Below are 47,259 nucleotides of genomic sequence, written 5' to 3' on the forward strand. Positions count from 1 at the left end.
CGTCGCCGCGCCCGGCGGCCGGCCGGGACGCGGCCGCCGGCCCGGAGACCGCGCCGCCCGCCGCCCCCGGCGAGGCGGCGGACGACGTGGCGGACGGCGAGCGCGCCGCCGCCCTGCTGCGCCGCCTCGTCTCCGAACGCGCCGAACTGCCCCTGGAGCTCGTCGGCGACGACAGCAGGCTCCTGGACGACCTGCACCTGAGCTCGATCACGGTCGGACAGCTCGTCAACCGCGCCGCGCGCCGGCTGGGCGTGCCGCCGGCCCAGGTGCCCACCAACTTCGCCACCGCGACCGTCGGCGAACTCGCCGAGGCCCTGGACACCCTGGCCGCCACCGACGCGGACGGCGACGCCGCCGCCGCGCCCGTCGTCGCGGGCGCCGCGCCCTGGGCCCGCGCCTTCGAGCCCGGCCTCGACGAACTCCCCCTGCCCGAGCGGGGACGGCCCGGGCCCGACGGGCCGTGGCGGCTGTTCACACCCGGCGGCACGCCGTTCGCCGAGCCGCTGCGCGCCGCACTGGAGAGCGCGGGGGCCGGGGCCGGCGTCCTGGTGTGGCTGCCCCCCGACTGCTCCGAGGAGCAGCTGGAGCCGGCGCTGGAGGCCGCGCGGGCCGCACTGGCGGACGAGGCCTGCGGCCGGTTCGTCCTCGTCCAGCACGGGCGCGGCGCGGCCGGGCTCGCCAAGACGCTGCACCTGGAGGCGCCGCGCCTGCGCACCACCGTGGTGCGGGTGCCCGAGGTGCCCGAGGCGGTCGGGTGGGTGGTGGCCGAGACCACGGCGACCACGCGGTTCTCCGAGGCGCACTACGACGCCGACGGCACCCGCCGGGTGCCCGTCCTGCGCGCGCTGCCCGTGGCACCCGCCCGCCCCGAACAGCCGCTGGACGAGAGCGACGTGCTGCTGGTGACCGGCGGCGGCAAGGGGATCTCGGCGGAGTGCGCGCTGGCCCTCGCCACGGACACCGGCGCCCGGCTGGCCGTCCTGGGCCGCTCCGACCCCGCGACGGACCCGGAGCTGGCGGCGAACCTCGAGCGGATGGCCGGCAGCGGCGTCACCGTGCGCTACGCGCGTGCCGACATCACCGACCCGCGGCGCACGCGCGCCGCCGTCGAGGAGCTGACGCGGGCGCTGGGCCCGGTCACCGCCGTGCTCCACGGCGCGGGCCGCAACGAGCCCGCCGCCCTGACCGGGCTGGACATGGCGGCGTTCCGGCGGACGTTCGCGCCCAAGGTCGACGGGCTGCGCCACCTGCTGGACGCGCTCGACCCCCGGCGGCTGCGGCTGCTGGTCGCCTTCGGCAGCGTCATCGGCCGCTCCGGGCTGCGCGGCGAGGCCCATTACGCCACCGCCAACGAGTGGCTGACCGACCTCACCGAAGAGGTGGCGCGGCGGCACCCGCACTGCCGGGCACTGTGCCTGGAGTGGTCGGTGTGGTCCGGGGTGGGGATGGGCGAGCGGCTGTCGGTCGTGGAGTCCCTCTCCCGCGAGGGCGTCACGCCCCTCTCCCCCGACCAGGGGGTGGCCGTCCTGCGGCGGCTGCTCGCCGACCCGGACGCCCCCACCGCGGTGGTCGTCAGCGGGCGCACCGAGGGCGTCGCGACCCTGCGGCACGCCCTTCCGCCGCTGCCGCTGCTGCGCTTCGCGGGCAAGCCGCTCGTGCGCTACCACGGCGTGGAGCTGGTGACCGAGGTCGAACTGAACGCCGGCACCGACCCCTACCTGGCCGACCACCTCCTCGACGGCGACCTGCTCTTCCCGGCCGTGCTGGGGATGGAGGCCATGACCCAGGTGGCCACCGCCGCCACCGGCTGGACGGCCGTGCCGGTGATCGAGCGGGCGGAGTTCCCGCGGCCCGTCGTGGTGCCCCCCACGGGCAGCACGACGATCCGCGTCGCCGCGACCGTCACCGGCCCCGAGACCGTCGACGTCGCCGTGCACAGCGAGGAGACCGGCTTCGCCGCGGAGCACTTCCGGGCCCGCCTGGTCTTCTCCGGGGCCGCCGTCCCCGACGGGCCGCCCCTGCCCGGGGACGACGCGCCGCCCGTGCCGCTGGACCCGGCGGCCGACCTCTACGGCAGCGTGCTGTTCCAGGGCCCGCGCTTCCAGCGGCTGCGCCGCTTCCACCGGGCCGCCGCCCGGCAGGTCGACGCCGACGTGGCCACGGCCGGCCCGGCCGGCTGGTTCGCCGGCTTCCTGCCGGACCGGCTGCTGCTGGGCGACCCCGGCATGCGGGACGCGCTGATGCACGGCAACCAGGTGTGCGTGCCGGACGCGACGCTGCTGCCATCCGGCGTCGAGCGGGTGTACCCCCTCGGCGGCGGCGCGGCCCCCGAGGGCCCGCTGCGCCTTCGCGCCACCGAACGCGAACGCGACGGCGACACCTACGTCTACGACATCGCGGTGCGCGACGGCCGCGGCGAGGTCGTCGAGCGCTGGGAGGGGCTGCGGCTGCGGGCCGTGCGCCGGGGCGACGGCGGCGGGCCGTGGGCGGCCCCGCTGCTGGGCCCGTACCTGGAGCGCGCGGTGGAGGACGTCCTGGGCACGCGCATGGCCGTCGCCGTCGAACCGCACGGCGACGGGACCGACCGCCGGGCCCGTACCGCGCTGGCGGTGCGGCGGGCCCTGGGCCGCCCGGCCGAGGTGCGCCACCGCCCCGACGGCCGCCCCGAGATCGACGGCGGCGGCGTGGTCTCGGCCTCCCACGGCGCCGGGATCACCCTGTGCGTCGTCGCGGACGCGACGGTGGCCTGCGACGCCGAGACCGTGACCGCCCGCCCGGCGGACGACTGGGACGCCCTCCTGGGCGCCCACGCGCCGCTGGCCGCGCTGCTCGCCGGGCAGTCGGGCGAGTCGTACGACAGCGCCGCCACGCGCGTGTGGACCGCCCTGGAGTGCCTGAAGAAGGCCGGGGTCATGGCGGACGCCCCGCTCACCCCCGACCCGCCGCGCGGCGACCGCTGGGCGGTGCTCGCCTCGGGCGCCCTGCGCGTCGCGACGTTCACCACCGCGCTGCGCGGCGAGACGCGGCCAGTCGTCCTGGCATTCCTCACCGAAGGAGCGGCGCGCGGATGACGGACTGGTTCGAGTACCGGCACACGGTGGGCCTCGAGGAGACCAACCTCGTCGGCAACGTCTACTACGTGCACTACCTGCGCTGGCAGGGCCGCTGCCGGGAGATGTTCCTCAAGGAACGGGCACCGGGCGTCCTCGCCGAACTGCGGGAGGACCTCAAGCTGTTCACGCTCAAGGTGGACTGCGAGTTCTTCGCCGAGATCACCGCCTTCGACGAGCTCTCCGTACGGATGCGGCTCGCCGAACTCGCCCAGACCCAGCTGGAGTTCACCTTCGACTACGTACGGCTGGGCCCGGACGGCGACCAGGCGCTCGTCGCCCGCGGCCGCCAGCGCGTGGCCTGCATGCGCGGGCCCAACACCGCCACCGCCCCGGCCCTGGTGCCCGAGGCCCTGGCCCGGGCCCTCGAGCCGTACGCCGCCGGGGGCGCGGCGCTCGCGGGGAGGCCGGCATGACGCGGCACGGCGCCGGGCGGCGGGGCGCGGGCCGCACGCCGCCGGGACCGCCGCGCAGGGCGCTGCCGGGGCTGCTGAAGAAGCTCGCCACGGACCGGCTCGCCCTCATGCGGGACGCTGCGGAACTCGGCGACGCGGTGCGGGTGGCCATGGGCCCCAAGACGCTCTACGTCTTCAACCACCCCGAGCACGCCAAGCACGTGCTCGCCGACAACAGCGCCAACTACCACAAGGGCATCGGCCTGGTGGAGGCCCGGCGCGCCCTGGGCGACGGCCTGCTCACCAGCGACGGCGAGCGCTGGCGGGCCCAGCGCCGGACCATCCAGCCGGTCTTCCAGCACAAGCGCATCGTCGAACAGGCCGGCGTCGTCGCCGAGGAGGCGGCGAAGCTGGTGGCGCGGCTGCGCGCGCACGAGGGCGGCGGCCCCGTCGACGTGGTGCGGGAGCTGACCGGGCTGACGCTCGGCGTGCTCGGGCACACGCTGCTGGACGCCGACCTCACGGCCCACGCCTCGGTGGCGCACGACTTCGAGGCCGTGCAGGACCAGGCGATGTTCGAGATGGTCTCCCAGGGCCTGGTGCCGATGTGGGTGCCGCTCCCCCACCAGCTGCGCTTCCGGCACGCCCGCAGGCGGCTGCGGGAGGTGGTCGACCGCCTGGTGGCCGAGCGCACGGGCCGCCCCGGCGGCGGTGCCGACGGCGACGACGCGCTGTCCCGGCTGATCGCCTCGACCCGGTCCGACGCGGCCGGCGCGGGCCGGCAGCGGCTCCACGACGAGCTGGTCACCCTGCTGCTCGCCGGGCACGAGACGACCGCGAGCACGCTGGGCTGGACCTTCCACCTGCTCGACCGGCACCCGGAGGCACGGGACAGGGTGCGCGAGGAGGCGGTGGCGGTCCTCGGCGACCGCGGGCCCCGCTTCGAGGACCTGCAGCGGCTGACGTACACCACGACGGTCGTCCAGGAGGCGATGCGGCTGTACCCGCCGGTGTGGATCCTGCCCCGCAGGGCCCAGGGCGCGGACGACGTGGGCGGCTGGGCGGTGCCGCCCGGCTCGGACGTCCTGATCTGCCCGTACACCCTCCACCGGCATCCGGCCTTCTGGGACGCGCCCGAGCGCTTCGACCCGGACCGCTTCGGCCCGGGCAGTGGGGGCGACCGGCCGCGCTACGCCTACCTTCCGTTCGGTGCCGGCCCCCGCTTCTGCGTGGGCAGCAACCTCGGCATGATGGAGGCCGTCTTCGTGACGGCCGCGGTCGTGCGGGAGCTCACCCTGAGCACGCCGCCGGGCCACCGGGTGATCCCCGAGCCCATGCTCTCCCTGCGGGTGCGGGGCGGGCTGCCGATGACGGTCCGGGCCGCGGCATGAGCGGGGCTCCGGGCGGAAGCCCCCGCGCGCCGCGGCCGCCCGCACGGCCCCCGCCCCTCAGCCGGCGACCGCCTCGAGCGCCGCCATCCGCAGGTCCAGCAGCGCCAGCAGCACCGGCGGGTCCAGCGTCCGCACGCCGCGCAGCCAGATGTCGGCGGGGGCGAGGACGGTGTCGGGAAGGACCGTGAGGGGGCCGAAGGCCCCCACGGACGGGGTCACGTCGTCGCCGAGGCCCGAGGGCACGCCCTCGTAGCCGTAGGGGACGGAGTGCACCAGCACGTGCCAGGTGCCCACGGGCACGTCCGGCAGCTCGTACGCACCGGGCCCGTCGAGCACCGCGCAGCGCACGGGCTGGCCCTGGGGCACGCAGCCGGGGAAGAGGCCGATGAAGACGAAACCCGGCGACCGGGCGGGCGGGAGGAGGACCTCGCCGCGCAGCGACTGCTGCCGGCCGCCCGTCCAGTGACTGTCGTCGGTGCGGATTTCCGAGGTGAATCCGCCGAGTTCGCGATACGCGGAGGGAGCGACGCCCACACATATCTTGAAACGTGAACTGAACGTCCCGACGCTGCTGTAGCCGACCTCGCTGCTGATGTCGGCGATGCTCATCGACGTACCGACGAGAAGGCGCTTGGCCTCCTGGAGCCTGAGCGCGGAAAGGAAGCGCCCCGGTGAGACCCCGGTGGTGTCCCGGAAGATCCGGGTGAAGTGGAACTTGCTGAACATCGCCGTACGGGCCATGTCGTCGATGGTGAGCTCTTGGCCGAGGTTGGCGTGCATGTCATCGATGACCCTTTTGACGGCCAACTCGGTGGAATTCAGCATGACCCCTCCCTGATTCGATGATGATGCATCACGGTGCGTCGGCGGTCATTCGGCGGACGTGCGGCGGAGCATTTCCCGGGCGATGTGCCGCCAGGTGTCCGAGCACTGCCGGGCCAGTTCGGCCACGGCGTCCGCGCAGTGCGGCGGAACGGCGTCCATCCGCCTTTTCCAGTCGTCGCTCATGACGACCTGAGTGTGCAGCCAGCGCAGCAGTTCGCGGCCCGACTCGCTCTGCCGCAGCGAGGGGTCGCCGGCGAGCCTGCGCAGCGTGAAATGGGGATCTCGTGGGTTGTCGGGTGTGCCGCCGTGTTCGTGCGGATCCGTCCGCGCGGTCGTCCCCGCGCGCCCGCCGCCGTGGGCCGCGGTGCGCGTCGCGGGAACGGGCGCCTCCCCGCGCCGCAGCCGGGCGCGGACGTCGTGCGCGGTGCCCACGGAGATCCCGGCGACCCTGGCGACCTCGCGAAGGGGCAGGTCGGGGCGCTCGGCGATGACCTCCGAGGCCCGGATCCGCCCGGCGGCGCGGTTGAGCGGGTGGGGCTTGCCGTCGGTGCCGATGCGGACGTTCAGCCGCAGGGATTCCGCGGCTGAACGCCGCCGGACGGCTCCGACCGACCGGGCGGCCAGGCCCGTGTAGGCGGCGACGGCGCGGTCGGAGAGGAGGGGGTGGGAGGCCAGGATCCGGCCCGCGGCGGCCTTGCGGTCGGCCATCGACAGGGGCAGCCCGTGCGAGATGTTGGCCACGACCGAGCGGAGGAACGCCTCCGCGTCGGAACCGTCGAAGAACGTGGCCGTGATCTCCGTGCGGCCGTTCAGCCGGGCGGCCCGTATCCGGTGCATTCCGTCGACGACCCGCATGGTGGGCCGGTGGACCAGGATCGGCGGTAATTCGGATTCCTTCTCCGCCAGCTGGTGCGCGTGCTCCTCGTCCAGTCCGTTCAGCCGCGGTGAATCCGCGGGAAGGAGGTCGTCGATTCGCACCGAATAGGCGTAGCGCACGCTGATGTCGGCTCTTTCCATACTGTCCCCCGTGGTTCGCTCTTGCCTCGCATGATCGGTTCCTCGAGCGGGCCGTACTTCACGGTGGAGCGGGCCGAGCAGGCGCACACGACGGCGGCCCGGCCTTGATCGGTCAGAGCCTACCGGCTGGCCGGTTTTTGGCAAGAATTTCAAGAGGGTTTGCAGCGAGGGAATTCGGAACGATTCCTTCCGAACCCGCCGGTAGCTTGGGCGGACCCACGTTCTCCAGCGTATTACCGGCACACCGAAAGCCATATCCACGCAGTGGAGGCAGAGTTGAGTGACCGGACCATACCGGACGATCAGTACACGGCGCGGACGCTGGAGGCGTACGCGGACACCATCGTCGACGGCGCGGCCGCGGCCGGCGCCCTGGAGCTCCTGCGCTGGGACGCCACCGGCATCTCCCGGGACCTGGACGAACTCGCACGGCTGCTCAACGAGCACGCCCGGTCCTACGCCGGCGAGCACGCCCTGCCGTCCGACGGCGCGTCACCGGCCTTCGAGGCGCTCGCACCCGGCGACCGCGCGGCCCTCGTCCGGCGGCTGACCGGGCCCGGGCACCCCGAGCGCGAATTCTGGGTGCTGCTCGCGCTGTTCTGCAACATGGCCTTCGACTCGGCCGCCCACCTGCACACCGCCGACGCGATCGCCGCCGGCCACCCGGGCCTGACCGCCATGGGCATGCGCCGGCCGGACCCCGACGGCCTGTGGCGCTACCCCGACCACTCCTACGGCCGGCCGCTGGCGCGCCTGCACCCCGACACGACACCCTCAGGGAGTCCGGCATGAGCAGCACCGAACGCACCGACGTCCTCGTCGTCGGCAGCGGCTTCGGCGGCGCGATCGCCGCCTACCACCTCGCCGCGGGCGGCGCCTCGGTCACCGTCCTCGAGCGCGGACCGTGGCTGGAGGGCGCGGACTTCGAGCAGGACTACAAGCTCGGCTCCTCCTACACCCGCGCCTTCGACTTCGTCGTCGGCGACGGCATGAGCGTGCTGGGCGGCAACTGCGTCGGCGGCGGCAGCGTCGTCTACTTCGCGGCGATGCCCCGCGCCCCCCGGTTCGTCTTCGACCGGCAGGGCAGCATCGGCCGGCGCATGTGGCCGGCGGCGATCAGCCGCGACACCCTCGAGCCCTGGTACGACCGGGTCGCCGAGGCCATGCCCGTCACCCGCCAGGACTGGGACGACGTCACCTACGCGGGCGGCCTGTGGGCGGCCGCCTGCCACCACGCCGGCCGCACCGCCAACCCGCTGCCCGTGGCGATCGACGGCGACAAGTGCGTCAACTGCAACTGGATGATGGCCGGTTGCCGCTTCGACGCCAAGCGGTCCCTGCTCTTCAACTACCTGCCCGCCGCCCTCGCGCACGGCGCCACGATCCGGCCTCTGCACGAGGTGCAGCACCTGACGAGGACCGACGACGGCGGCTTCCGCGCCCACTACACGCTCATCGACGCGGAGGACTACCGCGTCCACGGCGAGAGCGGCACCATCGACGCCAAGCTCGTCGTACTGGCGGCCGGGGCCGGAGCCACCCCCGTCATCCTGCAGCGCAGCGAGGCCGCCCTCGGCCCGATGCCCCGCGCGGTCGGCCGGTACTTCTCCGGCAACGGCGAACGCCTGAACACCGCCGTCCTCGACGAGGCCAAGGTCGCCGAGGTCCTCGGCCTCGCCCGCCCGGACGGCACGGCGTACGAGGCCAACCACATCGGCAGGGGCCCGACGGCCGCCAGCTGGGACCGCCTCGACGGCTCGCTGCCGGAGTTCTCCCGCTACTCCCTCGAGCAGCTCTACTTCCCGCCCGGCCTCGGCACCATCCTCGCCCAGACGGCAGGGGCGGACGGGCCCGTGTGGTTCGGCCCCGAGAAGCGCAGGATGCTCGAGCGCTGGCGCTCCTGGCTGACGATCTTCACGATGAGCGAGGACGACAACGAGGGCGTCTTCGGCCCGCCCCCGGCCACCGGCAACGCCCACCGCATCTCGCAGCAGATGCTCGGCCGCGGCTCGCTGCGCTACGTGCCCACCGAGAACACCCTGCGCGGCTGGGCGAGCTCGGACGCCGAGGTGAAGGAGATCCTGGAGAAGGACGGGCTGGCCACCGTCCTGCCGTGGACCAACGACGTCGTCGGCGCCTACACCGTCCACCCGCTCGCCTCCTGCCGCATCGGCGACGACCCCGCCACCTCGGCCCTCGACGACCGCCACGAACTGCGCGGCCACCCCGGGATCTTCGTCACCGACGGCTCGGCCGTGCCCGGCGCCCTGACGGTCAACCCCGCCATGACCATCGCCGCGCTCGCCGAGCGCGCCGTGCCGGGCATCGTGCGCGCCGCCCGGGAGCGGGGCGTCAAGGTCGCCTACGGTGCCCCGGCGCCCGACGGCTCGACGGCCGGCCGGCGCGGCGTGCTGCCCGTGGTCTCCGCGCGATGACCGCGGTGAGGACGCTCGTCCGCACGGCGCTGCGGGGCTCGCTGGCGCAGATCCGGCACGTACGGGCGGTGCCGCCGGGCGCCGCCGAGGGCCTGGTGGCCACCGTGTACGCCGCCTCCGAGCGGGAGTTCGGGCTGCTCGCGCCGCCCCTGGCACTGCACTCCCCCGCGCCGGAGTCCCTCGCCGCCTGCTGGCTGATGCTCCGCGAGACCCTCCTCGCCGACGGGCGGGTGAGCCGCGCGGCCAAGGAGGCTCTCGCCACCGGCGTCTCGCGGGAGAACTCCTGCCCCTACTGCGTCGACGTGCACCGGGCGCAGGTGCGCACACTGCCGCCGGACGACGCCGCCGGGCGCCTCGCGGCCTGGGCCCGGCGCGGCGGGCCGCGCCCGTTCCCGGACGAGGACGCGCCGGAGGTCATCGGCGTGGCGGTCACGTTCCACTACCTCAACCGCATGGTCAACCTCTTCCTGGGCGACTCGCCCGTACCGCCGCTCGCCCCCGCCGCCCTGCGCGGCGGGATGCTGCGGGCGGTCAGCCGCGTCACCCGCCCCGGCACCCCGGCGCCCGGCGACTCGCTGGGGCTGCTGCCCGCGGCACCCCTGCCGCCCGACCTGGCCTGGGCGGCGGGACGGCCAGCCGTCGCGGGGGCCTTCGCACGGGCCGCCGCGGCCGCCGACGCCGCCGGCGAGCGCTCGGTGCCGGAGCCCGTACGCCGCCTGGTCCACGACCGGCTGGCCGCCCTGGCCGACGGGCCGCCGCCCGGGCCCGGGGCGGACCGGCCCGAGGCCGCGGCGGACGACCTGCCGCCGACGCTGCGCCCGGCGGGCCGGCTGGCCCTGCTGACCGCGCTGGCCTCGTACCGGGCGGGCCCGGACGCCGTCGCCGCCTTCCGGGCCGGCCGCCCCGGCGACCGGCCGCTGATCGAACTCACCTCGTGGGCCGCGTTCACGGCGGCCCGGCGGGCCGGCGCCCGGCTCGCCCTCCGATGAACGGTTCCCCGTCCTCTTCCCGAACCTCTCCCGAAGGGATCGCACGCATGGACTCCGTCCAGGACGTACTGAAGGACCTGACCGCCGCCGTCGACGACCTCGACCGGCTGGTGGCCGGCCTCGACGACGAGCAGTGGCGGGCGCAGACCCCCGCGCCGGGCTGGTCCGTGGCCGACCAGATCGCCCACCTGACCTTCATCTTCGACGCGGCCGGCACGGCGGCGGGCGACCCGGAGGCCTTCAAGAAGATGGCCGCCGGCGCGGCACGCGACTTCGACGGCGCGGTGAACGCGGCCCTCCAGCCGTACCGCGCCCTGACCCGCGAGCAGGTGCTGGCCCGCTGGCGGACCTCGGCCGAGGCGTCGGTCGCGGCCCTGGCGGCGGTGCCCGCCGGGCAGCTGGTGCCGTGGCTGGTCAACCCGCTCCCGCCGGCCGTGCTGGCGTGCGCCGGGATCATGGAGGTGTTCGCGCACGGCCAGGACATCGCCGACACGGCCGGCGTCCGCCCCGAACCCACCGACCGGCTCCGCCACCTCGCCGGATTCGTGGTGCTCACCCGGGACTTCGGCTACCTCTCACGGGGCCTGACGCCGCCGGAGGAGCCCTTCCGCTTCGAGCTGACCGCGCCGTCCGGCACCCGGTGGGAGTTCGGCCCGGCGGACGCGGGGCAGCGGATCAGCGGCCCCGCCCTTGACCTGTGCCTGCTGGCGACCCGGCGCCGGCATCCCGACGACCTCGCCCTTGCCGCCACGGGCGAGGAGGCGGCCCGGTGGCTGTCCATCGCCCAGTGCTACCGCGGCCCGGCCGGCGCGGGACGGAAGCCGGGGCAGTTCGCCGACACGGACCACGCGTCCTGAAGACGCCTCCGGCCGGGCCGTGGCATCCACGGCCCGGCCGGGGCACGGGGGGTACGGGGGTAACGGGGCAGTGCGGCGGACGGTCAGCGGTCCTTGTGCGCGACGACCAGGACCTCGTTCACCCCGTCCGGGAGCGCGACCGTCTCGGGGCGGAACCCGGTCTCCTTCAGCCAGGCGTGGCACTCGTCGACGGAGTACTCGCGCCCGCCGTTGGACCACACGAGCATGCTCAGGCTCGCCAGCGTGGCGTACAGCGAGGGCACGGCGTCGCCGACCATGGGGTCGTAGACGATCACCGCACCGCCCGGCCGCACGGCCGCGTAGGCGCTGCGCAGCAGCCTGAGCCGGTCCTCCGGGCCCCAGTTGTGCAGGACGTGGCCGAAGATCAGCACATCGGCCTCGGGCAGCGGGTCGGCGAAGAAGTCACCGCCGTGGAAGGAGACCCGGCCGGCGCCGCCCAGGGCGGCCATGTGCTCGGTGAAGGACGACTCCAGCGGCGGCAGGTCGAAGACCTCGCCGGTCAGGTGCGGGTGCCGGGAGGCGAGCTCGTGGGCGATGTTGCCGCGGGCGCCGCCCACGTCGACGAACGACGTGTAGCGGCTCCAGTCGAGGTCCGCGAGGTGCGAGGCGATGCCCGAGTTGAACATGTCCATGCTGTCGAGGAAGAGGTCGGTGGCCGACTTGTCCTCGTACAGCGAGTGGTAGGGGTTGCCCTCGCGCGCGGCCCGGTTCTGGGGCAGCCCGGTGCGCAGCGCGGTGCCCAGGCCGTCCCAGGACGGGTTCAGCTCCCGCCGGCAGAACTGCAGATAGCCGCCCATGTAGCCGGGGCGGCCGCGCACCAGGTGCTGCTCGGCGGCGGGCGCGTTGACGAACCGGCCGTCCTCCGTCTCCAGCAGCCCCAGGCCCACGAGCCCCACGAAGAACGACTCCGCCCCGGGCAGGCGGTACCCCAGGCGCGCGGCCAGTTCCTCGGCGGTGGCGGGCGCGCCCGACAGGTGGGTGAAGAGGTCGGACTCCACCGCGGTCAGCAGGAGCTCGGTCCGCCAGTGGCCGAACAGGATGTCCATGACCTGGCCGGCACCGGCGCCTTCGGCGGTCTGGTCGGGCCGGTCGGACCGGCTGGATCGGGAGTTCATGTGCGGAGCGCCTCCTCGGACGACTCGTACCGTGAGCTGGGGGACTGGGGGTACGGGGGGGGGTACGGCGGGGGTACGGCGGGCCTCAGGCGGCCGGGCCGGCCAGGCCGGCCAGGCTCGAGTAGTGGCTGTAGCGGGCCCCGGCGTCGCCGCCGCCGGCCTGCGCGAGCAGCGGCTCGATCACGTCGCCGATGTGGGCGACGGCCTCCTCCTCGGAGACCCACTCGGACAGGACGAGCACGCTGGAGTCGTCGGCGCCCACATGGAAGTTGGCGGCGATGGCCCCGGGGTAGGCCCGGTCCTCCCCTTCGGCCTCCTCCTCCGAGGCCAGCAGGGTGTCGATCCACTTCCGGGCCGAGACGCCGTCCGCCATCGTGAAGACCGCCCCCGGGAAGCACTCGGCGACGACCTCCGGGTCCGGCAGGGCCGTGGGCCGGACCGCGCGGTAGAGCCGGAACTCGGCGGGCTCGGGCGCGACGACTCCGGGGACCCCCCAGCCGGGCTTGCCGCGCGAGACGCTCTCCTCGTCCCGCAGGGAATCCCGCAGGGCCTCCTCGGAGGACCACTGCGCGTACGTCAGCACGGAACGGCCGTCGGTGCTCGTGTAGCAGTTGAGGGAGACGAGCCCCTCGGGCCACCGGCGCGAACGCCAGTGCGCGACGACGGCATCGGCCACGGCCCGTTGCCGCTCCGGGCCGTCCACGGGCACGATGTGAACGAGCACCGAAGCCACATCGGGGCGTTCGAAGACCGGTCGCGGACCGGGGGGAAGGGACATCCTCGCTCCTCAAGACATTGACCCGGGCGAAAGTGCTCCACCATCTTCGAACCCGCCGGCGGAAGTTCCAACGGCCCTTGATCCAGAAGTCGGTGAATTCTTGTCAGCTGTTGTCGGACCGTCCCGGCCGATGTCAATTCGCGGTCAAGGGCGTCACATGTGCTGGTGAAGAGGCATTGCCGGACGGCCGGAGCGGGGCCGGCCGGGCCGGCCGGGGCCGTACCGGTCCGGCACGTCTACCGGACCGTACAATTCAGCATCCTCCGGGGTAAGATGCGCGCGTGACGACCCGAGCGAGAACCTCCATCACGCCCAGGGAAAGCGCCTCACGAGGACGCATCGACAAGCGGCACGCGATCCTGGACGCCGCGTTCACCGTCTTCTCCCGCAAGGGCTACTCCCAGGCCTGCGTGAACGAGATCGCGGCCGAGGCGGGCGTCGCCAAACCCACGGTCTACAACCACCTGGACAGCAAGGAAAACCTGTTCCGGCACGCCATGACCACCGCGGCCGAGGGTGCCATGGCGCGCAACCTCGCCGCGATCGAGCGGCTGCGGGACGCCGACGGCGATCTGCGCGGCCCCCTCGAGGAGCTGGGTCTGCGGCTGCTCCAGTGCTACTCCAACGACCAGTCCTGGGCGCTGCGGCGGCTGCTGTACGCCGAGGTCACCCAGTTCCCCGACCTCCTCGACATCGTCCTCGGCAACGGGACCAACCGTCTCGCCGAGGCGCTGGCCGACCGCTTCGCCCGCCTCGCCCTCACCGGCCGGCTGCGGCCGGCCGACCCGGCCGCGGCCGCCGAACAATTCCTCGCCCTGCTCACGGGCCCCGTCGACATCCGTTCCCGGCTGGGCACCCGGCGGATGAAGGAGACGGAACTGCGGCAGGTGGCCGGGGCGGCCGTCGCGACTTTCCTGCTCGCGTTCTCCGCCGAGGGCTCCCGATCCGCTGTCGCGCAGGAAATTTGACGCCCAGTTATCGGCTTCACGCGTTCTTGTGAAACGAGCGATTGAAGCCCCTTCTCCGGCTCCCCTAGCCTCGCAACGGATTACGGCCCCGATTGCGAGGAGGCGTGCGCATGACCGCCCCGAACACCCCCGCCTGCCCGTTCCACGCCGCGGAATTCTCCACCGAGCGGCTGGACATGGACCCGAAATACGATGAGTTACGGCGGACGGAACCCCTGGCGCGCGTGACGATGCCCTACGGCGGTGACGCGTGGATGGTCACCCGTCACGAGGACGCCAGGACCGTCCTGGCCGACCCCCGGTTCTCCCGCGCCGCCGCGGCGGGCCGGGACATCCCCCGCAGCACCCCGCTGCCCGATCAGCAGAACGCCTCGCTCCTGAGCCTGGACCCGCCGGAGCACAGCCGGCTGCGACGGCTGGTGACCAAGGCGTTCACCCACCGCCGGGTGAGCGCGATGCGGCCGCGCGTGCAGGAGATCGTCGATGGCATGGTGGACCGGATGACCGGGGCCGGGAGCCCGGCGGACGTGGTGTCCGCCGTGGCCTGGCCGCTGCCCCTGACGGTGATCTGCGAGATCCTCGGCATCCCGGCGGAGGACCACGGCCTGTTCCGGGACTGGATCGACCGGTCGGTGGCCCTGTCCGCCGACGATCCGCAGACGATCAAGGAGGCGGACGAGGCCCTGTTCGCGTACATCTCCGGCCTCGTCGCACAGCGCCGCGCCCGGCCCACCGACGACCTGATGGGTCAGCTGGTCGTCGCCCGTGACGAGGGGGACAAGCTCACCGAGCTCGAGCTGGTCGTCTTCGGCGTCAACCTGCTCATCGCCGGCCAGGAGACCACCGCCAACGAGCTGGGCAACTTCCTCTACGTCCTGCTGAGCCGGCCCGAGCGCTGGCAGGCCCTGGCCGCCGACCCGGCGCTGATCCCCACGGCCGTCGAGGAGCTGCTGCGGTACACGCCGCTGGAGGCGAGCGTCGGCGGGCTGGGATTCCCCCGGGTCGCCCTCGAGGACGTCGAGCTCGGCGGCCGGACCGTCCGGGCGGGCGACACCGTCGTGGTCCCCAACGCCTCGGCCAACCGGGACGCGAGCGTCTTCGACCGGCCGGACGACCTGGTGCTCTCCCGGCAGCGGAACCAGCACCTGACCTTCGGCCACGGCGCCCACCACTGCCTCGGCGCCCAGCTGGCCAGGCTGGAGCTCCAGGTGGCCCTCGGCACGCTGGTGAGGCGCCTGCCCTCGCTGCGGCTGGCCGTACCGGCCGACGAGGTGACGTGGAAGGCGAACCGGATGATGCGCGGGGTCGAGGCGCTGCCGGTGACCTGGTAGACGCTCGCCGGACGGGCCGGGGCCCGTCCGGCGGACCGGCGCCTACCCCTCGCCGCCCGCCCGCTCCCGGGGGGCGAGGGTGAGGGTGAGGGCGGCGCAGACGACCAGGGTCACGGCGGTGGCCGCGGCGATCACCGTGAAGGCCGAGCGGTAGCCGCCGTCCAGCACCGAGAAGAACACCGAACCCATCACGGCCACGCCCAGGGAGCCGCCGAACTGCTGGGTCGTGCTCCAGATGCCGGAGGCCGTCCCCACGTGCTGGGGCGGCACGGAGGCGGTGAACAGGGTCACCAGCGGCGGAATGATCAGGTTGAGCGCGGCGCCGAGCACCACCAGGCCGGGCACGAGCGCCCAGGTCGACACCGTGTCCGTCGCCTCTCGCGCGGCGAGGAGGACGCCGAGCGTGCCCACGGCGAAGAGCAGGCAGCCGGCCGTGACCACGCCCCGGCCGAACCGGTCGGTCAGGCGCCCGGCGACCACGGCGGTGAACAGGCTCCCCACGCAGAAGGACACCGTGACCAGGCCGGCGTGCAGCGGGGTGTAGCCCTGGCCGTCCTGCAGCCAGAGGGTGAAGACGAGCAGGAAGCCGTTGTAGCCGGCGAAGCCGAGCAGCAGGACGGCCAGTCCCGCGCTGAACGAGCGGTTGCGGAACAGCCCGGCCGGCAGCAGGGGTGCGCTGCGCCGCCCGCCCCCGCGTTCCTCCGCCACGGCCAGCGCCACGAGGGCGAGCACTCCGCCGGCCAGCGAGAGCCAGCACCAGACGGGCCAGCCGTACTGGCGGCCCTCCATCAGCGGGAAGACGACGGCGACCAGGCCCACGGTGAGCACCGCGGCGGACAGTACGTTGGGCCGGGTGCCGCCGGGCGCCTTCGTCTCGGGCACGAGCCAGATCCCGAAGGCGATGACCAGGGCCGCGACGGGCACGTTGACCAGGAACAGCGTCCGCCAGCCGAGGCCGCCGACGTCCGCGGCGATCAGCACGCCGCCGACCACCAGGCCCAGCGCCTGCGCCATGCCGGCGACGATGCCGAACAGTCCGAAGACGGTGCCGAGTTCGCGCCCCTGGAAGGTGCTCTGCAGGGTGCTCATGACCTGCGGGGCGATGCCGGCGGCGGCCAGGCCCTGCACGGCGCGGGCCAGGATCAGCTCGTTCGGGCTGTCCGCGAAGCTGCACCACAGGCTCGCCAGGCCGAAGAAGGCCACGGCGATGAGGAAGACCTTCTTGCGGCCGGCGATGTCCCCCAGCCGGGCCGTGGTGATCAGGGCGACGGCGAAGGCCAGCAGGTAGGAGGCGGAGATCCACTCCAGCTGGGTCGGACTCGCGTCCAACTCCCGCTGGATGGTGGGTAACGCGACGTTGACGATCGTGACGTCCAGCAGGTCCATCAGGAAGGCCACCGTCAGCACGGCCGCCGCCGCCCACCGTCGTGGGTAGGGCGCTGCGGACGCCGGCGGGGCTTGGGCTTCTGCGGACACGGCGGGAGAGGCCGGTTCGACGCTCACAGCAGGTCTCCAACTCGGCTCGGTACACTGGCAGATATCTGAACTCGTCAGTTCAATTTAGTGACCGAGTTGGTAACCCGCAAGGCTGCCGGGAGGCCGCAGGATGCCCAAGCCCCTGTTACGGACGCGACGTTGACGGGCGTGACGTCGACGGACCCAACGACGACGGCCTCACCACGGGAGCGGCCCGTGGTTGCCGAAGAACCCGCCGGTGGGCCCGTCGGGGCCGGTCATGGCCATGCGGACGATGACCTCGGCCCCCTCCTCGACGCTCTGGAGACCGCTGTGACCGTTGAGATCGGTGGCGGTGTAGCCGGGATCGACGGCGTTGACCCGTATTCCTGGGCAGGCCCGGGCGTACAGGAGGGTGAGCATGTTCAGCGCGGCCTTGGAGGAGTTGTAGGCCAGTGCCGGCACGTAGACGGGCAGCAGGTCCGTGTGGCCCTCGGGGTCGGCGTTCATGCCCAGCGACCCCAGTCCGCTGCTGACGTTGACGACGACCGGCGCCCGGGCCGCCCGCAACAGCGGCAGGAAGGCGTTCAGGACCCGTACGGCTCCCAGGACGTTGGTGTCGTACACGGCCCGCAGGTCGTCGGCCGTGAGGTCGCCTGCCTCCCCGTACGGGCCGGCGATGCCGGCGTTGTTGACCAGGACGTCCAGCCGGCCGGCCTCCTCGGCGACCCGGTCCGCGGCCGCCTTCACGGAGTCGTCGCTGGTGACGTCGATCCGCAGCGGGCGCGCCGCGTCGCCCAGGCGCTCGGCCGCCTCCCGGCCCCGCCGCTCGTCCCGGGCGCCGAGGTAGACGGTGTGGCCCGCCGCGACCAGGCGCCGGGCCGTCTCCAGGCCGAGCCCCCGGTTCGCACCGGTGATCAGTGTGGTGGTCATGTCGTCCCGTCAGCGCGCGAGCATCTTCTCGGTGGCCGCGTGCAGCCGCGCCGCGTCGTCCCGGTCGAAGGACCGGTGGCGAAGGCTGAGCGGCTCCGCCTCCATGAACGCCGTCAGGCTCTCCGCCGGCGGGGAGTCGACGAGGGCGGCGATCGGCACGATGCCCTGCTCGACGGGCTTGCCGAACTTCTTCATCATCTCGATCTGGGCCGCCGTCGCGGGGTCGTAGTCGCCCGAGAAGCTGGTCGACACGCTGCCCGGGTTGATCAGCACGTACCGGATGCGGCCGGCCGCGTGCCGCTCGGCGAAGGAGACGCCGAGCAGGTCGTTGGTCTTGCCGCCCTGGTTCAGCGCCTCGAGGGGGTCGTAGTCGCGGGCGAGGTTGAAGTCGTCCCAGTGGACCCGCCCCATCGGGGTGCCGGGGCCGGCCACGTTCACGATGACGGGATGTTCGGCCTTCTCCAGCTCTCCCACCAGTCCGTGGCTCAGCAGGAAACGGCTCAGGTAGAAGAGCGCGAAGGTGCGCTCGAAACCCTCCGAGGTCTCCCGGCGGATGCTGCTGTAGTGCCGGGCGCACAGCACGAGCGCGTCCACCACCGGAAAGCGGTCCTTGATTTCCCCGAGGATCCGCTCGTTCTCGGCGACGAGGCTGAGATCGGCCCGGAGGAACGCCGCACGGTCACCCGCACCCGTTTCGCGGGCGGTCTCCAGTAATGCCTGTCCCTTCTCCGCGTTGCGGCCGACGATCACGACCTGCTCACCGCGCCGCAGATAGTCGAGGGCCAGCGCCCTGCCCATCCCGTCGGTGCCGCCTTGAATCACGATGGTACGCATCCGGAAAGCCTCCCTGAACGGCAGCGAATGACGCCCAACTCTCCTGCAGGAAAGCGGAGTTGGGCGGACTGCGCGTCAACGTACCACGCTGCTGTGCAGGCGGTAGCGCTTGAATCCGACGGGCCGGACACCGGGAATGTCATTGCTCGCACGCAGGGTCGACGCCCGGCTCGCGCCGTCCAGGAATACGTCGTGCGCGGCGTCCGACGTCCACTCGGCGTAATTGAGGACACGGGTGCCGTCCACGCTGGCGTGGAAATTGGCGGAAATCATTCCGGGATGCTGTGCGAGGGGCATCGACTCCAGCGTCTCGACGAGCGAACCGATGACGTGCTCCTGTCGTTCGGCGCCGTCGACGTCGAATGCGGCGATCACCACGCAGCCGGCCTCCCGGTGCCCCGCCGCGGTCACGACACTTCGGTGCAGCCGGTATTCCACGGCCCCCGCCCGGGCCGGCCCGGTGAGCGAACGCACGAAGTCCCCGTACGCCGCCGCGTCACGGCACTGGGTGTAGGTGAGCACGGTGTCGTCGTCGTCGCTGAGGAAACAGCTGAAGGAGAGAATTCCCGGGGGCCAGGCGGCGGTGCTCCACTGGCCGGCGAGTTCCCGGAGCGCGGCGGTGCCGCTCTCGCGGCCGGGTACGTACCAGTGGCTGACGAACACGACTCCGGCGTCGGGGCGGCGGATGTCCGGCAGCGCGGCGGTGGCCGGTGAGGTCATGGCTGTCTCCTGGGCGTGAGGGTGAGGGTGCGCGGGGGCGCGGCCGGCCGGCGCAGGCCCGCGACGGCCGTCAGCAGGCCCACGGCCGAGACCGCGGTGAGCAGCAGCAGGGCCGGCCGGTAGCCGTCGTACGCCGCCATCAGCGCCGCGACCGCCGGCAGCGTCAGGACGCCGCCGAGCTGGACCGCGGTCTGGTAGAGCGGCACGGCATGGGCCCGGTCGGCCGCCGGGATCGTCGCGATGGACTGCATGTTGAGCGCCGCGAAGGCCAGGACGAACCCCGCCTCCACCAGCAGCAGGGCCGGCAGCATGCCGGTGGCGTACGGCTGCCCCTGCGGCCGCCACAGGTACAGCGCGCAGCCGAGGAACGGCGTGAGCGCCCCCAGGGCGATCAGCCGGGCGGTGCCGAACCGCGCGACGAGGCGGCCGGCGAAGGGAACGGTCACCGCCAGGGGGACGCACGCGGGCAGCAGCGCCAGCGCGCACGTCCACGGCGACCAGCCGAGCCGCTCCTGGGCCTGGAAGGTGATCAGCAGCAGCAGCCCGGCGTAGGTGCCGTTGAGCGAGGCCGCGCCCAGCGCCGAACGCCGCAGCCCGCCGTCGCGCAGCAGCCCGGGCCGGGGCCCGGCCGGGGACGCGGCCGCAGTCCGGTCGCGCGGCAGCAGGCCCAGCCCGAAGAGCATCAGCGCCAGGGCCACCGGGGCGGGGAAGAGGAACGTCCAGCGCCAGCCCGCCTCGAGCAGCGCCCCGGACAGCAGCACGCCCACCGTGAACCCGGCGGCCCCGAACAGCGAGTACACGGACACCGCCCTGCGCCGGGGTGCTCCCTCCCGGAACTCCGTGCTGATGATGGCGAGGCCGGAGGGCGCGGTGAGGGCCGCGCACAGGCCCTTCACGACGCGGGTGGCGATCAGCAGGGCCGGGCCATCGGCGAGCCCGCCGGCCACCGAGGCGGCGGCGAAGACGAACATGGCGGCGAGGTAGGCGCGGCGCCGCCCCCAGCGGGCGTTGATCCACGTCCCCAGGGGGAGCAGCGCGGCGAAGCCGAGCGCGAAGCCGCTCATCAGCCACTGCACGGTCGGCACCGGCATGCCGAGGTCGGCCCCGATCGAGGGCAGGGCGACCAGCACCACCGACACCTCGATCGCGTCGAGGACCATGTTCCCCGAGAGGATGAACAGCAGCGCCCACCGCCGCGCGTCCCAGCGCTCGGCGCCGGTGGCGGTGGCGGCGGGCGGGGAGGCCGCCGCGCTCATGTCCGGTCCCCGCTGCCCCGCCAGGTGCGGGGCCCCTGGAAGCCGGTGACCCGTTCCGGGCGGCGCCAGGGGGCGGGCGGGCGGCGGCCGGGGACGGGCCCGGGCCCGTCGGCGGGGTGGGCGAGGCGGGCGCGGAGCACCGCGGTGAGCGCGGCCAGCTCCAGCGCGTCGGGGCTGCCCCGCTCCACCCGCAGCAGGGTCTCGGTGGCCGGATCGGACATCTGCGGCTCCCGTTCACTGGGGCGGATTGCCGTGCTTGCGGCGCGGCAGGTCGGCGTCCTTGGCGTGCAGCATCGCGAAGGACCGGATGAGCACCGCGCGGGTCTCGCGCGGATCGACGACGTCGTCGACCAGGCCGCGCTCGGCGGCGTAGTAGGGGTGCACCAGCTCCCGCCGGTACTCGGCGATCTTTTCCCGGCGGGTGGCCTCCGGGTCGGCGGAGGCGGCGATCTCCCGGCGGAAGACCACGTCGGCCGCGGCCTCGGCGCCCATGACGGCGATCTCGTTGGTGGGCCACGCCAGCGCGATGTCCGCGCCGATGGAGCGGGAGTCCATCACGATGTACGCGCCGCCGTACGCCTTGCGCAGCACGAGGGAGATCCGGGGGACGGTGGCGTTGCAGTAGGCGTAGAGCAGCTTGGCGCCGCGCCGGATGATGCCCTCGTGCTCCTGGTCGACGCCGGGCAGGAAGCCGGGCACGTCGACGAGCGTGAGCAGCGGGATCGCGAACGCGTCGCAGAACTGCACGAAGCGGGCGCCCTTCTCGCTGGCCTTGATGTCGAGCACGCCGGCCATGGCGGAGGGCTGGTTGGCGACGACGCCCACCACCTGTCCGTCGAGCCGGGCGAGCGCGCAGACCAGGTTGGGCGCCCAGGTGGCGTGCACCTCCATGTACTCGCCGTCGTCCACGAGTTCCTCGATCACCGCGCGCATGTCGTAGGCGCGGCCCGCGTCGGCGGGGACGAGGCCGGGCAGCGCGTCGCAGACGCGGTCGGCGGGGTCGTCGGCGCGGACGGCGGGCGGCAGTTCGCGGTTGTTGGCGGGGAGCAGGGAGAGCAGGTAGCGCACCTCGGCCAGGCAGGTCTCCTCGTCGTCGTAGACGAAGTGGGCCACGCCCGAGACGCCGGCGTGGACGTCGGCACCGCCGAGTCCGTCCTGCGTGATCTCCTCGCCCGTCACGGTGCGGACCACGTCCGGTCCGGTGATGAACATCTGCGAGGTGCCCCGGACCGCGAAGACGAAGTCCGTGAGGGCCGGCGAGTACGCCGCGCCGCCGGCGCAGGGGCCCAGCATCACGCTGATCTGCGGGATGACGCCCGAGGCCCGGGTGTTGCGCCGGAAGATGCCGCCGTACCCGGCGAGGGCGGAGACGCCCTCCTGGATGCGCGCTCCCGCGCCGTCGTTGAGCGAGACGAGGGGGGCGCCCGCCGCGAGGGCCATGTCCATGATCTTGTGGATCTTCTCGGCGTGCGCCTCGCCCAGCGCGCCCCCGAAGATCCGGAAGTCGTGCGCGTAGACGAAGACGGTCCGGCCGTCCACCGTGCCCCAGCCGGTGACCACACCGTCGGTGTACGGGCGTTTGGCCTCCAGCCCGAACCCGGTCGCCCGGTGCCGCCGCAGCGTCTCGATCTCGGTGAAGCTCCCCTTGTCCAGCAGCAGGTCGATGCGCTCCCGGGCGGTCAGCTTGCCCTTGGCGTGCTGTCGTTCGGTGGCGGCCGGGTCCGGTCCGCCACGGGCCAGCTCCTTGAGCTCACTCAGTTCGGCCGGCATGGTCCCCTTCCTCCCTCGTTCCTCCCTCGTCGGACATCCGCTCGATCAGCCCGACGGCCGCGGCCCCGTCGGCGTCCAGGCACCGCGCCGGCAGCTCGTGGGCGACCAGCGGCAGCTCCCCCGGCGCCCGCCCGGCGGTCCCGAGGGCGGCCGCGGCGACGGTGCCGGGCCGGGCCGGCACGTTGCGCACGGTCCAGCCGGCGGGCCGGGCGGGGGCGGCCGCGTCCGTCCGCTCGCCCAGGTAGTCGGCGGCCGGGGGGCGGGCCAGGCCCGCGCCCAGGCCCTTGAGGTACGCCTCCTTGCGCGTCCACAGCCGCCCGAAGGCCTCGGCGCGCTCCGCGTCCGGCAGGGCGGCCAGCTCCTCCCGCTCGGCCGGGTGGAGGGCGTCGCGGCACAGGTCGGCGGTCTCCGCCGAGGGCGCCGCCTCGGCGTCCACGCCCACCGGGGAGGCGGCCACGGCGATGAGGACGAGGTCGCGGGTGTGCGACAGCGAGAAGTGCGTCCCGCCGTCCGGCGGGGCCACGACCGGGCGGCCGTGCGGACCGCGGCAGCGGACGCACGGCGCACGGCGCAGACCGACCTCGCCCGGCGGCAGGCCGAGGTACGCGGCCAGCACCCGCCGCAGCGCGACGTGCGCCGCCACGTAGCGCAGCCGGTCCTCCGGCCGGACGAACGCGGCGGCCCGCTCCCGCTCGGCCGCCCCGAGCTCGGCGGCGGCCGGGGGCGGAACGCCCGGCCAGGGCCCGGGCAGCGCCCACAGATGGAGCTCCCCGTCCCGCAGCGCCCGCGCCGCCCGGCCGGCGACGGGCGCGCCGGCGGTCACCACTCCAGCACCTGCCCCGACGCGGTGCCGTCCTCGCCGATGAAGGCGGCCGTGGGGCCGTCCTCGCCCAGCGTCGCCAGCAGCACGGGGATCCGCGCGCCCTCGTCGGGTGTCAGATGGCCCCGGTGGTCGTTGATGTCGGTCGCCACGAACCCGGGCGAGCAGGCATTGACCAGGATGCCCGTGTCCCGCAGCTCGTTGGCGTAGGTCACGGTGATCGCGTTCAGGGCGGCCTTGGAGGTGTTGTAGTCCAGCACCGCCGGGAAGACCCCCGGCGGGAAGACGCCCGACGGGTCGTGCCGGGCCGCGGCGTGGGTGAGCGATGCCAGCACGCTGCTGACGTTGACGATGCGGGCCGCCGGGGAGCGGCGCAGCAGCGGCAGGAAGGCGTTGGTGACCGCGATGACGCCGAAGACGTTGGTCTCGTAGGTCCGGCGGACGTCGGCGAGGGGCGTGGCGCTGGGCAGGGTCACCGGGGCGCCGGTGCCGGCGTTGTTGACCAGGACGTCGAGCCCGCCGGCCTCGTCCTCGACGCGGCGGGCCGCGAGGGCCACGGAGTCCTCGTCGGTGACGTCGAGCCGCAGGAACCGCACTTCCAGCCCCTCGGCCCGCAGTTCGGTCTCGGCCTCCTTGCCCCGGCGGCCGTCGCGGGCCCCCAGGTAGACCGTCATGCCCAGCATGGCCAGGCGGCGCGCGACCGCCCGGCCGATGCCCTTGTTGGCGCCGGTGACGACGGCCGTCCGGGCGGTCATCCTTCGGCCCCGAGGAGGGTGCCGCCGCTGGCGTCGACGTAGGAGCCGGTGATCCAGCGGGCCTCGTCGGTGGCGAGGAAGGTCACCACGTCGGCGACGTCCCCGGCCTCGCCGACCCGCTTGAAGGCCGACATCCGGGCCATCTGCTCGACGGCCTCGGGGATGTCGAAGACGGCGGAGCCGTTGTTCGTGATGCCGGGGGCCACGCTGTTGACGGTGATGTTGCGGGGGGCGACGTGCCGGGCGAAGTGCAGGGTGATCTGCTCGATGGCCCCCTTGGTCATCGAGTACGCCACCTGGTGGGGCACCGCGCAACGGGTGAGGCCCGAGGTGATGTTGATGATGCGGCCGCCGTCCGGCATCCGCTCGAGCGCGCGCTGCACGATGAAGAACGGCGCCCTGGCGTTCACCGCCCACTGCCGGTCGAGCGCCTCGGGGGTGACGTCCTCCGGCTGAATGCCGTCGTTGCCGGTGACCGCCGCGTTGTTCACCACGATGTCCAGCGCGGTGTCGCCCGTACGCTCCTTCAGGCCCTGGTCCAGGCCCGTGAACAGCTCGTGCACGTCGCCCGGGGTGCCCAGCTCGGCGCGGACGGGAAAGGCCCGGCCGCCGTCCTTCTCGATCAGGGCGACGGTCTCGCGCGCCGCGTCCTCGTTGGTCGCGTAGTGCACGGCGACCAGGGCGCCCTCGCGGGCCAGGCGCACGGCGATCGCCCGGCCGATGCCGCGGCTGGAACCGGTGACGAGCGCGGTCTTGTGGATGAGCCTTGCCATGCCGGAACTCCTGTGGGTCGGGGTGGGAAGAGGCCGGCCGCCGGGCGGCGTCGCCGCCGGGGCCGGTACGGGGCCGTCGAGGCCGCTGATGCCGCGGGCGAGACGCGTGGCGACGGCGTCGATCCCCAGCAGGTCGCCGAAGACCTCCCGCATGCCGTCGGTCTCCGGCCCGCCGAACAGCAGGTGCTCCTGGGCCCGGATGCCGGCCAGGGTGCGGGCGCCGACGGGGTGGCGGGTCTCGTGGTAGCCGTCGAGCACGTCCTCGCCGCCGGTGCCGGTGACGACCGCGGCGAGCCTGGGGCCCAGGTCCGCCGCGTCCTGGAGGCCGAGGTTGAGGGCCTGGCCGCCGACCGGCATCTGGGCGTGGGCGGCGTCGCCCGCGAGGAGGACCCGCCCCTGCCGGTAACGGGTCACCTGGCGGCTGGTGTTGTCGAACCGGTTGATCCACAGCGCGGTGCCGCCGCCGATGTCCTCGCCGGTCACCGCCGCCCAGGCCGCGGCGACCTCGGCGAAGTCCGGCGCGCGGGTCACGTCCCCGGGCTCGGCCCCGTAGCGGTGGATCATCAGGCGCGTGGTGCCGTCGGGGCGGCGGAAGGCCGTGGCGACGCCGTGCGCGAAGCGCTGCAGCCGCCGGCCCGGGACGTCGATTCCCGCCACGTCGGCCCGGAGCATCTCCCGGGTGGCCGCGTGCCCGGCGAAGTCGAAGCCCGCCAGCCGGCGTACGGTGCTCCGCTCGCCGTCGCAGCCCACGACGTAGGCGGCCGTGTGGCGGTGCCGTGCGCCGTCCGGCCCGGACGAGAGGACCTCGACCCGGTCCGCGTGCGGGGTCAGACCGGTCACCGTGTGCCCCCGCCGGACGTCCGCGCCGAGCCCGGCCGCCCATTCCTCGAGGACCGGCTCGAGGCGGGACTGCAGGCACTCCCACTGCCCGGCGAACCGGTGGTCCGGGCCGGCCGCCGCCAGGTCCAGGGGAATGCCCCCGAAGTGGCCGGGCCCCAGGGCCCGCAGGGGCCCCAGCCGGTCGAGGACGCCGCACTCGTCGAAGATCTCCATCGTGCGGGTGTGCAGGACGGAGGCCCGGGACTCCGTCGTGGGCCGGGCCAGCCGCTCCAGTACGGTCACCCGGGCGCCGCCGGTGCGCAGCCGTGCCGCGAGCATCAGCCCGACGGGGCCGGCACCGACGACGATCACGTCCGTGTGGGTCATGGCTCAGCGCCGCGCTTCCGCGTACTCCTTGGCGTGGCCGAGCGTCGCCCGGCTGTTGGTGCCCAGGGCGTTGCGCAGGAACGCGCGGGCCTCGGGAACGCCGGCGTCCGGCCCGAGGACGGCGCGGATGTTCGCCGCGTTGACCACCACGGTGTGCTGGGAGGTGGCGGTGGTGACGCCGTCGGCGTCCTCGTCCAGCTGCCAGTAGCCGGTGTGCAGGGTCATCAGGGCGGGCAGGGTGGTCTGCTTGTAGGCGATCCTGCGGTGCGGCAGGCACACCCGGACCGACTCGGTGGTGTGGGACGAGCCGTCCTTGGTGAGGGTGTCCATGCGCAGGACCTGCAGGCCGGGGGTGTCCTCGGTCAGTTTGACCGCGGCCACGTGCGGGAGCCGCTCGGTCCACAGCCCGGCCTCGTTGAGGAAGTCGTAGACGTCCTTCGCCGCGCCGTCGATCCGCACGGTGTCCTCGAAGGACAGCGTCAGGTCCGGCGACCCCGTGGCCAGTTCGGCGTTGGCCTTCAGCGCGGCCAGCTCGGAGCGGCTGTTGCGGTCGACGGCCTCGTCGATCCACTTCAGGTTCTCGGGGTCGTCGCCGACGGCCCTGTAGTCGTGCAGCAGCCGGACCCGGGCGCGCCGGGCGCCGAGGGGTTCGACGATCCAGGTGCCGCCCATGGCGGCCACGGGGGGCGTGGAGACCTCCTGGCGGAAGGTGATCCGCAGCGCCCGGGGGTCGAGGGTGCGGCGGGAGGTCCAGTTCTTGGCCTCGCCGTTGGCCGTGGCCCAGATCCGGATCCGCTCCTGCTCCGGGCCGCGTTCCAGGTGGTCCACGTACACGGTCGGCGGGAAGATCCGGGGCCAGTTCTCGACCTCGGCGATCAGCCGGTAGACGTCGGCGGCGGCCGCCTCGACGGTGATCTCGTGCTCGACCTCACGGGTCATGCGCGCGCTCCTTGGGTGCGGTCGGGGTCGGCGGGGGTCAGAAGTTGCCCAGCCCGCCGCAGACGTTGAGCGCCTGGGCGGTGATGGAGGCGGCACTGTCGGAGGTCAGGTAGCCGACCAGTCCGGCGACCTCCTCGGGGGTGGAGTAGCGGCCGAGCGGGATCTTGGCCTGGAACTTCTCCAGGATCTGCTCCTCGCTCGCGTCGTACGCGGCGGCGTAGCCCTGCCGCACGCGCTGCGCCATGGGGGTCTCGACGTAGCCGGGGCAGACGGCGTTGACGGTGATGCCGCTCGGCGCGAGCTCGTTGCCGAGGGCCTTGGTGAAGCCGACGACGCCGTGCTTGGAGGCGGAGTAGGGGGCGCCGAGCACCACGCCCTGCTTGCCGGCGGTGGAGGCGATGTTGATGATCCGGCCGCGCTTCTTGTCGCGCATGCCGCCGGTGTTGAGCACCTCGCGCGTCATGCGGAAGACGCTGGTGAGGTTGGTGTCGATGACGTCGAGCCACAGCTCGTCGTCGATGTCGGCGGTGACGCCGCCGCCGCTGCGGCCGGCGTTGTTCACCAGCACGTCCACCGTCCCGAAGCGGTCGACGGCGGCCCGTACGAAGGCCCGTACGGCCGCCGCGTCGCGGACGTCGCAGGGGGCGCCGTCCACGTCGAGGCCCTCCTCCCGCAGCGCGTCCACGGTGTGCTTCACGCTCTGCTCGGTGCGGGCGCAGATGAAGACCCGGTGGCCCTGCCGGGCCAGCAGCCGGGCCGTGGCGAGGCCGATGCCGCTGGTCGCGCCGGTGACGACGGCGACCTGGGCGTCCTGCTGCGTCATGTCCTTCTCCTGGGGATGTCGGTCGGGGCGGTCGGGCGGTCAGGCGGCGGAGGCCGAGAGGCGGGCGTTGACCGCCTCGATCAGGGCGCGGGGCGTGCGGGCGTCCGTCAGCGTGTCGTCGTCGAGGGTGATGTCGAACTCGCGCTCGATGCGGCCGCCGGTCTCCAGCAGCGCGAGGGACTCGTAGCCGAGCGCCTCGAATTCGGCGTCGAGGATGTCCCCGTCGAGGTCGACGCCGTCATCGGCGCCGGCCCCCTCGCGCAGGATGCGCCTGAGGTCCTCGGCGGTGAAGGTGGTGGCGGGCATGGCGGTCCTTTCCGATGGCGTGCGCGGTCGGGTGAGACGGTGGGGGGAGAGCGGCGCGGGTCAGCCGGTCGCGGTCCGCACGACGGCCGCGGAGTTGAAGCCCCCGTGCCCGCGGGCGAGGACCAGCGCGGTGCCCAGGGCGGCGGGGCGCGGCTCGGGGCCGACCAGGTCGAGGTCGTACGAGGCGTCCGGGTCCGTGTGGACGGTCGGGGGGATCACCTGGTCGCGCAGGGCGAGGAAGGCGGCGGCGAGGTCGAGCGGCGCCGCGCCCGAGTACAGCCGGCCGGTCATCGTCTTGGGGGCGGTGACCGGCACCCCGCGCGGTCCGAAGACCCCGGCGAGGGCCTCGGCCTCGACGCGGTCGAGCTCGGGGACGGCGGCGGCGTCGGCGAAGACCACGTCGATGCCGTCCGGCTCCAGCCCCGCGTCGGCCAGCGCCAGCTCGATCGCCTTGCGCAGGCCCGGGGGCCGGCCGCTGCCGGGCCGGGGGTCGAAGGTCGAGCCGTAGCCGGCGAACTCGCCGTGGACCCGGGCGCCGCGGCGTTCGGCGTGCTCGCCGTCCTCCAGCACGAGCAGGGCCCCGCCCTCGCCCGGGACGTGGCCGCGGGCCCGGGCGTCGAACGGCAGGTAGGCGTGCTCGGGGTCGTCGCTGGTGCTCAGCCGGCCGCCGGCCAGCTGGGCGACCCAGCCCCAGGGGCACAGGGAGGCGTCGATGGCTCCGGTCATCACCAGCGAGGTGCCCTTGCGGATCTGGCGGCGCGCCTGGGCGAGCGCGTCCAGGCCGCCGGCCTGGTCGCTGACGACCACGCCGCTCGGGCCCCGCATGCCGTTGCGGATGGAGATCTGGCCGCTGTTCACGGCGTAGAACCAGGCGAAGGACTGGTACGCGCTGACGTACTGCCCGCCCTTGCTCCACAGCGCCCTGAGCTCGTTCTGGCCGAACTCGAAGCCGCCGGAGGAGCTGGCGGTGATCACCCCCATGTCGAACTCGGGCAGGTCGCCCGGGGCGATCCCGGCGTCGGCGAAGGCCCAGTCCGCGCCCACCAGGGCGATCCGGGTCATGCGGTCGGTCTGCGGGAGCAGCCGGCCCGGCAGGTGGTCCTCGGCGACGAACCCCTCGATCTCCCCGGCCAGCCGGGCCGGGTAGTTGGTCGGGTCGAAGCGGGTGATGCGGCCGATGCCGGTCCGCCCGCCCAGCGTCGCCCGCCAGTACTCCTCCACCCCCAGGCCGTTGGGCGCGGCGACGCCCAGCCCGGTCACGACGGCCTTGCCCCTCACCGGGCACTCCTCTCGGGGCGGGCGAGCACGATCGCGCTCTGGAACCCGCCGAATCCGCTGCCCACCGACAGCACCGCGTCCGTGCGGTGCTCGCGGGCGGTCAGGGGCACGTAGTCGAGGTCGCACTCCGGGTCGGGGCGGTGCAGGTTGGCCGTGGGCGGCACGACGCCGTGCTCCATGGCCAGCGCGGACGCGGCGATCTCGATGGAACCGATGGCGCCCAGCGAGTGGCCGACCATCGACTTGATGGAGCTGACCGGCGTGCGGCGGGCGTGCTCGCCCAGGCTGCGCTTGAAGGCCGCCGTCTCGTGCCGGTCGTTCTGCTTGGTGCCGGAGCCGTGCGCGTTGATGTAGTCGAGGTCCCCGGGGTTCATCCGCGCCTCGTCGAGCGCGACCCGGATGGCCTCGGCCATCTCCCGTCCGTCGGGGCGCAGGCCCGTCATGTGGAAGGCGTTGGAGCGCGTGGCGTATCCGGCGATCTCGGCGTAGACGTGGGCGCCGCGCCGGCGCGCGGCGTCCAGCTCCTCCAGGACGAACACGGCCGAGCCCTCGCCCAGCACGAAGCCGTTGCGGCTGGCGTCGAACGGGCGCGAGGCGTGCTCCGGGTCGTCGTTGCGCGGGGTGGTCGCCTTGATCGCGTCGAAGCAGGCCACGGTGATCGGCGAGATCGGCGCGTCGGCCGCCCCCGCGATCATCACGTCGGCCGATCCCTCGCGGATGAGCTCGGCGGCGTGGCCGACCGCGTCGAGGCCGGAGGTGCAGCCGGTGGAGACCACGGTGCCGGGCCCCTCGGCGCCCACGGCCCAGGCCACCTCGGCGGCGAAGGAGCTGGGCACCAGGTAGTCGTAGAGGTGCGGCACCGCGTACGCGTGGTCGACCAGCTCCAGCCGGCCGCCGTCGCTGACCGTGCGGTACTCCTGGTCCAGGCCGGTGGTCGCGCCCACGGCGCTGCCGATGGTGACGCCGACGCGGTACGGGTCCAGCTCGCCGGTCTCCAGGCCGCTGTCCTCCACCGCCTCGCGCGCGGTGACCACCGCGAACTGCGCGGCCCGGTCCATGCGGCGGATCTCCTGCGGGCTCAGGCCCAGCAGCTCGGCGTCGAAGTCCACCTCGGCCGCGACCTGGGAACGGAACGGCGCGGGGTCGAAGAAGGAGATGCTGCGGGTGGCGGTGCGGCCGTCGGTGAGCAGCTGCCAGAAGTTCTTGACGCCCGGCCCGCCCGGCGCGGTGACCCCGATCCCGGTGATCACCACCCGGCGGCCGCCGGCGGCGCCGGTGGTCATGACGCCGTCCAGTGGTAGAAGCGCCGGGCCATGGCGTCGGCCGGCGAGCGCCAGGTCTCCGGGTCGTACGCGCCGATGTGCGGCTTGAGGTCCTCGCTGATCCCGACGAACCGCGGGTCGGTCTTGGCCGCCTCGATCCGCTCGCCGCCGTCCGCGGCGTCGAAGTCCTGGAGGTGGAAGTACAGGCCCCGGTACGCGAAGAGCTGGCGGCGGCGCGTGCCCATGCGGTGGGGCATGTCGGTCTCGTCGAACGCGCCGAACAGCCGGGCGACGTCGTCGGCGGAGCCGAGGTCCATCCGGGCCACGATCAAAGTGCTGTGCATCATTTCCTCATTCCGGTGGTTCGGTGGTCGGTGACTCGTCGGCCGGGCCGGTGCCTCATCGGCCGGGCCCGAACCAGCGCTCCAGGGCCATGGGCAGGTCGTGACGGCTGCCGGGCGCGATCCACGCCACGTGGCCGTCGGGGCGTACGAGCACGGCGGCCGCGCCCTCGAGCGCGCCCCGCGGCGCGGGGCCGTGCGGCGCGGCGGTGACCACGTCGATCCGGTCCGTCCAGCCGTCGGCCCGCCGTCGCAGGTGGGGGTTGTCCTCGAGGTCCAGCAGCACCCCGCGGCCGGCCCGCAGCAGCTCGGTGCTGCCGGTGACGCGGCCCGGCCGGCCGGCCGCCGTGCGCTCCAGCTCCAGGTGGGGCATGCGCATGCCCAGCAGCGGGTGGCCGGACCCGGCGTCGTAGCGGATGTCGAACCCGCCGGCCCGGCCGGCGAGGTACCGGGCGACCTCGTCGAAGCCCGCCAGCTCGCCCAGCAGGTCGCGCAGCGGCTGCACCTCGTCGCCGCCGAGCAGCAGCAGGCTCTGCGCCCGGGTGTTGGCGAGCAGCCGGCGCCCGATCTCGTGCCGCTCCTCGTGGTACGTCTCCAGCAGCGTCTCGGGGGCGGTGCCGCGCACGACCGCGGCGAGCTTCCAGCCGAGGTTCACCGCGTCCTGGATGCCGGTGTTCATCCCCTGGCCGCCGGCCGGGAGGTGGATGTGGGCGGAGTCGCCGGCCAGCAGCACCCGGCCGCGCCGGTACTCGGTGACCTGGCGGGTGGCGTCGCCGAAGGCGCTGACCCACAGCGGTTCGGCGTGCGCGATGTCGATGCCGGTCAGCCGCTTCCAGGCGTCCGCCACCTCGGAGAAGGCGGGCGGGCCGTCGCGCCGCTGCGGGGGCGCGCCGCGCTCGCCGACGACGATGCGCACGATGCCGTCGCCGAGGCGGTTGACCATGACCATGCCGCCGGAGACCCGGTCGGCGACCATGCGGGGCTCGAGGTCGACGCCCCGCAGGTCGGCCAGGAACATCTCGGTGGTGGCGGCGGTGCCGGGGAAGTCGAAGCCGGCCTCCTTGCGGACGGCGCTGCGGCCGCCGTCGCAGCCGACCAGGTAGCGGGCGCGCAGCCGTTGCTCGCCGGCCGAGTCGCGGACCCGGACCTCGACGTGGTCACCGTGGTCGGTGAGCCCGACGAACTCCCGGCCGCGCCGGATGTCGGCCCCCAGCTCGCGGGCCCAGTCCTCCAGTACGGTCTCGGTGGCGGACTGCGGCACGGTCCGGGCGGCGCCGTGCACGGCGACCAGCGGGCCGAAGTCCACCGGGATTCCGCCGAAGTGCCCCTGCTCGCTGGTCTCGATGCCGCCGAAGCGGCCCAGCAGGCCGCGCTGGTCGAGGACTTCCATGGTGCGCGGCGCCAGCCCGATCCCGCGCGACTCGCCCGTACGCCCGGGAAGGCGCTCCAGCACGATGACGCCGACCCCTGCCAGCCGTAATTCCCCGGCGAGCATGAGCCCGGCCGGCCCTGCTCCCACAATGATGACCGAAGCGTCCATCCACCTCTCCCGACTGGCGACCAGGTGCTGTGCACATCTCGCGCGGAATTCCCGGGGACTTTGCGATTGGACCGTGTGCGGACCGGTTATCGCGAAGCCACCCGGGTATCCGTGCATCGAAGCCGGGAATTATCTTCATCGCCGGGCCGCACCGGCGGCAAGGAATCCCGGCAAAGGACATCTGCAAAGGTGCGTCAGGCGTTCGTCAACTCGACAGGAAAATGTCAATTCCGGTGGCACGGCGGCCCGTACGGCCGGTCATCCGCCCCGGCCGATGCGGAATCCGACGCCGCGCACGGTGAGGATCCAGCCGCTGTGGCCGAGCTTGCCCCGCAGCGAGCTGACGTGGGTGTCGATGGTGCGGCTCGCCCGCGGGCCCAGGGCGTTCGCCGAGGTGTCGCCCCAGATGTCCGCCATCAGGCGCTGCCGGGTGACAACGCTGTCGGAATGCGTGGCGAGGTAGTACAGCAGGTCGAACTCCTTGCGGGTGAGGTCCACCGCCCGCCCGCGCAGCCGCACTTCCCGGGAGCCGGGGTTGATGCACACGTCGCCGACGGACAGCGCCTCGGCCGGGGCGGGGGCCGGCGCCGGCGGGCGCCGCGCACGCCGCATGACGGCGTCGATGCGGGCCATTAACTCGCGGAACTCGTACGGCGTGTCCAGGCAGTCGTCGGAGCCCGCCTGCAATCCCAGGACGCGGTCCAGGTCGGCGCCCTTCCGGGCGAACGCGATGATGGGCGTATCGCTGTTCCCGCGGATGCGCCGGCACACTTCCAGGCCGTCGATGTCCGGCAGGTCGAGGTCGAGCAGGACGAGTTCGGCATCGGCGTACGCCCGGAGGGCCTCCGCGCCCGTCGCGACCGTGACGGCTTCGTGGCCGTGTCGCTCCAGTCGTGGGGCCAGGGGCTCCGCCGCCGTCGTATCGCTCTCCACCACGAGAAGTTGCACGATGCCTCCCAGATTCGGTTGCGCTGTCCGGCTGCCGGCCGTGAAGCGAAGGGGGGTCCGGGTGCGCGGCGGTCCACGCCGACCGCGGCGCGTTCTGAGTGCTGGGCGCAACTGCCCCGGAAGGGGCCGGCCGGGTTGTCCGTCAGGGCGTCGGGGAACAGCACCGCATGAACATGTGCGTCACCTCGCTGACGTTCTTCCCCCGTCGGGCCGCCCGTCCGGCGGCCCGCTTGCGCTACTCGTGCAAGCGTCACCGAGTGCCGTGTCCCGGGCAAGCCTGATAAAAATCGTTGGCTATGACAGCTACAGGGTGTGGCGAGGCTCCCTGATTCTGCGCGCCGCGGCGGAGTGATCGCGTCCGGGGCGCCGCTCGAGTCCCGCTCGATCGGGGCTGTTCAGACCGCGCCGCGGACAACTCCCGGCGAAACAGGGGTGCTTGCGCGCGGCGCCGGGAAAACCGACCGCTCACCGCCGCTGCCGCTGATCGGTCACTCTGCGTCCGATCGGGCACTTGAACACCCGCACGTTGAACTGACCGGTTCAACGTCCTGATACGCGTAGTAAGTCGCGTAGTAGCGGTGCGGTAAGGGGGCATCCCCCCTCAACCGAGGAGGAACGCGGCGTCCCATTCGTCCGGCGTACGACCCTCCGTGCCGCCCTCCGCCGGACCCGCCGCACCCGGGCGGGCGTCCGCGTACGAGGCGAGCGCCAGGGCCACCCCGGCGGCGCCGTCCAGCAGCCCCGGGTTGTCGATGCCAGGCCCGGGCCCGTCGGGGAGCACCTGCCGGAAGCCGAAGGCGGCACCCTCGTCGAAGTCCGCCACGAGCCCCCGGGCGAGCCGGTCCGCCCCCTCCCACAGCTCCGGCCGCCCGGAGGAGGAGGCCATGCGGACCGCTACGTGCAGCAGCCCGGCGCGGCCGTGACAGAAGCCGGGGTCGGCGTGCACCGGCCCCGGCAGCGGCCTGCGCAGGGCGGCCGCCATCGCGGCCACGCCGGCGTCGGCCAGTGCCCGGTCGCCGAGCGCCCACCCCGCCAGCTGGAGGGTCCGGGCCACCCCGGCGCCGCCGTAGCACCACCCCGGGCGGCTCCGCGCCGCCCCGTCCCCGTACGAGCGCCGGGCCTCCTCGTCGAAGGCCACCCGCCCCGGCCACAGCGGACCCCACTCGTCGGCGCCCCGCACGTCCAGCACCCAGTCCGCGGCGCGCCGCACGGCGTCCGCCGACCCGGCCACCCGCCGCCCGGACAGCCGCGCGAGCGACAGCAGGGCCAGCGGGCCGCAGATGCCGTGCGCGAGGCCCACGTTGAAGTCGCCCCGGGGGAACTCCCGCCGGTCGCGGGGCACCTGGTAGCGCTCCGGCGAACACCACCAGCCGGGCACGTCCCGCCCGTCGGCCCGCACCGTGCGCGTCCACGCGACCAGGGCCTCCAGGACCCGGGACAGCGCCCGCGCGGCGGCGTCGTCACCGTGCCCGGCCGCCGTCAGCAGGGCGCGTCCCTGCGCCGCCAGGCCGGTGATCGCGTCGTAGTCCCCGTAGGCCAGGCCGGGCCCCCGCTCCCGCCACCGCCCCATGAGCCGCTCGGCACGTGCTTCGGCGTACGCGGCATGCGCCGTGGCGGCGCGTTCCAGGAGCCGGGCGTACCCGCCGTGCTGCCGGGCCTGCAGCGTGGCCGGCAGCAGCAGGTCCCCCACGACGGCCGGGCCGGCCCGCCCCGCCGCCTCGGCCGCCGCCGCCAGGTGGGCGTGCGCGACGGCGGCCCACGCGGCGTCGTCCCGCGCCCGCCGGATGTGCAGCAGGGCGATCCCCGGGTGACCCAGCAGCAGGGAGGCCGGCTGCCAGCCGGGCAGCATCAGGGAGGCGGGCAGCCCCTCGAGGGCCCGGCGCGCCCCGAGGGCCACCCGGCCGGGCTCGCGCAGCAGCTCGGCGACGCGGTACGCGGTCTCCAGCGCCGCGTCGCACAGGGTGTTCACGGCGGGCGTCACCGGCGGTGCCTCCTGCGTCCGGCCCGCAGCGCCAGGGCCTCGCGGGCGGTCACGTGGGCGAGCAGTTCCCGCTCGGAACCGGGCCCGAGCAGCCGGTTGCAGTGCATGTGGGCCAGGCTCAAGGCGATCCCCCGCACCCGCTCCCGGTCGTCCGGCAGGACCTCGCGCAGGGCGCTCAGCGCCCCGGCGCGGGCGTCCTCGTACCCGGTCGCCGCGGCACTCGCGTCCGCGGCCGCCTCCTTCCACGCCCGCGGCACGTCACCCCGCCGGGCGAGGACGGCGTCCGTGCCGAGCCATTCGAGCGCCTCGTCCTCGCCGCCCAGGGCGGTCAGCACGGCGATGATGCCGGGCGCCGCGGCGTGCGCCTCCTGCCGGACCGGCCGCCCCGTCGCCGACAGGGCCGACAGCACGGCCGCGCTGTCCGCGTGGAAGACGCGTTCGGCGCGACCGATCGCGGCGGGGCCGCCGTACCGCTCGACCTCGGGCTCGTAGCCGTCCAGGACCAGCCCCGACAGCAGGCCCGCGTCCCGGCGGTCGTGCGCCCACGCGCGCAGCGCCGGCACCAGCACCCGCCACAGGGGCTCCGGCTTGCCGTGGAAGCGCAGCCGGAGGTGCGGGCCCGCGTGGTCGTCGTAGCGCAGGAAGAACCAGAGATCGGCGCCGGCCTCGCGCAGCAGGGCGTCCTCGGTCAGCGCGCCCAGGTGCCGGGCCAGCACGGCCGGCTGGAGCTCCTCGGGCACGTAGAGCTTGGCGTGCAGCCACTCCCCGCCGGGCAGGTGGGCGGGCGCCCGCCCGGCCGCCGCCCGCGGGGGCACGGAAGGCCGGGGCGGGGCGGTCCGGGGCGGGGCGGTCCGGGGCGGGGCGGCGGGCTTCGCGAAGACGGGGAGGAAGAGCTCGGCGGCGTGGGGACCGTCCGGGCCATGGAGCCAGCTCCCGCCGCCGTCGAGGCGTTCGACCACGGCCGTGCCGGGCGCGCGCCTCAACTCGTCGCGCAGCAGATTCAGATGCAGCGGATCCTCCAGGTCCACCGCGACGCGGTGGTCGGCCCTGGCCAGCAGGACGTGGCGCGGTACGTCCCACCGCCGGCGCCAGCAGGCGGCCTCGTCGACCCACTCCGCCTCGGTCGCAGTGCCGCGCGCCGCGGCGGCCAGCGCGGGGCCGGGAAGCCAGCGCGCGGGCGAGAGCACCGTCCTGCCGTGGCGCACCCGGGGCAGCACGGGGGCCGACGACCAGCTCCCCCAGCTCCAGGGCGGGCAGAACTCCCGCCCCTCCTGGCCCAGGTCCAGCAGGAAGCGCGCCACGTGGGGCAGATGACCGCTCGCGGGGTTCAGCATCGAGTACGACAGCGGGCGGACCCGGCGGCCGGTCGGCACGTGCACCAGCCGGAGGGCGTCGGTCTCCGCGTACACCGCCAGGTCCTCCACCCGCAGGTCGGTCACCCCCTCACCGGCGGCGGGCCCCACCCCGAGGGGGATGCGGTACGGCAGCCACTGGGGGACGAGGGCCACGTTGGCGGAGCGCGCCACCTTGGGGCGGTAGGCGACGCAGGCGCGGATCTCCTGGCCGTCCGGCGCGCTCCCCGAACGCAGCGCCAGGTCCCCGACGTGCGCCGCCGAACGCCCGAGCACCGGCGCGAAGCGGCTGAAGACCGCCCCGGCCAGCGGGGAGACCCCGCCCGGCCCCAGCACCAGGCGGAAGTCCCCCGCGCGCAGGGCGGCCGGGCCGGACGCCACGAGCTCCGCGCCGAGCTCCAGGGACTGGGGTGCCGGCCGCCTCCGCCCGGCTCCCAGCCCGCGGATGGTCTCCTCGTCGAGCACCACCTCCCCCGAGCCGTGGCGCACCGCCTCCAGCAGCAGCTCGCCCAGCAGCCGGTCCCGGGCGCCGTCGTCGGCGGGGCCGGATCCGGGCGGCGGGCCGGCCGGGTCGTGGTAGCCACCGGGCAGCCCGAGGCCGCGGGCGGGATCGAGCAGTTCGAGGAGGGGGGCCGGACGGTCGGTGCCGTACCGCTCGAGGAACGCGAGGCGGTACTCGCGCAGGTACGGGCTCCCGTCGAGCACGGGAGCGGTCCGCCACAGCACCGTGGCGGCCCGCTCGGCCTCCCTGGCCACCTCCTGGGGCAGGACCGGATGCGCGGTGAGCGCCACATCCGTCTGGACGACGTCGTCGGCCGGCCGCAGCGCCCGCATGCGTCCGGTCACGGCGGCCGAGCGCTCCCGGCGGGTGGCCGGCTCGGTGTCCGGCGGGACGCGGTCCAGGGCGCGCAAGTCCTCCCGGATGCCGTGCAGTTCGTAGGCCACCGGGTGATCGATGCTCTCGAGGCGGGCGCAGACGTGGTCGAGGGGGGTGACGCAGTCGGGCGGCGGGGCCAGGTCGGTCAGCAGGAAGCGGCCGTGCACGAGCTGGGCCACGGTGCGTTCGATCGCGCCCTCCGGCGCCTGCGGGAAGCGTCGTTCCAGCTCTTCCAGCAGCCGGGGCCACGGAAGGGGGCCGTCGGCGGCCGTCATGACGTGCCGCACCACCTGGGTGAGCCGTACCGAGCCGACCAGCCGCTTCGCGCCGGTGCCGTCGTGGTGGTCGACCAGCACCAGCCGGCCGTCCCTGACGGTGTGGAGATTGTTGGCGACCAGCAGGCAGCGCTCGCGCACCTCCGGCACGTCGAGGAGGCTCTCCAGCACGCCGTCCAGCCAGGCGGCGTCCGGCCGGGTCACGGTCCGGTGGCCCGCGCCCATCCCCAGCCGGGTCTCCGCACCGAATCCGGCGAGCGCGACGCCCGCGAACAAGCCGAACGGCGTGGGGCGGTGCACCATGCGCAGGTGGTACTTGGCCAGCGCGGCGACGGTGCGCCGCAGGGCCTTGGGCCTGAGCGGCTCCCCGGCCACCGCCTTCCGGGCCGCCTCCGCCAGGCTGGGGCTGGCGAGCTCCACGGCGGCCATCAGCCGCTGATCGGCGGTGAGTTGCGCGAGCAGCCGGTCCGCCGCGTGCGGGGAATCGGTGGGCGGCGTGCCGCCCTGGGTGAGCGGGAGGATCGCGGCCCTCAGGAGGGCGACTCCCGCGCTCTCGAAATCGACGTCCGGGATGCCGTCCCCGGCCCGGACCGCCTCACCACTGCTGTTCACGCCCCACCCGCCCGTCGTTCCCGCGCTCCCCGGCCCGCCATGGCCGGCGCGGGGCGCCGCGACGGATCGCGTCACCCCGCGCCGGCGGTCCGGTCAGCAGTGCCAGGACGTGATGGGGCAGGAGATACAGGTGCCCGTGCCCGTCATGGTCTTCGACTCCATGGCGGCGGCGGAGGCCTCCTGGACGTCCACGTCCAGATCCAGGTCGAATTCCGCCGTGCCGATGACGATTGCGTTTTCCACGGTGCCCTCCACGGGAATTCATGACGACCGGAACACGGGAAGTGATTTCCCGGTCCGGCGGCGGCCGCGAATGCGTCGCCCCGTCATTCCAGTCGGGCCCGTAAAAACCGTCAAGGCAGCTGATTCACAAGATTCCGTCAGCTGAAATACAGAGAAGATTCAGGAGCGGATCGGGAACGGGATCAGGGACCGGCCCGGGGACAGGCTCAGGGACCGGCCCAGGGACCGTCTCAGGAACCGGTGAATTCGTTCCGGGAGGCGGGCCGCCGTTCCGTACCCCGACGCTCGATCTCACGGGCGAATTTCAGCCACTGCTCGGCGCAGCGCCGGGCGGCCCGGGCCACGTCGGCCGTACGGTGCGGCGGCACGCTCTCGGCCAGCCAGCGCAGCTTCTCGCTGTCGAGGGAGCGGAAGCTCAGCAGCCGCAGCAGGGTCCGGCCGGACTCGGAGAAGCGCAGCGAGGGATCGCGGCGCATGGCGGACCCTGGGTCGCAGGGCACCGGCGCCTCGCTGCGCGTACTGCCCTCCGCGGCGCGCAACTTGGCCGGCACCGGGTCCTCGCCGTGCCGCAGCCGCTCGCGCACGTCCCGCGCGGTGGCCACGGCCACCCCCGCGACCTGGGCGATCTCCCGCAGGGAGGCCCCGGGCCGGTCGGCGATGTACTGCACGGCCCGCCGGCGCCCGTCCGCCGCGTTGAGGGGCCGGACCCGCCCGTCGCGTCCCGTCCGCGCTTCCAGGCCCTTGTCCCGGCCGATGGAGCGCCGGCGCTGGGCGACGACACTGGCGGATATGCCGGTGAGCGCGGCGATGCGCCGGTCCGACCAGTGCGGGTGGCTGACGAGGATGCGTGCGGCGGCGGCCGTACGGTCCTCGTGGGTGAGCGGCATGCCCTGCGTGGTGTTCAGCCGCACGGCGAGGACGAACGCGTCCTCCGGCGTCCCCTCGACGAACCGCACCTCGATCCTCGCGTCGCCCCGGCACAGGGCAGCGCGATGACGGTGCACGCCGTCGACGATGCGCATCGTGGGCCGGTGCACCACGATCGGCGGCAGGGCCGCACCCACCTCCGCGAGCATCCGGGTGTGCCGGACGTTCTCCCCGGCGAGGCGCGGGGAGTCGGCCGGCAGCAGCCCACCCACGGGCACGAACTCGGTTCTCGCCAATACATCGGACATGGCTTCAACTCCCCCGTGCGCGTCCTGACTGGTGAGCCCACTCCAGCGCACCTGAGATCCTTTCTGAAGGCATGGCGGCGGTCAGTTCGGTCAGCTTGGTCAGGTCGGCCGGACCGGCGGGGCGAGGGGCGCCGCGGAGGGAGGAGCGGAACCGGTGGCTGGACCTGGGGGACGTACGCGCTGGGCGATCGGAGGGCTGATCGCCGGCGGCATCCTGGTCAACTTCATCGACCGGACCGCCCTGTCCGTCGCGAGCTCCTCCATCGCCGCCGACTTCGGGCTCGACCTCGCCCAGCTGGGCATCGTGCTGTCCGCCTTCACCTGGTCGTACTGCCTGGTGCAGCTGCCGGCCGGGCTGCTGGTGGACGTCCTGGGCATCTCCCGGCTGACCCGCATAGCCTCCCTGCTCTGGGCGGTCGCCGGGCTGCTGACCGCCGTCGCCGGCGGGCTGGGGCCCGTGATCGCGGCCCGGCTGCTGCTGGGCGTGGCGGAGGGGCCCTCGATGGTCGGCGCCTCGAAGGCGACCGCGGCCTGGTTCCCCGTGGGCGAGCGCGGCATGGCGACGGCGCTCTTCGACGGCGCCACCAAGCTGGCCAACATGGTGGCCTTCCCGGTGCTCGCGTTCGTGATGAGCGAATGGGGCTGGCGGGCGGGGTTCCTGTTCACGTCGGTGCTCAGCCTGCTGTTCACGGTGGTGTGGTGGATCGGCTACCGCGACCCGTCCGAGCACCCCCTGCTGCGCCCCGCCGAGCGGGAGTTCATCCTGCGGGGCGGGGCGCGGGACGCCGACCGCCCCCGGGCCGGAGGGCTGCGCCGGGCGCTGGGCTCCCGCCGGGTCTGGACCCTCTCGCTCGGCTTCGCCTGCTACGGCTACACGATCAACATCGTGCTCACCTGGATGCCGGAGTTCTTCCAACGGCAGTTTCACGTCAAGCTGCTGGCCTCCGGCCTCTACTCGATGGTCCCCTGGGCCGTCGCCACCGTGGCCGAACTGCTGCTCGGCGGCTGGCTGGTCGACCACCTCGTACGGAGCGGCCGCGACCCGTGGGCCGTCCGCCGGTGGGTGCTCGTGGCGGGGCTGGCCTCCGGCGCGACGATCGGCGCGGCGGGCACGGCCGGCTCCCCGGCCGTCGCCGTGTGCTGGATGTCCGTCTCGCTCGCGGGCCTGGCCGTGGCCGCGCCCGTGGCCTGGAGCCTGCCCGGCCTGCTCGCCCCCGAGGGCGCGGTGGGTGCCGTCAGCGGGCTGATGAACTTCGCCAACACCGCCGCCACCGCGTGCGGCGTGCTGCTCACCGGCTGGCTGGCGCAGACGACCGGCTCGTTCCACGCGCCGTTCCTCTTCGCGGACGGCGTGCTGGCGGCGGGGGTGGTGCTCTACTGGCTCGTGCTGAGGCCGCGTCCGCGTCCGGTCACCGGTTCGCACGCTTCGCACGATGAGTCACTTTCTGTGGCTGCCGTCACAGATTGACCGTCCGGGCAAGGGGAATGCCTGGTTACGTTCACAAGCGTCCGCGACGGGCGGGGGAGCGAGCGATGGAAGCCGGCGGCACATCAGTACTGGCCTCCTGCCTGCAGCTCCTGGCCTGGACCCCCGAGCAGCTGGCCCGCGAGATCAACAGGAAGTGCGGACCCGGCACCATCAGCCCCAAGGCCCCCTACAACTGGCTCAAGGGCGCGCTGCCCCGCCGCCGGCTCCCCCACATCGTCGCCACGATCCTCTCCGAGCGGCTGGGCGAGCCCATCACGGTCGGCGCGCTGTGGCCCGACCACTTCCCGGCCACCGCCCGCCAGGCCCGCCCCTCCATCGTCCCGGCGCAGCGCGGCCCCGCCGCCGACCCCGCACCGCCCGAACCGCCCACGCCCGACCTCTCCTTGCCGGACCCGCTCCCCGCCGCCGTGGACTGGCTGCTGGGCGACGACGCCGCGCCGCCCACCCGGTCGCTCGGCGCCGAGATCCCGCCCGAGGCGCTGGAGATCCTCACCGCCCGAATACGCCAGCTGCGCCTGCTGGACGACAGCTCCCACGGCGGACTGGTCATGGACTGGGCGCTGCAGGACCTGCGGTGGGCGCGCAAGATGGCCACCGACTACGCCTACCCCGTCTCCACCGGCATCCGCCTGCACCGCATCATCGCCGAGCTGGCCCAGCTCGCCGGCTGGCTCGCGGCCGACCTGGGCCTGGAGCGGCGCAGCCGCTCCTGCTTCCTGACCGCCCTGGAGGCCGCGCGCACCGCCGGCGACCACTCGCTGGCCGCCTACGTCATCTCCTGCATGAGCTACCGCGCCACGTGGTCCGGGCGGGGCGAGGAGGCGCTGCGGCTGATCCGCATCGCCCGCAAGGGCTCGGCCGGCGAGGAACCCGGCATCACCCAGGCCCTGCTGGCCACCCGCCAGGCCAGGGCGCACGCCGGCCTCGGCGACGAGGCCGGCTGCCGGCGGGCCCTGGAGGAGGCGGCCGAACTCTCCCAGGCCGGCGGCCCGCCCGCCGACGCCCCCTGGGCCTACTGGCTCTCCCCCGCCGTCATGGTGGCCGACGCCGGCCGGGCCTGGCTGGAGATCGGCCGCCCCCGGCAGGCGGAGTGGCACCTGCAGCGCGGCATCGAACTGCTCGGCGACAGCCAGCCCCGCAACAGGCTGCTGCACTGCGCCTCCCTGGCCGAGGCCCGGCTCGGCCGCGGCGAGGTCGACGGCGCCGCGGAGGCCGCCGGGGACGCCCTGGACCTCACCGACACCGTCACCTCGCTGCGCGCCACCGCCCGGCTGTCCGAACTGCGCGGGCGCTTCCTGCGCTTCGACAGCCCGGCGGCCCGGCGGATCGTGCAGCGGACCGACGACCTCCTGAGGGCGGACCGGCCCCAGGAGGAGGACAGCCCCCGCGCGGCCAGCTAGGCAGAAGGAATCCATGCACGTCACTCACGCCTTACCCCTTGCCCCGATGACGACCCTGGGCGTCGGCGGACCGGCCGCCGTCCTCGCCGAGCTGCACGACCCGGCGGACTTCCCGGACTTCGCCGCCCTCGCGGCCACCCGCCCCGGGCCGCCGGTCGTCCTGGGCGAGGGCAGCAACGTCCTGGCCGCCGACGCCGGCTGCTCCCCCGCCGTGCTGCGGATGGCCACCAAGGGCGTACGCGTCACCGGCACCGGCCCGGACGACACCCTGCTGCTCGAGGTCCAGGCCGGGCACCCGCTCGGCGACCTGGTCGCCCTCACCATCGCCGAGGGCCTGACCGGCATGGAGATGCTCACCGGCATCCCCGGCACCACGGGCGCCACCCCGGTCCAGAACGTCGGCGCCTACGGCCAGGAAGTCGCCGACACCCTGCGCCACGTCACCGCCTGGGACTGGCACCTGGGCCGCGAGGTCACCCTCGACGCCGCCGCCTGCCGCCTCGGCCACCGCACCAGCCTCTTCAAGCACTCCCGCCGCTGGACCCTGCTCACCCTGGCCTTCGCCCTGCGCCGCTCCGCCCTGAGCACCCCCGTCGTCTACGGCGCGGTCGCGGCCGAACTCGGCGTCCCCCGCGGCACCCGCGTCCCCCTCGCCGAAGCCGCCCGCGCCGTCCTGACCGTCCGCCGGGGCAAGGGCATGGTCCTGGACCCCCACGCCCCCGACCGCCGCTCGGTCGGCAGCGTCTTCCTCAGCCCCGAGGTCACCCCCTCCCAGGCCACCGCCCTGCGCGCCCACGACGCCCCGGTCAACCGCTTCCCCGACGGCTCCACCCGCGTCAGCGCCGGCTGGCTCATCCAGCACTCGGGCCTCGCCCTGGGCACCCCCATCACCAAGGGCGTCCGCGTCTCCACCGTCCACCCCACCCTCGTAGCCGACGACGGCGCCACCGCCACCGCCTTCGCCCACGCCATCGACCTCGTCCGCACCCACGTCCTCCACCACACGGGCGTCCACCTCACCTCGGAAATCGACTTCCTGGGCGACTGGCCGGACCGGGCCACCACGGAGGGCCCCTGAACAAGAAAGCCTGAGCCGCCAGCGCAGACGCTGCGGCAAGCCCTCGGGAGTGCCCGCACGGTCACTTGGGCATGAACCAAGCCATGGGTGGACCGGTGGTGGACTGGGCAACGCGCGTGGCGAGAGCGGAGCTGAGCGCTGCGCTCCCTCGGCGGTGGGCGCACACCCGAGGGGTCGCCCGCCGCGCAGCCGATTTGGGGCGGATACTCGGCGACGACGCCGAGCTGCTGAAGGCTGCCGCGACGCTTCACGATGTGGGCTACGCGCCGCGCCTGGCGGCGACGGGATTCCATCCGCTCGACGGCGCCCGGTTTCTCCGCGATGAGCACGGTGCCGATGAGCGACTGGTCCGGCTGGTGGCGAACCACTCGTGCGCCTTGCTCGAAGCCGAGGAGCGCGGGCTGCGCGAATCACTGGAGGCGGAGTTCCCGTTGCTGGAGGAGCCGCTGCTGGTCGATGCGCTGGTCTATTGCGACATGACGACAACGCCCGACGGGGACCCGACGACTGCTCGGGAGCGGGTGGCGGAGATCCTGTGCCGCTACGGGGCGGACAGCATCGTGGGGCGGTTCATCCGTCGGGCATCGCCGGAGATCTTCGCCGCCGTGGAACGGGTGGACGCGGCGTTGGCGGGTCAGCCGAGGTAGGGGTAGGTGCCGGCGAGGTAGTCGCCGATCTGCTGGCGCATGCTGGGGTGGATGTCGTACTGGTCGAGGTCCGGGGGATGGACGAAGCGGACGCCGTCGGCCTCGTCATTGATGGTGGGCTCACCGCCGACCGGGCGGCCGATGTAGGTGTTCTCGTACTGCTGGCGGATCTCGCCGTCGGTGTAGGCAACGATGTGGTTGGGGTTGGTGTAGACCCCGAGGAAGCCAGTGATCTCGGCGACGATGCCCGTCTCCTCCAGGCATTCGCGCACCGCGCACTGTGCAGCGGTCTCCCCGATGTCCTGAGCGCCGCCGGGCAGGGCCCACTGGCCCGTGTCGCGACGGCGCTGAAGCAGGATGGCGCCGGCGTCGTCGACCACGAGGAGATTGCTGGCGGGGATGAGGGTGTTCGCCTTGGGGGCGGTGGGGTCGTTGTAGTACTCAGTCCTGCCCATGTGCGGCGGTGCCCTCCTGGTCGGGGGTCCAGGGCCGTGCGTCGGCCCAGACCGCTTCGAAGCTTTGAGCGTAGTTGTCGAACCACCCTGTGGTATCAGCCCTCTTGAGGTGGAGGAGCGGATTGGCGCTCGCCGGCTGGCCCCAGACGTGCGGGTTGACCAGCAGGCTGTCGTCATAGCGGAACAGGGAGGCGTACAGCGTCGTGTCGTGCAGCCGTACGTCGCACCCTGCCGCGGGCAGTAGGGGGCGGTAGTAGGTCAGCGAGGCGCGGATCTTGGCTGCGAGGGTGTCGCCGATGCCTTCCTCGCGGCCCCGGACGGCGACAGCCTGACCACCCGGGTCACCGAAGCACAGGCGTACCCGGACGCCGGCGGCTGCGCGCTCGGAAAGCATCGTGGCGACGCGGGGATTGGACTGGGCGAAGAAGGTGCCGGAGAAGACGAGTACGCAGATCTGCTCTCGGGCCTCCGTCAGCAGCTGGAGCCACATGTCCCGGGGGACGCTGGCCCGGTTCTGATAGGTGCCGACGAGCTCGGTACCTGAGCTGGCGTCGGGTCGGCCGCCGCGTGGTGGCGGGGTGGGCCACAGGAACGTCTCCTCCACTCGCAGGTGCTGCGCGGCACGGAAGCGGTGGCGTCGGTGAGGCACGCGCCCGCCGAGCCAGCGGCCGACGGTCTTGGGGTCCACCTCGCAGACTTCGGCGAGCGACTCGGGAGAGACGCCGCGCTGGGCGAGTACGGAGTGAAGTCGCTCGTTCACGGATGTCATGGAAGTCAGGACGGCCGTGATCCGGCAAGGACGTTTCGGGACGTTCTCTGAAATCGAGGCTGTGGCCGGTCCCTACCCTGACGGCATGGAGCTCATCGTCCTGTGGGACATCGACCACACGCTCATCGAGAACGCAGGGGTGAGCAAGGAGATCTACGCCGCAGCGTTCTCGGCATTGGCAGGAAGCCCGCCGGCCGGGCCGGCGCGGACGGAAGGGCGAACGGATCGCCTGATCATGCAGGAACTGTTCCTGCGCCACGGACTGTCGGTGCCGGAGTGGGCCGCCGTCGAGGCCGCACTGGCCCGTGCCGGGGAGGAGCGCCTGGAGATCCTCGGTAAGCGAGGGACCGTTCTCCCCGGAGTGCGCGGCGCCCTCAAGTCGGCTTCGGCACATGATGGCTGGGTCTCTTCGGTTCTGACGGGCAACATCGCGGCCAACGCACGCGTGAAGCTGTCGGCCTTTCACCTGGATCCCTTGCTGGATCTGCCTGTTGGAGCCTACGGGGCCGATGCGGATCAGCGCGCCGATCTTGTGGATGTCGCCCGGGAGCGGGCCCGGCGCCTCCGCGGAGCACGGGATGACGTACCCGTGGTGCTTGTGGGGGACACGCCCCGGGACGTCGAGGCCGCCCTTGCCACGGGCTCCGGAATCGTCGCGGTTGCTTCGGGCGTTCACAGCCCCGAAGAGCTGGCTGCGGCCGGTGCGGATGTAGTGCTGCCTGATCTGTCGGACACAGCGCAGCTCCTTGGAATTCTGCAGACCTTCGCGGCGCGCTGAAACGTCCCAGGACGTCTTCGAGAGCGTCCGCATACGGGGTGATGAGGTCCCCGCGTGCTCGGTCACCATCGGTCTTCTCCGGCCCCGAGCACGAGCGATCCCCCCTCTGCTCCCCACCACCAGCGCCTCCGCACGCCACAGACGTCCCGCCGAAACGGCGGGAGACCGGTAGAGGAAGGAGCTCGAAGTGCAAGAGAAGCAACCCTCCGTCGAAGAGGGCCTCCTCGTCGCCGTGGAAGTCCTCGCGAGCGTCCGTGATCGCCACGACAGCAATGCCTCCGATCCGGGGCAGGGCTCCTCGGGTGACGGCCCCTGGCCCGGCGGAGACGGGCTGAACCACGCGGCATAGCCGCCAGTTCTCCGGCGGAGGGGCTGCGTACGCGACCCCTCCGCCGCCCACGTCCCATCTGGCGGAAGGAAGGAGAACGATTCATGCAGCATCGATTGGTCCGCGCTGTCGAGGAGGCACTGGGCTGGGACGGTCCAGCCCGGCTCGGAAGGGAGTTCGCCCGGGGAAGCATCAGCGACCCCGAAATCGTGACAAGGCTGCTCACACCTCCGCAACTGCTCGACATGGTCATGCGTCGAAGCCTGGCCAACCCGCAGTTCCGGTTCTTCAAGGGCGGTGAGGAGCTGCACCCCGACGCGTATGTGAACCGGCAGGTCACACCGCGGGGGCAGGCGATACCGATGGCGGACATGCGCCGCGTGGGCAGCCTGTTGCGTGAGGGCGCAACTCTGGTCCTGGACCAGTCGAACGTCTTCGATCCCACGATGGAGGTGGCGTGCCGGGCCATGCAGTGGTGGTCCCGGGAACATGTCCAGGCGAACGTCTACCTGACCACGAACGACGCATCCGGCTTCGACCTGCACTGGGACGACCACGACGGTGCGAGCTGAAAGCTGCTCTGCCCAGTGGCGGCGGGCTGAGGTGGCC

42 protein-coding genes and 2 pseudogenes are annotated in these 47,259 nt (G+C 73.9%); 16 read left to right on the forward strand and 28 right to left on the reverse strand.

What is annotated here, in order from left to right; translation table 11 throughout:
* The 3 genes from IE295_RS32410 to IE295_RS32420 form a co-directional block, all read left to right on the forward strand.
* On the forward strand, positions 1-3,071 hold a 3,071-nt coding region (locus tag IE295_RS32410; protein WP_190067387.1), incomplete at its 5' end, for an SDR family NAD(P)-dependent oxidoreductase.
* Positions 3,068-3,526 (forward strand): acyl-CoA thioesterase, encoded by a 459-nt coding sequence (locus IE295_RS32415; RefSeq protein WP_190067388.1) that lies wholly within the window; start codon positions 3,068-3,070, stop codon positions 3,524-3,526. The genes IE295_RS32410 and IE295_RS32415, both read left to right, overlap by 4 nt.
* On the forward strand, positions 3,523-4,896 hold the full coding sequence (locus IE295_RS32420; RefSeq protein ID WP_190067389.1) for a cytochrome P450: 1,374 nt from the start codon (positions 3,523-3,525) through the stop codon (positions 4,894-4,896). Before IE295_RS32415 ends, IE295_RS32420 begins: the two co-directional genes overlap by 4 nt.
* Before the next feature lie 57 nt (positions 4,897-4,953).
* Here the strand turns inward: IE295_RS32420 and IE295_RS34035 are convergent, their stop codons facing one another.
* Both IE295_RS34035 and IE295_RS34040 read right to left on the reverse strand, forming a co-directional pair.
* A complete protein-coding gene (locus IE295_RS34035) occupies positions 4,954-5,721 on the reverse strand; it encodes a helix-turn-helix domain-containing protein (protein WP_224323572.1) in 768 nt (255 codons plus the stop codon).
* A 45-nt stretch (positions 5,722-5,766) separates the two neighbouring features.
* The gene (locus tag IE295_RS34040; RefSeq protein WP_224323571.1) at positions 5,767-6,738 is read right to left on the reverse strand and encodes a ParB/RepB/Spo0J family partition protein; all 972 of its coding nucleotides are present in this window, start codon (positions 6,736-6,738) and stop codon (positions 5,767-5,769) included.
* Between the two features lie 276 nt (positions 6,739-7,014).
* Here IE295_RS34040 and IE295_RS32430 point away from each other — a divergent pair, with 276 nt between their 5' ends.
* From IE295_RS32430 to IE295_RS32445, 4 genes are read left to right on the forward strand one after another with little or no spacing between them, the layout of a single operon-like run.
* Complete coding sequence (locus IE295_RS32430; RefSeq protein ID WP_190067390.1) at positions 7,015-7,530, forward strand: DUF5987 family protein; 516 nt, start codon at positions 7,015-7,017, stop codon at positions 7,528-7,530.
* Entirely contained in the window at positions 7,527-9,173 is a 1,647-nt protein-coding gene (locus IE295_RS32435) for an FAD-dependent oxidoreductase (protein WP_190067391.1), read from the forward strand. Before IE295_RS32430 ends, IE295_RS32435 begins: the two co-directional genes overlap by 4 nt.
* Positions 9,170-10,162: a carboxymuconolactone decarboxylase family protein gene (locus tag IE295_RS32440; protein ID WP_263454142.1), complete on the forward strand. Its 993-nt coding sequence runs from the start codon at positions 9,170-9,172 to the stop codon at positions 10,160-10,162. The genes IE295_RS32435 and IE295_RS32440 overlap by 4 nt, the downstream gene beginning before the upstream one ends.
* Before the next feature lie 47 nt (positions 10,163-10,209).
* Entirely contained in the window at positions 10,210-11,019 is an 810-nt protein-coding gene (locus IE295_RS32445; RefSeq protein ID WP_190067392.1) for a TIGR03084 family metal-binding protein, read from the forward strand.
* A gap of 83 nt (positions 11,020-11,102) precedes the next feature.
* On the opposite strand, the gene IE295_RS32450 is transcribed toward IE295_RS32445, so the two are convergent.
* Together IE295_RS32450 and IE295_RS32455 are read right to left on the reverse strand one after the other, a co-directional pair.
* A complete protein-coding gene (locus IE295_RS32450; protein ID WP_190067393.1) occupies positions 11,103-12,155 on the reverse strand; it encodes a methyltransferase in 1,053 nt (350 codons plus the stop codon).
* An 85-nt stretch (positions 12,156-12,240) separates the two neighbouring features.
* Positions 12,241-12,933, reverse strand: coding sequence for an antibiotic biosynthesis monooxygenase (locus tag IE295_RS32455; RefSeq protein ID WP_190067394.1), 693 nt, complete (start codon positions 12,931-12,933; stop codon positions 12,241-12,243).
* Between the two features lie 281 nt (positions 12,934-13,214).
* Here IE295_RS32455 and IE295_RS32460 point away from each other — a divergent pair, with 281 nt between their 5' ends.
* The gene (locus tag IE295_RS32460) at positions 13,215-13,901 is read left to right on the forward strand and encodes a TetR/AcrR family transcriptional regulator (protein ID WP_190067395.1); all 687 of its coding nucleotides are present in this window, start codon (positions 13,215-13,217) and stop codon (positions 13,899-13,901) included.
* 110 nt (positions 13,902-14,011) lie between these two features.
* A complete protein-coding gene (locus IE295_RS32465) occupies positions 14,012-15,232 on the forward strand; it encodes a cytochrome P450 (RefSeq protein ID WP_190067396.1) in 1,221 nt (406 codons plus the stop codon).
* A 42-nt stretch (positions 15,233-15,274) separates the two neighbouring features.
* On the opposite strand, the gene IE295_RS32470 is transcribed toward IE295_RS32465, so the two are convergent.
* The 22 genes from IE295_RS32470 to IE295_RS32575 all read right to left on the reverse strand — a co-directional run bounded on the left by IE295_RS32470 (position 15,275) and on the right by IE295_RS32575 (position 39,706).
* Positions 15,275-16,735, reverse strand: a complete 1,461-nt coding sequence (locus tag IE295_RS32470; RefSeq protein ID WP_190067397.1) for an MFS transporter — start codon at positions 16,733-16,735, stop codon at positions 15,275-15,277.
* A gap of 171 nt (positions 16,736-16,906) precedes the next feature.
* Positions 16,907-17,620, reverse strand: a complete 714-nt coding sequence (locus tag IE295_RS32475; RefSeq protein WP_190067398.1) for an SDR family oxidoreductase — start codon at positions 17,618-17,620, stop codon at positions 16,907-16,909.
* 9 nt (positions 17,621-17,629) lie between these two features.
* Positions 17,630-18,454, reverse strand: a complete 825-nt coding sequence (locus tag IE295_RS32480) for an SDR family NAD(P)-dependent oxidoreductase (protein WP_190067399.1) — start codon at positions 18,452-18,454, stop codon at positions 17,630-17,632.
* A gap of 75 nt (positions 18,455-18,529) precedes the next feature.
* Positions 18,530-19,174: an antibiotic biosynthesis monooxygenase family protein gene (locus tag IE295_RS32485; protein ID WP_190067400.1), complete on the reverse strand. Its 645-nt coding sequence runs from the start codon at positions 19,172-19,174 to the stop codon at positions 18,530-18,532.
* Positions 19,171-20,430, reverse strand: coding sequence for an MFS transporter (locus IE295_RS32490; RefSeq protein WP_190067401.1), 1,260 nt, complete (start codon positions 20,428-20,430; stop codon positions 19,171-19,173). Before IE295_RS32490 ends, IE295_RS32485 begins: the two co-directional genes overlap by 4 nt.
* Positions 20,427-20,651: an acyl-CoA carboxylase subunit epsilon gene (locus tag IE295_RS32495; protein ID WP_190067402.1), complete on the reverse strand. Its 225-nt coding sequence runs from the start codon at positions 20,649-20,651 to the stop codon at positions 20,427-20,429. Before IE295_RS32495 ends, IE295_RS32490 begins: the two co-directional genes overlap by 4 nt.
* A gap of 13 nt (positions 20,652-20,664) precedes the next feature.
* Positions 20,665-22,200, reverse strand: a complete 1,536-nt coding sequence (locus IE295_RS32500) for an acyl-CoA carboxylase subunit beta (RefSeq protein ID WP_190067403.1) — start codon at positions 22,198-22,200, stop codon at positions 20,665-20,667.
* On the reverse strand, positions 22,181-23,023 hold the full coding sequence (locus tag IE295_RS32505) for a 4'-phosphopantetheinyl transferase family protein (RefSeq protein WP_224323570.1): 843 nt from the start codon (positions 23,021-23,023) through the stop codon (positions 22,181-22,183). Before IE295_RS32505 ends, IE295_RS32500 begins: the two co-directional genes overlap by 20 nt.
* Complete coding sequence (locus tag IE295_RS32510; RefSeq protein WP_190067404.1) at positions 23,020-23,775, reverse strand: SDR family oxidoreductase; 756 nt, start codon at positions 23,773-23,775, stop codon at positions 23,020-23,022. Before IE295_RS32510 ends, IE295_RS32505 begins: the two co-directional genes overlap by 4 nt.
* Positions 23,772-25,754, reverse strand: a complete 1,983-nt coding sequence (locus tag IE295_RS32515) for an SDR family oxidoreductase (RefSeq protein ID WP_190067405.1) — start codon at positions 25,752-25,754, stop codon at positions 23,772-23,774. The genes IE295_RS32510 and IE295_RS32515 overlap by 4 nt, the downstream gene beginning before the upstream one ends.
* Before the next feature lie 3 nt (positions 25,755-25,757).
* Positions 25,758-26,693 (reverse strand): aromatase/cyclase, encoded by a 936-nt coding sequence (locus IE295_RS32520; RefSeq protein WP_190067406.1) that lies wholly within the window; start codon positions 26,691-26,693, stop codon positions 25,758-25,760.
* A gap of 37 nt (positions 26,694-26,730) precedes the next feature.
* Positions 26,731-27,516 carry a 3-oxoacyl-ACP reductase FabG gene (gene fabG, locus IE295_RS32525; protein WP_190067407.1) on the reverse strand — a complete coding sequence of 262 codons (786 nt, stop codon included), beginning with the start codon at positions 27,514-27,516 and terminating at the stop codon, positions 26,731-26,733.
* Between the two features lie 39 nt (positions 27,517-27,555).
* On the reverse strand, positions 27,556-27,822 hold the full coding sequence (locus tag IE295_RS32530) for an acyl carrier protein (protein ID WP_190067408.1): 267 nt from the start codon (positions 27,820-27,822) through the stop codon (positions 27,556-27,558).
* Positions 27,823-27,882: 60 nt separating this feature from the next.
* Positions 27,883-29,100 (reverse strand): ketosynthase chain-length factor, encoded by a 1,218-nt coding sequence (locus tag IE295_RS32535; protein ID WP_190067409.1) that lies wholly within the window; start codon positions 29,098-29,100, stop codon positions 27,883-27,885.
* Positions 29,097-30,383, reverse strand: coding sequence for a beta-ketoacyl-[acyl-carrier-protein] synthase family protein (locus tag IE295_RS32540; RefSeq protein WP_190067410.1), 1,287 nt, complete (start codon positions 30,381-30,383; stop codon positions 29,097-29,099). Before IE295_RS32540 ends, IE295_RS32535 begins: the two co-directional genes overlap by 4 nt.
* The gene (locus tag IE295_RS32545) at positions 30,380-30,706 is read right to left on the reverse strand and encodes a TcmI family type II polyketide cyclase (protein WP_190067411.1); all 327 of its coding nucleotides are present in this window, start codon (positions 30,704-30,706) and stop codon (positions 30,380-30,382) included. The genes IE295_RS32540 and IE295_RS32545 overlap by 4 nt, the downstream gene beginning before the upstream one ends.
* 55 nt (positions 30,707-30,761) lie before the next feature.
* Positions 30,762-32,243 carry an FAD-dependent monooxygenase gene (locus tag IE295_RS32550; RefSeq protein ID WP_190067412.1) on the reverse strand — a complete coding sequence of 494 codons (1,482 nt, stop codon included), beginning with the start codon at positions 32,241-32,243 and terminating at the stop codon, positions 30,762-30,764.
* A gap of 258 nt (positions 32,244-32,501) precedes the next feature.
* Entirely contained in the window at positions 32,502-33,191 is a 690-nt protein-coding gene (locus IE295_RS32555) for a response regulator transcription factor (protein ID WP_308013196.1), read from the reverse strand.
* Positions 33,192-33,792: 601 nt separating this feature from the next.
* Positions 33,793-35,172, reverse strand: coding sequence for a lanthionine synthetase LanC family protein (locus tag IE295_RS32560; protein WP_190067413.1), 1,380 nt, complete (start codon positions 35,170-35,172; stop codon positions 33,793-33,795).
* Entirely contained in the window at positions 35,169-38,288 is a 3,120-nt protein-coding gene (locus IE295_RS32565; protein WP_190067414.1) for a lantibiotic dehydratase, read from the reverse strand. Before IE295_RS32565 ends, IE295_RS32560 begins: the two co-directional genes overlap by 4 nt.
* Positions 38,289-38,381: 93 nt before the next feature.
* Positions 38,382-38,531 (reverse strand): FDLD family class I lanthipeptide, encoded by a 150-nt coding sequence (locus tag IE295_RS32570; RefSeq protein WP_190067415.1) that lies wholly within the window; start codon positions 38,529-38,531, stop codon positions 38,382-38,384.
* Positions 38,532-38,761: 230 nt separating this feature from the next.
* Positions 38,762-39,706 carry a ParB/RepB/Spo0J family partition protein gene (locus IE295_RS32575; RefSeq protein WP_190067416.1) on the reverse strand — a complete coding sequence of 315 codons (945 nt, stop codon included), beginning with the start codon at positions 39,704-39,706 and terminating at the stop codon, positions 38,762-38,764.
* 154 nt (positions 39,707-39,860) lie between these two features.
* On the opposite strand from IE295_RS32575, the gene IE295_RS32580 reads away from it, so the two are divergent.
* From IE295_RS32580 to IE295_RS32595, 4 genes and pseudogenes are all read left to right on the forward strand, one after another.
* Positions 39,861-41,174, forward strand: a complete 1,314-nt coding sequence (locus tag IE295_RS32580) for an MFS transporter (protein WP_224323569.1) — start codon at positions 39,861-39,863, stop codon at positions 41,172-41,174.
* 65 nt (positions 41,175-41,239) lie between these two features.
* On the forward strand, positions 41,240-42,595 hold the full coding sequence (locus IE295_RS32585; RefSeq protein ID WP_190067417.1) for an NsdA family TPR-like regulatory protein: 1,356 nt from the start codon (positions 41,240-41,242) through the stop codon (positions 42,593-42,595).
* A gap of 10 nt (positions 42,596-42,605) precedes the next feature.
* Positions 42,606-43,673: pseudogene (locus tag IE295_RS32590) on the forward strand (UDP-N-acetylmuramate dehydrogenase); the annotation flags it as partial.
* Positions 43,674-43,744: 71 nt separating this feature from the next.
* A complete protein-coding gene (locus tag IE295_RS32595) occupies positions 43,745-44,320 on the forward strand; it encodes an HD domain-containing protein (RefSeq protein ID WP_372479828.1) in 576 nt (191 codons plus the stop codon).
* Here IE295_RS32595 and IE295_RS32600 read toward each other — a convergent pair.
* Positions 44,308-44,775, reverse strand: coding sequence for an NUDIX hydrolase (locus tag IE295_RS32600; RefSeq protein WP_190067419.1), 468 nt, complete (start codon positions 44,773-44,775; stop codon positions 44,308-44,310). The two genes, IE295_RS32595 and IE295_RS32600, sit on opposite strands and share 13 nt — an antisense overlap.
* Positions 44,762-45,535, reverse strand: a complete 774-nt coding sequence (locus IE295_RS32605) for a helix-turn-helix domain-containing protein (protein ID WP_190067420.1) — start codon at positions 45,533-45,535, stop codon at positions 44,762-44,764. Before IE295_RS32605 ends, IE295_RS32600 begins: the two co-directional genes overlap by 14 nt.
* A gap of 94 nt (positions 45,536-45,629) precedes the next feature.
* On the opposite strand from IE295_RS32605, the gene IE295_RS32610 reads away from it, so the two are divergent.
* The 3 genes and pseudogenes from IE295_RS32610 to IE295_RS32620 all read left to right on the forward strand — a co-directional run.
* Positions 45,630-46,322: an HAD family hydrolase gene (locus IE295_RS32610; RefSeq protein WP_190067421.1), complete on the forward strand. Its 693-nt coding sequence runs from the start codon at positions 45,630-45,632 to the stop codon at positions 46,320-46,322.
* A 187-nt stretch (positions 46,323-46,509) separates the two neighbouring features.
* A complete protein-coding gene (locus tag IE295_RS32615; RefSeq protein WP_190067422.1) occupies positions 46,510-46,671 on the forward strand; it encodes a hypothetical protein in 162 nt (53 codons plus the stop codon).
* Between the two features lie 83 nt (positions 46,672-46,754).
* Positions 46,755-47,210: pseudogene (locus IE295_RS32620) on the forward strand (JmjC domain-containing protein); the annotation flags it as partial.
* Positions 47,211-47,259 lie beyond the last annotated feature (49 nt).

The sequence above is a fragment of the Streptomyces griseocarneus genome (genome assembly GCF_014655595.1).
GTDB lineage: Bacteria > Actinomycetota > Actinomycetes > Streptomycetales > Streptomycetaceae > Streptomyces > Streptomyces griseocarneus.

What these genes read in the sequence shown, in the direction of transcription:
- IE295_RS32480 (WP_190067399.1), bottom strand. Translation starts at nt 18,454, where the DNA reads ATGCGTACCATCGTGATTCAAGGCGGCACCGACGGGATGGGCAGGGCG.
- IE295_RS32485 (WP_190067400.1), bottom strand. Translation starts at nt 19,174, where the DNA reads ATGACCTCACCGGCCACCGCCGCGCTGCCGGACATCCGCCGCCCCGAC.
- IE295_RS32490 (WP_190067401.1), bottom strand. Translation starts at nt 20,430, where the DNA reads ATGAGCGCGGCGGCCTCCCCGCCCGCCGCCACCGCCACCGGCGCCGAG.
- IE295_RS32415 (WP_190067388.1), top strand. Translation starts at nt 3,068, where the DNA reads ATGACGGACTGGTTCGAGTACCGGCACACGGTGGGCCTCGAGGAGACC.
- IE295_RS32520 (WP_190067406.1), bottom strand. Translation starts at nt 26,693, where the DNA reads ATGACCCGTGAGGTCGAGCACGAGATCACCGTCGAGGCGGCCGCCGCC.
- IE295_RS32465 (WP_190067396.1), top strand. Translation starts at nt 14,012, where the DNA reads ATGACCGCCCCGAACACCCCCGCCTGCCCGTTCCACGCCGCGGAATTC.
- IE295_RS32420 (WP_190067389.1), top strand. Translation starts at nt 3,523, where the DNA reads ATGACGCGGCACGGCGCCGGGCGGCGGGGCGCGGGCCGCACGCCGCCG.
- IE295_RS32440 (WP_263454142.1), top strand. Translation starts at nt 9,170, where the DNA reads ATGACCGCGGTGAGGACGCTCGTCCGCACGGCGCTGCGGGGCTCGCTG.
- IE295_RS32445 (WP_190067392.1), top strand. Translation starts at nt 10,210, where the DNA reads ATGGACTCCGTCCAGGACGTACTGAAGGACCTGACCGCCGCCGTCGAC.
- IE295_RS32595 (WP_372479828.1), top strand. Translation starts at nt 43,745, where the DNA reads ATGAACCAAGCCATGGGTGGACCGGTGGTGGACTGGGCAACGCGCGTG.
- IE295_RS32575 (WP_190067416.1), bottom strand. Translation starts at nt 39,706, where the DNA reads ATGTCCGATGTATTGGCGAGAACCGAGTTCGTGCCCGTGGGTGGGCTG.
- IE295_RS34040 (WP_224323571.1), bottom strand. Translation starts at nt 6,738, where the DNA reads ATGGAAAGAGCCGACATCAGCGTGCGCTACGCCTATTCGGTGCGAATC.
- IE295_RS32495 (WP_190067402.1), bottom strand. Translation starts at nt 20,651, where the DNA reads ATGTCCGATCCGGCCACCGAGACCCTGCTGCGGGTGGAGCGGGGCAGC.
- IE295_RS32500 (WP_190067403.1), bottom strand. Translation starts at nt 22,200, where the DNA reads ATGCCGGCCGAACTGAGTGAGCTCAAGGAGCTGGCCCGTGGCGGACCG.
- IE295_RS32600 (WP_190067419.1), bottom strand. Translation starts at nt 44,775, where the DNA reads ATGGGCAGGACTGAGTACTACAACGACCCCACCGCCCCCAAGGCGAAC.
- fabG (WP_190067407.1), bottom strand. Translation starts at nt 27,516, where the DNA reads ATGACGCAGCAGGACGCCCAGGTCGCCGTCGTCACCGGCGCGACCAGC.
- IE295_RS32545 (WP_190067411.1), bottom strand. Translation starts at nt 30,706, where the DNA reads ATGCACAGCACTTTGATCGTGGCCCGGATGGACCTCGGCTCCGCCGAC.
- IE295_RS32435 (WP_190067391.1), top strand. Translation starts at nt 7,527, where the DNA reads ATGAGCAGCACCGAACGCACCGACGTCCTCGTCGTCGGCAGCGGCTTC.
- IE295_RS32455 (WP_190067394.1), bottom strand. Translation starts at nt 12,933, where the DNA reads ATGTCCCTTCCCCCCGGTCCGCGACCGGTCTTCGAACGCCCCGATGTG.
- IE295_RS34035 (WP_224323572.1), bottom strand. Translation starts at nt 5,721, where the DNA reads ATGCTGAATTCCACCGAGTTGGCCGTCAAAAGGGTCATCGATGACATG.
- IE295_RS32515 (WP_190067405.1), bottom strand. Translation starts at nt 25,754, where the DNA reads ATGACCCACACGGACGTGATCGTCGTCGGTGCCGGCCCCGTCGGGCTG.
- IE295_RS32510 (WP_190067404.1), bottom strand. Translation starts at nt 23,775, where the DNA reads ATGACCGCCCGGACGGCCGTCGTCACCGGCGCCAACAAGGGCATCGGC.
- IE295_RS32585 (WP_190067417.1), top strand. Translation starts at nt 41,240, where the DNA reads ATGGAAGCCGGCGGCACATCAGTACTGGCCTCCTGCCTGCAGCTCCTG.
- IE295_RS32550 (WP_190067412.1), bottom strand. Translation starts at nt 32,243, where the DNA reads ATGGACGCTTCGGTCATCATTGTGGGAGCAGGGCCGGCCGGGCTCATG.
- IE295_RS32610 (WP_190067421.1), top strand. Translation starts at nt 45,630, where the DNA reads ATGGAGCTCATCGTCCTGTGGGACATCGACCACACGCTCATCGAGAAC.
- IE295_RS32530 (WP_190067408.1), bottom strand. Translation starts at nt 27,822, where the DNA reads ATGCCCGCCACCACCTTCACCGCCGAGGACCTCAGGCGCATCCTGCGC.
- IE295_RS32475 (WP_190067398.1), bottom strand. Translation starts at nt 17,620, where the DNA reads ATGACCACCACACTGATCACCGGTGCGAACCGGGGGCTCGGCCTGGAG.
- IE295_RS32450 (WP_190067393.1), bottom strand. Translation starts at nt 12,155, where the DNA reads ATGAACTCCCGATCCAGCCGGTCCGACCGGCCCGACCAGACCGCCGAA.
- IE295_RS32540 (WP_190067410.1), bottom strand. Translation starts at nt 30,383, where the DNA reads ATGACCACCGGCGCCGCCGGCGGCCGCCGGGTGGTGATCACCGGGATC.